61 protein-coding genes and 1 tRNA gene (2 of these 62 only partly in view) are annotated in these 56,626 nt (G+C 41.7%); 36 read left to right on the top strand and 26 right to left on the bottom strand.

Going from position 1 to position 56,626, the window contains the following annotated elements; genetic code table 11:
* Positions 1–636 carry the 5' portion of an aspartate carbamoyltransferase gene (pyrB, locus tag BLP52_RS06265; protein WP_091709608.1) on the bottom strand. The gene continues 291 nt to the left of window position 1, outside the view, so the window shows 636 of its 927 coding nt (coding positions 1–636); it begins with the start codon at positions 634–636; its stop codon lies off the left edge, out of view.
* 45 nt (positions 637–681) lie between these two features.
* Positions 682–1,152: a DUF5788 family protein gene (locus BLP52_RS06260; protein WP_091709607.1), complete on the bottom strand. Its 471-nt coding sequence runs from the start codon at positions 1,150–1,152 to the stop codon at positions 682–684.
* A 65-nt stretch (positions 1,153–1,217) separates the two neighbouring features.
* Here BLP52_RS06260 and hxlA point away from each other — a divergent pair, with 65 nt between their 5' ends.
* The 3 genes from hxlA to BLP52_RS14785 all read left to right on the top strand — a co-directional run bounded on the left by hxlA (position 1,218) and on the right by BLP52_RS14785 (position 3,485).
* Positions 1,218–2,516 carry a 3-hexulose-6-phosphate synthase gene (gene hxlA, locus BLP52_RS06255; RefSeq protein ID WP_091709606.1) on the top strand — a complete coding sequence of 433 codons (1,299 nt, stop codon included), beginning with the start codon at positions 1,218–1,220 and terminating at the stop codon, positions 2,514–2,516.
* Between the two features lies 1 nt (position 2,517).
* Positions 2,518–3,276, top strand: a complete 759-nt coding sequence (locus BLP52_RS06250) for an A24 family peptidase C-terminal domain-containing protein (RefSeq protein WP_091709605.1) — start codon at positions 2,518–2,520, stop codon at positions 3,274–3,276.
* An 83-nt stretch (positions 3,277–3,359) separates the two neighbouring features.
* Positions 3,360–3,485 carry a hypothetical protein gene (locus tag BLP52_RS14785; RefSeq protein WP_274377640.1) on the top strand — a complete coding sequence of 42 codons (126 nt, stop codon included), beginning with the start codon at positions 3,360–3,362 and terminating at the stop codon, positions 3,483–3,485.
* A gap of 21 nt (positions 3,486–3,506) precedes the next feature.
* Here BLP52_RS14785 and recQ read toward each other — a convergent pair whose 3' ends face one another.
* Positions 3,507–5,582, bottom strand: a complete 2,076-nt coding sequence (gene recQ, locus BLP52_RS06245) for a DNA helicase RecQ (RefSeq protein ID WP_091709604.1) — start codon at positions 5,580–5,582, stop codon at positions 3,507–3,509.
* A gap of 437 nt (positions 5,583–6,019) precedes the next feature.
* On the opposite strand from recQ, the gene guaA reads away from it, so the two are divergent.
* Together guaA and BLP52_RS06235 are read left to right on the top strand one after the other, a co-directional pair.
* The gene (guaA, locus tag BLP52_RS06240) at positions 6,020–6,934 is read left to right on the top strand and encodes a glutamine-hydrolyzing GMP synthase (RefSeq protein WP_091709603.1); all 915 of its coding nucleotides are present in this window, start codon (positions 6,020–6,022) and stop codon (positions 6,932–6,934) included.
* 37 nt (positions 6,935–6,971) lie between these two features.
* Positions 6,972–8,012: an archaeosine biosynthesis radical SAM protein RaSEA gene (locus tag BLP52_RS06235; protein ID WP_091709602.1), complete on the top strand. Its 1,041-nt coding sequence runs from the start codon at positions 6,972–6,974 to the stop codon at positions 8,010–8,012.
* 29 nt (positions 8,013–8,041) lie between these two features.
* Here the strand turns inward: BLP52_RS06235 and argB are convergent, their stop codons facing one another.
* Together argB and BLP52_RS06225 are read right to left on the bottom strand one after the other, a co-directional pair.
* Positions 8,042–8,935 carry an acetylglutamate kinase gene (gene argB, locus BLP52_RS06230; RefSeq protein ID WP_091709601.1) on the bottom strand — a complete coding sequence of 298 codons (894 nt, stop codon included), beginning with the start codon at positions 8,933–8,935 and terminating at the stop codon, positions 8,042–8,044.
* Between the two features lie 181 nt (positions 8,936–9,116).
* Positions 9,117–9,407, bottom strand: a complete 291-nt coding sequence (locus tag BLP52_RS06225) for a non-histone chromosomal MC1 family protein (RefSeq protein WP_091709600.1) — start codon at positions 9,405–9,407, stop codon at positions 9,117–9,119.
* 438 nt (positions 9,408–9,845) lie between these two features.
* Between BLP52_RS06225 and mptA the strand changes: the two genes are divergently transcribed.
* On the top strand, positions 9,846–10,802 hold the full coding sequence (gene mptA, locus BLP52_RS06220) for a GTP cyclohydrolase MptA (RefSeq protein WP_091709599.1): 957 nt from the start codon (positions 9,846–9,848) through the stop codon (positions 10,800–10,802).
* Between the two features lie 56 nt (positions 10,803–10,858).
* Positions 10,859–11,176, top strand: a complete 318-nt coding sequence (locus BLP52_RS06215; RefSeq protein ID WP_091709598.1) for a DUF2098 domain-containing protein — start codon at positions 10,859–10,861, stop codon at positions 11,174–11,176.
* Between the two features lie 40 nt (positions 11,177–11,216).
* Here BLP52_RS06215 and BLP52_RS06210 read toward each other — a convergent pair whose 3' ends face one another.
* Complete coding sequence (locus BLP52_RS06210) at positions 11,217–12,158, bottom strand: nucleotidyltransferase domain-containing protein (protein WP_091709597.1); 942 nt, start codon at positions 12,156–12,158, stop codon at positions 11,217–11,219.
* A 190-nt stretch (positions 12,159–12,348) separates the two neighbouring features.
* Between BLP52_RS06210 and BLP52_RS06205 the strand changes: the two genes are divergently transcribed.
* Complete coding sequence (locus BLP52_RS06205; protein WP_091709596.1) at positions 12,349–13,539, top strand: M20 metallopeptidase family protein; 1,191 nt, start codon at positions 12,349–12,351, stop codon at positions 13,537–13,539.
* Positions 13,536–13,991, top strand: a complete 456-nt coding sequence (locus BLP52_RS06200; protein ID WP_091709595.1) for a GNAT family N-acetyltransferase — start codon at positions 13,536–13,538, stop codon at positions 13,989–13,991. Before BLP52_RS06205 ends, BLP52_RS06200 begins: the two co-directional genes overlap by 4 nt.
* 4 nt (positions 13,992–13,995) lie before the next feature.
* Here the strand turns inward: BLP52_RS06200 and BLP52_RS06195 are convergent, their stop codons facing one another.
* From BLP52_RS06195 to hdrC, 4 genes are all read right to left on the bottom strand, one after another.
* A complete protein-coding gene (locus BLP52_RS06195; protein WP_338011371.1) occupies positions 13,996–14,448 on the bottom strand; it encodes an N-acetyltransferase in 453 nt (150 codons plus the stop codon).
* Between the two features lie 36 nt (positions 14,449–14,484).
* Positions 14,485–14,559: transfer RNA gene (locus tag BLP52_RS06190), tRNA-Arg, on the bottom strand.
* 145 nt (positions 14,560–14,704) lie between these two features.
* A complete protein-coding gene (gene hdrB / locus BLP52_RS06185) occupies positions 14,705–15,601 on the bottom strand; it encodes a CoB--CoM heterodisulfide reductase subunit B (protein WP_091709594.1) in 897 nt (298 codons plus the stop codon).
* Positions 15,598–16,131 carry a CoB--CoM heterodisulfide reductase subunit C gene (gene hdrC / locus BLP52_RS06180; RefSeq protein ID WP_091709593.1) on the bottom strand — a complete coding sequence of 178 codons (534 nt, stop codon included), beginning with the start codon at positions 16,129–16,131 and terminating at the stop codon, positions 15,598–15,600. The genes hdrB and hdrC overlap by 4 nt, the downstream gene beginning before the upstream one ends.
* A 347-nt stretch (positions 16,132–16,478) precedes the next feature.
* Between hdrC and glnA (BLP52_RS06175) the strand changes: the two genes are divergently transcribed.
* From glnA (BLP52_RS06175) to BLP52_RS06155, 5 genes are all read left to right on the top strand, one after another.
* On the top strand, positions 16,479–17,819 hold the full coding sequence (gene glnA / locus BLP52_RS06175; protein WP_202905734.1) for a type I glutamate--ammonia ligase: 1,341 nt from the start codon (positions 16,479–16,481) through the stop codon (positions 17,817–17,819).
* Between the two features lie 214 nt (positions 17,820–18,033).
* Entirely contained in the window at positions 18,034–19,086 is a 1,053-nt protein-coding gene (locus BLP52_RS06170; RefSeq protein ID WP_091709591.1) for a class II glutamine amidotransferase, read from the top strand.
* The gene (locus BLP52_RS06165) at positions 19,083–20,591 is read left to right on the top strand and encodes a glutamate synthase-related protein (protein WP_091709590.1); all 1,509 of its coding nucleotides are present in this window, start codon (positions 19,083–19,085) and stop codon (positions 20,589–20,591) included. Before BLP52_RS06170 ends, BLP52_RS06165 begins: the two co-directional genes overlap by 4 nt.
* A gap of 2 nt (positions 20,592–20,593) precedes the next feature.
* Positions 20,594–21,337 (top strand): GltB/FmdC/FwdC-like GXGXG domain-containing protein, encoded by a 744-nt coding sequence (locus BLP52_RS06160; protein ID WP_091709589.1) that lies wholly within the window; start codon positions 20,594–20,596, stop codon positions 21,335–21,337.
* A gap of 5 nt (positions 21,338–21,342) precedes the next feature.
* Positions 21,343–22,365 carry a Coenzyme F420 hydrogenase/dehydrogenase, beta subunit C-terminal domain gene (locus tag BLP52_RS06155; protein ID WP_091709688.1) on the top strand — a complete coding sequence of 341 codons (1,023 nt, stop codon included), beginning with the start codon at positions 21,343–21,345 and terminating at the stop codon, positions 22,363–22,365.
* Positions 22,366–22,574: 209 nt separating this feature from the next.
* On the opposite strand, the gene BLP52_RS06150 is transcribed toward BLP52_RS06155, so the two are convergent.
* Positions 22,575–23,081: a GNAT family N-acetyltransferase gene (locus tag BLP52_RS06150; protein ID WP_091709588.1), complete on the bottom strand. Its 507-nt coding sequence runs from the start codon at positions 23,079–23,081 to the stop codon at positions 22,575–22,577.
* Between the two features lie 2 nt (positions 23,082–23,083).
* Complete coding sequence (gene glnA / locus BLP52_RS06145) at positions 23,084–24,412, bottom strand: type I glutamate--ammonia ligase (RefSeq protein WP_091709587.1); 1,329 nt, start codon at positions 24,410–24,412, stop codon at positions 23,084–23,086.
* A gap of 463 nt (positions 24,413–24,875) precedes the next feature.
* Here glnA (BLP52_RS06145) and BLP52_RS06140 point away from each other — a divergent pair, with 463 nt between their 5' ends.
* Positions 24,876–26,468 carry an FMN-binding glutamate synthase family protein gene (locus BLP52_RS06140; RefSeq protein ID WP_091709586.1) on the top strand — a complete coding sequence of 531 codons (1,593 nt, stop codon included), beginning with the start codon at positions 24,876–24,878 and terminating at the stop codon, positions 26,466–26,468.
* A 90-nt stretch (positions 26,469–26,558) separates the two neighbouring features.
* Here the strand turns inward: BLP52_RS06140 and BLP52_RS06135 are convergent, their stop codons facing one another.
* The 4 genes from BLP52_RS06135 to BLP52_RS06120 all read right to left on the bottom strand — a co-directional run bounded on the left by BLP52_RS06135 (position 26,559) and on the right by BLP52_RS06120 (position 29,058).
* Entirely contained in the window at positions 26,559–27,278 is a 720-nt protein-coding gene (locus BLP52_RS06135) for an NAD(P)-binding domain-containing protein (RefSeq protein ID WP_091709585.1), read from the bottom strand.
* 281 nt (positions 27,279–27,559) lie between these two features.
* On the bottom strand, positions 27,560–27,763 hold the full coding sequence (locus BLP52_RS06130; protein ID WP_091709584.1) for a hypothetical protein: 204 nt from the start codon (positions 27,761–27,763) through the stop codon (positions 27,560–27,562).
* Positions 27,741–28,133 (bottom strand): hypothetical protein, encoded by a 393-nt coding sequence (locus tag BLP52_RS06125; protein WP_091709583.1) that lies wholly within the window; start codon positions 28,131–28,133, stop codon positions 27,741–27,743. The genes BLP52_RS06130 and BLP52_RS06125 overlap by 23 nt, the downstream gene beginning before the upstream one ends.
* 118 nt (positions 28,134–28,251) lie before the next feature.
* Positions 28,252–29,058: a hypothetical protein gene (locus BLP52_RS06120; protein WP_091709582.1), complete on the bottom strand. Its 807-nt coding sequence runs from the start codon at positions 29,056–29,058 to the stop codon at positions 28,252–28,254.
* Positions 29,059–29,825: 767 nt separating this feature from the next.
* On the opposite strand from BLP52_RS06120, the gene BLP52_RS06115 reads away from it, so the two are divergent.
* The 3 genes from BLP52_RS06115 (at position 29,826) to BLP52_RS14335 (ending at position 31,747) form a co-directional block, all read left to right on the top strand.
* Complete coding sequence (locus tag BLP52_RS06115) at positions 29,826–30,728, top strand: hypothetical protein (protein WP_091709581.1); 903 nt, start codon at positions 29,826–29,828, stop codon at positions 30,726–30,728.
* A 34-nt stretch (positions 30,729–30,762) separates the two neighbouring features.
* Positions 30,763–31,095, top strand: a complete 333-nt coding sequence (locus BLP52_RS06110; protein ID WP_091709580.1) for a hypothetical protein — start codon at positions 30,763–30,765, stop codon at positions 31,093–31,095.
* A gap of 511 nt (positions 31,096–31,606) precedes the next feature.
* Entirely contained in the window at positions 31,607–31,747 is a 141-nt protein-coding gene (locus BLP52_RS14335) for a hypothetical protein (protein WP_154717802.1), read from the top strand.
* A 73-nt stretch (positions 31,748–31,820) separates the two neighbouring features.
* On the opposite strand, the gene BLP52_RS14330 is transcribed toward BLP52_RS14335, so the two are convergent.
* The gene (locus BLP52_RS14330) at positions 31,821–31,997 is read right to left on the bottom strand and encodes a hypothetical protein (RefSeq protein WP_154717801.1); all 177 of its coding nucleotides are present in this window, start codon (positions 31,995–31,997) and stop codon (positions 31,821–31,823) included.
* Between the two features lie 131 nt (positions 31,998–32,128).
* On the opposite strand from BLP52_RS14330, the gene BLP52_RS06105 reads away from it, so the two are divergent.
* From BLP52_RS06105 to BLP52_RS06030, 17 genes are all read left to right on the top strand, one after another.
* A complete protein-coding gene (locus BLP52_RS06105; protein ID WP_091709579.1) occupies positions 32,129–33,040 on the top strand; it encodes a hypothetical protein in 912 nt (303 codons plus the stop codon).
* Entirely contained in the window at positions 33,027–34,043 is a 1,017-nt protein-coding gene (locus BLP52_RS06100; RefSeq protein ID WP_091709578.1) for a helix-turn-helix transcriptional regulator, read from the top strand. Before BLP52_RS06105 ends, BLP52_RS06100 begins: the two co-directional genes overlap by 14 nt.
* Before the next feature lie 450 nt (positions 34,044–34,493).
* On the top strand, positions 34,494–34,670 hold the full coding sequence (locus BLP52_RS14325) for a hypothetical protein (protein WP_154717799.1): 177 nt from the start codon (positions 34,494–34,496) through the stop codon (positions 34,668–34,670).
* A 173-nt stretch (positions 34,671–34,843) separates the two neighbouring features.
* The gene (locus BLP52_RS06095; RefSeq protein ID WP_238380751.1) at positions 34,844–35,539 is read left to right on the top strand and encodes an ABC transporter ATP-binding protein; all 696 of its coding nucleotides are present in this window, start codon (positions 34,844–34,846) and stop codon (positions 35,537–35,539) included.
* Positions 35,540–35,589: 50 nt separating this feature from the next.
* A complete protein-coding gene (locus BLP52_RS06090; RefSeq protein ID WP_238380742.1) occupies positions 35,590–36,948 on the top strand; it encodes a COG1361 S-layer family protein in 1,359 nt (452 codons plus the stop codon).
* Positions 36,945–38,174 carry an ABC transporter permease gene (locus BLP52_RS06085; protein ID WP_091709575.1) on the top strand — a complete coding sequence of 410 codons (1,230 nt, stop codon included), beginning with the start codon at positions 36,945–36,947 and terminating at the stop codon, positions 38,172–38,174. Before BLP52_RS06090 ends, BLP52_RS06085 begins: the two co-directional genes overlap by 4 nt.
* Before the next feature lie 166 nt (positions 38,175–38,340).
* A complete protein-coding gene (locus BLP52_RS06080) occupies positions 38,341–38,604 on the top strand; it encodes a hypothetical protein (protein WP_091709574.1) in 264 nt (87 codons plus the stop codon).
* 49 nt (positions 38,605–38,653) lie between these two features.
* The gene (locus BLP52_RS06075) at positions 38,654–39,415 is read left to right on the top strand and encodes a transglutaminase-like domain-containing protein (RefSeq protein WP_154717798.1); all 762 of its coding nucleotides are present in this window, start codon (positions 38,654–38,656) and stop codon (positions 39,413–39,415) included.
* 191 nt (positions 39,416–39,606) lie between these two features.
* Positions 39,607–40,563 (top strand): hypothetical protein, encoded by a 957-nt coding sequence (locus tag BLP52_RS06070; RefSeq protein ID WP_162272944.1) that lies wholly within the window; start codon positions 39,607–39,609, stop codon positions 40,561–40,563.
* A gap of 129 nt (positions 40,564–40,692) precedes the next feature.
* Positions 40,693–41,136 carry a MarR family winged helix-turn-helix transcriptional regulator gene (locus tag BLP52_RS06065; RefSeq protein WP_091709571.1) on the top strand — a complete coding sequence of 148 codons (444 nt, stop codon included), beginning with the start codon at positions 40,693–40,695 and terminating at the stop codon, positions 41,134–41,136.
* Between the two features lie 33 nt (positions 41,137–41,169).
* On the top strand, positions 41,170–42,534 hold the full coding sequence (locus tag BLP52_RS06060) for an MATE family efflux transporter (RefSeq protein WP_091709570.1): 1,365 nt from the start codon (positions 41,170–41,172) through the stop codon (positions 42,532–42,534).
* Between the two features lie 70 nt (positions 42,535–42,604).
* Positions 42,605–42,919 carry a Rieske (2Fe-2S) protein gene (locus tag BLP52_RS06055; RefSeq protein WP_091709569.1) on the top strand — a complete coding sequence of 105 codons (315 nt, stop codon included), beginning with the start codon at positions 42,605–42,607 and terminating at the stop codon, positions 42,917–42,919.
* A 24-nt stretch (positions 42,920–42,943) separates the two neighbouring features.
* Positions 42,944–43,249, top strand: coding sequence for a Rieske (2Fe-2S) protein (locus BLP52_RS06050; protein WP_091709568.1), 306 nt, complete (start codon positions 42,944–42,946; stop codon positions 43,247–43,249).
* Positions 43,250–43,265: 16 nt separating this feature from the next.
* On the top strand, positions 43,266–43,601 hold the full coding sequence (locus BLP52_RS06045; protein ID WP_091709567.1) for a Rieske (2Fe-2S) protein: 336 nt from the start codon (positions 43,266–43,268) through the stop codon (positions 43,599–43,601).
* A complete protein-coding gene (locus BLP52_RS06040; protein ID WP_091709566.1) occupies positions 43,598–43,846 on the top strand; it encodes a glutaredoxin family protein in 249 nt (82 codons plus the stop codon). Before BLP52_RS06045 ends, BLP52_RS06040 begins: the two co-directional genes overlap by 4 nt.
* Before the next feature lie 6 nt (positions 43,847–43,852).
* The gene (locus BLP52_RS06035; protein WP_091709565.1) at positions 43,853–44,200 is read left to right on the top strand and encodes a ferredoxin-thioredoxin reductase catalytic domain-containing protein; all 348 of its coding nucleotides are present in this window, start codon (positions 43,853–43,855) and stop codon (positions 44,198–44,200) included.
* A gap of 30 nt (positions 44,201–44,230) precedes the next feature.
* Positions 44,231–44,812 carry a nitroreductase family protein gene (locus BLP52_RS06030; protein WP_091709564.1) on the top strand — a complete coding sequence of 194 codons (582 nt, stop codon included), beginning with the start codon at positions 44,231–44,233 and terminating at the stop codon, positions 44,810–44,812.
* A gap of 111 nt (positions 44,813–44,923) precedes the next feature.
* Here the strand turns inward: BLP52_RS06030 and BLP52_RS06025 are convergent, their stop codons facing one another.
* The 7 genes from BLP52_RS06025 to nifH are packed head-to-tail and all read right to left on the bottom strand — an operon-like array spanning position 44,924 to position 52,388.
* A complete protein-coding gene (locus tag BLP52_RS06025; protein WP_091709563.1) occupies positions 44,924–46,339 on the bottom strand; it encodes a nitrogenase component 1 in 1,416 nt (471 codons plus the stop codon).
* Positions 46,336–47,832 carry a nitrogenase iron-molybdenum cofactor biosynthesis protein NifE gene (gene nifE / locus BLP52_RS06020; RefSeq protein WP_091709562.1) on the bottom strand — a complete coding sequence of 499 codons (1,497 nt, stop codon included), beginning with the start codon at positions 47,830–47,832 and terminating at the stop codon, positions 46,336–46,338. Before nifE ends, BLP52_RS06025 begins: the two co-directional genes overlap by 4 nt.
* A 31-nt stretch (positions 47,833–47,863) precedes the next feature.
* Positions 47,864–49,234: a nitrogenase molybdenum-iron protein subunit beta gene (gene nifK, locus BLP52_RS06015; RefSeq protein ID WP_091709561.1), complete on the bottom strand. Its 1,371-nt coding sequence runs from the start codon at positions 49,232–49,234 to the stop codon at positions 47,864–47,866.
* Positions 49,235–49,248: 14 nt separating this feature from the next.
* Positions 49,249–50,832, bottom strand: coding sequence for a nitrogenase molybdenum-iron protein alpha chain (nifD, locus tag BLP52_RS06010; RefSeq protein WP_091709560.1), 1,584 nt, complete (start codon positions 50,830–50,832; stop codon positions 49,249–49,251).
* Positions 50,829–51,206 carry a P-II family nitrogen regulator gene (locus BLP52_RS06005; protein ID WP_091709559.1) on the bottom strand — a complete coding sequence of 126 codons (378 nt, stop codon included), beginning with the start codon at positions 51,204–51,206 and terminating at the stop codon, positions 50,829–50,831. Before BLP52_RS06005 ends, nifD begins: the two co-directional genes overlap by 4 nt.
* A 19-nt stretch (positions 51,207–51,225) precedes the next feature.
* Positions 51,226–51,543, bottom strand: coding sequence for a P-II family nitrogen regulator (locus BLP52_RS06000; RefSeq protein WP_091709558.1), 318 nt, complete (start codon positions 51,541–51,543; stop codon positions 51,226–51,228).
* Between the two features lie 23 nt (positions 51,544–51,566).
* The gene (gene nifH / locus BLP52_RS05995) at positions 51,567–52,388 is read right to left on the bottom strand and encodes a nitrogenase iron protein (protein WP_091709557.1); all 822 of its coding nucleotides are present in this window, start codon (positions 52,386–52,388) and stop codon (positions 51,567–51,569) included.
* A 911-nt stretch (positions 52,389–53,299) separates the two neighbouring features.
* Here nifH and BLP52_RS05990 point away from each other — a divergent pair.
* On the top strand, positions 53,300–54,493 hold the full coding sequence (locus BLP52_RS05990) for an ammonium transporter (RefSeq protein WP_238380741.1): 1,194 nt from the start codon (positions 53,300–53,302) through the stop codon (positions 54,491–54,493).
* 61 nt (positions 54,494–54,554) lie between these two features.
* On the opposite strand, the gene BLP52_RS05985 is transcribed toward BLP52_RS05990, so the two are convergent.
* Both BLP52_RS05985 and BLP52_RS05980 read right to left on the bottom strand, forming a co-directional pair.
* Complete coding sequence (locus tag BLP52_RS05985; RefSeq protein WP_238380740.1) at positions 54,555–56,027, bottom strand: response regulator; 1,473 nt, start codon at positions 56,025–56,027, stop codon at positions 54,555–54,557.
* Between the two features lie 276 nt (positions 56,028–56,303).
* Positions 56,304–56,626, bottom strand: partial view of a P-II family nitrogen regulator gene (locus BLP52_RS05980; protein ID WP_091709554.1) — the 3' portion only. The gene runs 16 nt beyond the window's last position; only the last 323 of its 339 coding nucleotides appear in the window; its start codon lies beyond the right edge, outside the window; it ends in the stop codon at positions 56,304–56,306.

The raw sequence follows: 56,626 nt of genomic DNA, 5'->3' as shown, positions 1-56,626 counted from the left end.
ATCTACCTCTTTTATCTTTGCTCCCCTTGCAATAATGTCATTGATGATCTCTTCCGGCATACGCAGTTCTTTTGGGGATATCAGGGTTATCTGTGCACCATAAAGTGAGAGTGCATAACATAATGAGTGAACAGTTCTTCCATACTTGAGGTCGCCTGCAAGTGCAATCTTTAAGTCTTCAAGGTGACTCTCACGTTTGATAGTATAGAGGTCAAGCAGTGTCTGTGTAGGATGGTGACCGGCACCGTCGCCTGCATTGAGTACAGGAACCCTTGAAAATTCAGATGCAAGATGTGCTGCCCCTTCTTTTGGATGGCGAAGAACGATAGCATCAACATAACCATCAACAACTCTTATGGTATCTGCAAGAGTTTCCCCTTTTGCGATAGAACTGGCATCCACCGAACCCAGGTTCAAGACATCTCCTCCAAGACGAAGCATTGCAGTTTCAAAAGACATTCTTGTCCTTGTACTTGGTTCAAAAAAAAGAACTGCAAGGATCTTTCCTGAAAGCAGGTCCGACCTCTCTTCTCCGCGTGCAATCGGCTCCATCTTTTCGGCAGCAGTGAGGATATGGTCGATCATCTCTCTGGAGAAGTTCCTCATAGAAATGATAGGTTGGTCCTTAAAATTCATCGACTACAAAAGGCATTGCATGGGATATAATATTTGCCTGCTAAGTCAGGATCTTTTACTCCAGCATTTGTCTTTCATATCTTCGGCCAGACTGTCCCATTCACATGTCTCCACATTATCACAGATGTGCCTGCATTTGAAAATAGCTTTTCTTTTAGCAGAAGTTGTCAGCTCTTTAAGGTCCATGATGGCCCTGCGAACACCTGCAGCCTTCTCAAAGATCTCATTTGCTTCATCAGAGCTTACATTTCCGTGTTCAAGGCAGTCTTCGTATTCTTTTTCCTTAGCTGACAGCAATTCCAGAAGTTTATCGATGTTGTCCACATCGCTTCTTTCGATATTTGGCTTGTTAACTATCTCCCATACGATTTCATGTAGGTTCACTTCATTCCCATCGATCATAACCTTGTAGGGGATCTCTTCTCCTACCCAGAAAAGACTACTATGGAGGCTTTTCAATAGTTTCTCTCTTTCTCTGGTGGAAATCTCATCATTATCCCTTATTTCCGCTCCCATAAATCCACGATATTAATTTTACGTGATTAAATTTATAGGTTTTCAAGTATTTTAGTAGTGTAAGTATGTCCAAAGTTGATCCTAATAAACCAATTATTCAGGTTGCTCTTGATCTCCTGGAAACCGACAGGGCAATACAGATAGCAAAAGAATCTCTGGAAGGCGGCGCAGACTGGCTTGAGGCCGGTACTCCTCTTATCAAAAGTGAGGGGATGGACGTTATCAGAAAACTAAGGGATGCCTTCCCGGAGAAAACCATCATTGCCGATATGAAAATAACTGATACCGGTGCCATGGAAGTTGAAATGGGGGCAAAGGCAGGTGCAGATATCGTAGTTGTGCTTGCAAGCGCAGATGATTCTACTATACTGGAGTCTGTACGAGCGGCAAGAAAGTATGGAGTAAAGATAATGGCTGACCTTATCTCTGCAAATGATCCTGTTGCCCGCAGTATGGAAGTAGAAAAACTGGGCGTGGATTATATCAACGTACATGCAGGTATCGACCAGCAGATGGAGGGTCTGGACTCTCTTTCCATAATGAAAGAAGTTGTCAAGAAAGTCAATATTCCGGTTGCAATCGCAGGAGGTCTGGATGCTGTTTCGTGTGCTGAGGCTGTAATTGCAGGTGCGGACATTGTGGTTGTCGGGGGAAATATCGTCCGTTCATCCAATGTAACTGCTTCTGCAAGAGCCATCAGGGAAAGTGTAGATTCACCCGCAAAAGTTCAGATTACCAGACTTTCACGCGATGATGAGATAAGAACAATACTGGAATCTGTTTCTACTTCTAATATCTCCGACGCAATGCACAGAAAAGGTGCCATGCAGGATATCTTCTCGATGATGGAAGGTAAAAAGATGATAGGTACTGCAGTAACTGTTCAGACCTTCAAAGGAGACTGGGCAAAAGCAGTTGAGGCGATCGATGAGGCAAAAGAAGGTGATGTTATCGTTATCTATAACGGAAGCAGGCATGTAGCTCCATGGGGCGGGCTTGCAACACTTAGCTGTCTTAACAAAGGAGTTGCCGGTGTTGTCATCGATGGTGCCGTGAGGGATATAGATGAGGTCCGCAAGATCGGACTGCCTGTTTTTGCCACCTGTCATGTGCCCAATGCAGGAGAGCCAAAAGGCTTCGGTGAGATTAATTCCGAAATAGTTTGCGGAAACCAGACTGTAAATCCAGGTGACTATATTGTAGGTGACGACAATGGAGTTGTTGTCATTCCAAAGGAACGTGCCTATGAGATCGCAAGGCGTGCCAAAGAGGTTGAAAAGACCGAGCAGCGTCTTTTTGAGGAGATCCGCAGGGGTGCAACATTATCTGAGGTCATGAAACTTAAGAAATGGGAGAAACACTGAAATGATCGAATTGTTGAAAGTGCTTGCATGCATGCCTTTTTTGTTATATTCCTGCTATTCGGATATCAAAACCCGGCGTGTTTCAAATGATGTATGGTTTATGATGTTCGGTGTGGGATTCATATTCATCATGTATGACCTGATGACATATGGTCTTCCGTATCTGATACGCAACATATTGTCATTTCTGTTCATATTCGCTTTTGTTTACATCCTTTTCCAGTTCGGAGCATTCGGAGGGGCAGATGCAAAGATATTGATGGTAATCTCACTGATAATTCCAACCTTCCCTATAATTGAGATAGGGTCAACATCGCTCCCGATAAGTGGTGTTCCTCCGATCGATCTCTTTGCCTTCAGTGTATTCGGCAATTCGGTCATCCTTACAGTGATCGTTCCCCTTGGACTATTCCTGTATAATCTGGTGAAAAATCCTTCTGAATCTCTGAAACGTCCGTTTTACATGTTCATAGGATATATCACTCCAATATCAAAACTGGAAAAAGGTCATTTTCGTATGCTGGATTCTTATGAGGAAACAAAAGACGGCTTAAAGTTCAGATTTTCAAGATCAGGTACAGAACTCAGTTCTGACGTGATAAAAGAACTAAAAACATATCAGAAAGAAGGCAAAGTAAAAGATGGTGTGTGGATCACTCCTGGTCTTCCATTTATGATTCCCATTACAGCCGGCTTTATCACAGCCGTTGTCTATGGTGACCTTATATTCCAGCTTACAATGCAATTCATGATGATGTGAATTGTATTTTATCTCTTTTTAACTTCTTTTTTGCATCAGGTTTTAATATCGTTTCTTTCAAATTATTAACTGGAGATGGGTCAATGCAAGAAAAGAAACCTGAGAACAAAAAGCAGAACGAAGATGAACAAAAGGCAAAGGTAAACCCAATTCACCCTGGTGATCAGAGGGTTCGTCCAAAAAGACATCTTCTTGATACATGTGAATGATATTCATTGAATATAGTGCCGTCATTTCTTTTTGATAATTGACTGGTAAACATTCCTGATCTCATCATTAGAATAGATGCCACCGAGTTTATCTTTTATACTTCTGATGAGTTCGTCTTCAAGTTCATCCAGCGCATTGAGAACTATCTCTTTTTTAAGAGCTGGTTTTGGGATGCTGTTTCCGGAAACCTTAGTTATAACTTCCTCTTTCACAGGAGCTTTAGTTTTGCTCCTTTTATTTTCTTGTTTAGACGATTCCACTGTTTCCAAATGTTCTGCAATAGCCTTGAGGAACATGTCCCCATATTTCTTGAGTTTATACTCTCCAACACCCGTGATCTTCAGCATTTCTTCTTTTGTAGCTGGTCTTCTGGCAGCCATCTGGCGAAGACTTGTGTCAGCAAATATGATGTACGGCGGTACATCCTGCATCTGTGCCAGGGAAATACGTAGCTCTTTTAATTTATCAAAAAGGATCTTGTCAGGATCATCACTGATCTTGCGGTGAACCACTGGCTTGTAGTCTTCCTCAAACTCTTCTTCCTCAATATCAGGCGTAACTGATTCGTATTCAGTTTGCACATCCTCAACTTTTCGGGTAAAACTCACAGTTCTCTTTCCGTCCAGTACTTCCAGACTCTTCCGATTAAGTTTAAGAAGCGGATAACGTGCTCCTTCAACTTTGATTACATCCTGTCTGACCATCTCTCGTGCCATATCCAGCCATTCATTCTTGGAATATTCATCTCCCTGTCCGAAACTTTTGAGCAGATGATGTTTTTTGTCTGTGATCTTCTTTGCCCGACTGCCGGCAAGCACATCAATGACATGGTTCATTCCAAATCTCTGATTAAGGTCCTGAATGCATTTGATTATCAGCCTTGCTTCTGCTGTTCCATCAACCTCAATTCGGGGTTGCAGGCAGACATCGCACTTTCCACAATTATCCTCAGGTATTTCTTCCCCAAAATATCTCAGCAATACTTTTCGGCGACAGATGTTGCTTTCACAGTAGTCTACCATGTCGTTGAGCTGTTTGATCGCAATGTCTCTTTCTTCTTTTTTGTCCTTCTGTTTTATGAAATACTCTATCTTGTATTTGTCACCACGACTGAAAAAGAGCACACATTCACATTCAAGTCCGTCTCGACCACCTCTTCCGGTTTCCTGGTAGTATCCTTCGAGGTTCTTGGGGAGGTCGTAGTGTATCACAAAACGGACATTGGGTTTGTCTATTCCCATTCCAAATGCAATGGTTGCAACCACAATTTCAGCCCTGTCTTTAATGAACATCTCCTGGTTCTTTGATCGCTGGAGATCGGTAAGACCTGCATGGTATGAAAGTGCATTGAATCCATCCTTTAGAAGTTTCTTTGTCAGGCTGTCTACGGTCCTGCGGCTCTGGCAGTAAATGATCCCACTTTCTCCTTTCTTTTTTCTGAGATATTGCAAAAGGTTGTTATAGGTATCCTTCTTGGCACGCACCCGGTAGAATAGATTCTGCCGGTTAAAACTTGCAACATATATTCCACAATTTTCGATTCCAAGTTGCTTTATGGTGTCTTCTCTTACTTTTGGTGTGGCAGTGGCTGTGAGTGCAATGATGGGTATTTTCGGGAATTTCTTCTTCAACATATCAAGTTTTCGATATTCCGGTCTGAAATCATGTCCCCATTCAGAGATGCAGTGGCTCTCATCGATTGCAAATAGGCTTACATTGAGGCTTTTCAGGAGTGTGATGGTACCTGACATTGTGAGTCTTTCAGGGGCCACATAGAGAATTTTGATCTCACCTCTTTTCAGCTCCTCATAAATACGTTTTGACTGCGCAGGTTTGAGTGTGCTATTAAGGTATGCAGCATCAATTCCGTTTTCTTTAAGGCTGTCCACCTGATCCTTCATAAGGGAGATAAGTGGTGAAACTACAACGGTGATACCATCTTTTAGAAGAGCTGGAAGCTGATAACAAAGGGATTTACCTCCGCCTGTGGGCATCAGCACAAAAGTATCACAGTCATTTAGCACATCATTGATTATTTCCTCTTGTAACGGGCGAAAATCAGAGTATCCAAAGTACTTCCGGAGAGTCTCGTGCATCTTTAGACCATACTTGCTTTTCCTGAATATATGTTACTGATGTATTTAATCTTCAGGTATGCAGGGTGAAAGTATTCTGTTATTAGAACAACAGTAAAAGCAGAGCCTTGAATATTAACATAGAGGTAAAGAATGATTTCAGATGAAAAAGAGGAGGGGATATTTTTCCCTGAAACCATTCTATTCAAAAAACATCCGCATAATCATAATTAACTCTCTAATATTTTCAATATGATCTTAGAGTATATATTAGAGTAAGAAACTATGTTAAGCAACAATTATTCGGAATATACAGATCTTGTCTCTCATGGAATATTTTTGCAAAAATTCTAGTATTTTACTCCGGCAAGGCTCTTATCTCCGGGCGAGCATTAATATGTACGAAACACTATTTCAGGGTAAAATCCATAGTAATCTTATATTCGGAGTTCTCATTCATGGTAAAAGTAGACAAATTCATTCCTAAAGCAATAGAAAAAATCCAGAAGCAGATCGATGGTCCTGCAATCATAGCACTTTCTGGTGGTGTCGATAGTTCAGTTTGTGCAATACTTGCACACCGTGCCATCGGTGACAAACTTACACCAATTTACATTGACACAGGTCTCATGCGCAAAGGTGAAACTGAGAGAATAAAGGAAATATTTGCGGATATGAACCTTGAGGTCGTCGATGCAAAAGACCGTTTCCTTTCAGCACTTGCAGGTATTGAGGATCCTGAAGAGAAACGCAAGGCAGTTGGCGAGACTTTTATTCGTGTTTTCGAGGAAGAGGCAAAATTACTCCAGGCAGAGTACCTCATTCAGGGAACAATCTATCCTGACAGAATCGAATCAGAGGGCGGCATCAAATCCCACCACAATGTAGGCGGTCTTCCTTCTGTTATGGACTTTAAGGCAATTGTAGAACCTATTGATGACCTTTACAAGGACGAGGTTCGTGAAGTTGCCCGTGCACTTGAGCTTCCACTCGAGATATCAGAAAGGATGCCATTCCCGGGTCCCGGACTTTCAGTAAGGATCGTTGGAAAGGTAACCGAGGAGCTTGTTGAAGCTGTAAGGGAAGCCAATGCAATTGTTGAGGAAGAACTCGTTGAGCAGTTCCAGCCATGGCAGACCTTTGCCGCAATTGTCGGAAAGGGAACCGGTGTGAAAGGTGACGTAAGAGTTCACGGCTGGATCGTTGCTGTAAGAGCAGTAGGCTCAAGGGATGGAATGACCGCAGAGGCAATGGAACTTCCATGGAGTGTCCTCAGAAAGATCGAATCAAGGATTACCGCTGAGATTCCTTCCGTTGCAAGGGTGCTTTATGACCTTACCCCAAAACCACCTGCAACAATTGAATTCGAGTAATTATTACAATTATTATCAATTTACCAGAGCAAGACAAATGTCACTTAACAAAGCAGTTCTTGATATCCGTAATCGTCAGAGGGTAAAACCTTCTCCTTTAGATGTGCCTGCAGCCTCATGGACTGGAAGGGATGTCATTGAATCCGGTGAAATAGATACAATTACTATTATCTTCAAGACGTCCGGATGTTGGTGGGGCAAAGCCGGAGGGTGTACTATGTGCGGTTATGTTTATGACAGTGCACAGGACAGTCCTTCTGATGACGACCTTATGGCTCAGCTTGTAAAGGCAATGAGGAAGGCTTCAGATTTTGATCGTTTCATGGTCAAGATATTCACTTCAGGCAGTTTCCTTGACACAAAGGAAATTCCTCTTGAGGTAAGGCACAGGATACTTGAAGAACTGGACTCTGATGAAAGGATCGTTAAAGTTCTGGCAGAGACCCGCCCTGAGTTTGTGACTGAGGGAAATGTGAAGGACTGTGTTTCCGTTCTTAAAAGTACTGATTTTGAAGTTGCAATGGGACTTGAGACAAGTTCGGATGTCATACGCAAGCAATCTATCAATAAAGGCTTCACTTTCCAGAATTTCGTTGATGCTGCGGTTGTGGCAAGAGTAAACGGCGCAACTGTAAAGTCATATCTTATGCTCAAGCCTCTGTTCCTTTCAGAAAAAGAGGCTCTGGAGGATATTGTCCAGACAGTCCGTGATGCAGCAGAGTACACAGACACTTTTTCCATCAATCTCTGCAATGTCCAGCGTGGTACTTATGTGGAATATCTGTGGGACAGGAAGCAATACCGTCCTCCATGGCTCTGGAGTATTGTGGATATTCTTCAGAGAACAAAAAAAGAGTTCCCTGATATGATAATTACCTCCGATCCTGTTGGCGCAGGTTCTAAAAGAGGGCCACATAATTGCAGGCAGTGCAGTCATGCTGTTGCCGATGCAATAAGATTGTTCTCATTGACGCAGGATCTATCATGCTTTGAACATTTGTCCTGTGATTGTAAGGATCTCTGGGAACAGGTTCTCGAACTGGAAGATCATACCTTTGGTAGTCCGATTCTCGATTAAATTTAAAATTAAAATGTAAAGATGAGTTATCACTCATCTCCTCTTTTAAACACCATTGTTCCGATACCTGTGTCTGTGAATAACTCAAGTAATATTGAGTGCGAGACACTTCCATCGATGATGTGTATCTTTTCGACACCGCTTGTAACGGATGTTGCGGCACTTCTTATTTTAGGGATCATACCGCCTGATATGAGGCCGCTGTCTACCATGTCGTCTATATCCTCAATGGCTACTCTTGATATGCGTGAGCTTTTGTCGTTGATGTCTCTCAAAAGGCCCGGAACGTCTGTCATCAGAATGAGCTTTTTGGCTTTCAGTGCAGCGGCAATGTCGCCTGCAACGGTATCTGCATTAATATTCAGGGCTTTTCCGTTGATATCCATGGCAATTGGTGAAATAACCGGGATGTAGCCTTCCCTGATGAGTATATTTAGTAGTTCTGTGTTGATGATCTCAGTGTCACCAACCCATCCAAGATCAACTTCATGTTCCACGTTCTCGATCATCACTTTCTGGGATGGTTTCTTTTTGGCTATAATGGTTTTACCGTCTTTGCCTGAAAGACCCACACCTTTTCCACCGTGTTTACCTATGAGTGCAACAATTTCCGTGTTGATGTTTCCAACAAGTACCATGCGGGCTATCTCAAGGGTCTCATCATCAGTAACCCTCAAACCACCGACAAACTGGGATTCCTTACCCATGCGTTTCATCTTTTCTGAAATTTCCGGGCCGCCGCCATGTACAATGATCGGGTGTATCCCTACAAATCTCAGAAGGACCAGATCCTGTATGATGTCACTCATCACTTCAGGATTGACCATTGCGTGGCCACCTACTTTTATCACCATTATGGATTCGTGGAATTCCCTTATGTATGGTAATGCCTCAATAAGCACATTCTCTCGATTAAGTGTCATGATGTTTACCTGTGATTATTTTCTGGGTCCGGCAAGTCATAACATTATAGCCGGAGCTCTCTGTTAATATGCTCAATTGATTTAAAAATAGTTTCTGCTACGATAAAATAGCTGTCTTTTAGTATATTGATAGAATAGGAAAGTAAAACAAAAGACCCATTATATGGGTCCTTTATGAAAATCAGACCTTTTCAAGCTTTTCGATACCTACTTTCTTTACGAATGGCTTGTTGATCTTGTCAGGCATCCAGTCTGGCTTGTTCTTTGGAGCCTCGACCTTTTCCTTCCAGCCCTTGAATACGTGTACTTTCTTTGTTCCACGCTCACGAAGCCTGATCTCTTCTGGCTTTGATTTGCTTCCTTTTCCTCTGTTTGCCACCTTTAAAGCTGCCTGTCTTGGCTGCTTCCCAGTGAATACCCCGTGCTCATTTCCTTTCTTGTCTCTTAACACAAAATTTCTTGCTTCAGACATGATGTCACCTCGTAATCATTATGCGATTACATCTGCTAACCGTATTTAGTATATAAGGTATATATATTTTTCTTTTAATGTCGTCTTTTGTTCTCGTTTTATGCAATTTACTGTAATTTAGAGCGATTATTGGGGTAGAATATGAGCCCATTATTATATAATTTTGAAAAAGTAGTGTATGTTATCAGAGCGGTATGTGGCAACATGTCAAGTTAACTTGATTTGAAAACGGTTGGTGATTTATATTATTTTGAGTATCGGTTGCCATATTGCAACTTTGTGTATTCCTGCATTTCTATTTTTTTTTCTTTTATTATTCCGGGTCCGTAACACAACATTTACATGTAATGAATCCCTTTCACCATGATATAATTACTATCCGGTATCTGCATTCGCAGAACGGATCCTCATCCTTCATTTGATTTTAGAGGTATAATTATGGAAGTCCCGGTTGTCAAATTACCAGATATACAGGCTAACAAGCCTCAGATACCAATTAACCTGACACGTGTCGGTGTTACTAACGTTAAAAAACTAGTGCAGATTAAAAGGAGGGACAAGCGCCCAATTATCCTTATTTGCACCTTTGATATTTTTGTAGATCTGCCATCACACCTGAAAGGTGCCAATCTCTCACGTAACTTTGAAGCAGTTGATGAAGTTCTCGAAATGGCGGTCAACATGCCTGTCTATGAGATAGAACAGCTTTGCAGTGATGTTGCCCAGAGTCTTTTGAAGCGTCATGAATACGCAACCCGCGCAGAAGTAATTCTTAAAAGCGAGTACGTTCTCAAAAGAGAGTCACCTTCAACAAAGATGGAATGCCAGGAAGTTGTTGATATCTTCGCTGAGGCAATTGCAATGCGTGATGATGTAGAGAATATGGAGGTCAAGAAACTCATCGGTGCAGAAGTGGTGGGAATGACTGCATGTCCATGTGCTCAGGAGATTATGAGAGACAACGCAAGGCAGGAACTGGAGAAGATCGGTGTCGATAACAGGCACATTGCAGAATTCCTTCACAGGGTCCCAATGGCAACACACAACCAGCGTGGACGCGGTATAATCTCTATTGAGGTTGTCGGAAATGTTTACGTTTCACTTGAGAAGATCATCGAGATCATTGAGAAATCAATGAGTGCCAGTGTATTTGAGCTTCTAAAGAGGGCTGATGAAGCAACAGTTGTCCAGACGGCTCATAATAATCCAAAGTTTGTTGAGGATTGTGTCAGGACCATGGCAAAGAATGTTGTCAAGGACTTTGAACACCTTCCTGATGAGGCAATTGTCACTATCAAGCAGATTAATGAAGAAAGTATTCACAGGCACAACGCCTTTGCCGAAAGGGTTGCAACCATTGGTGATCTGCGTCTTGAGATATCTCAGGATGCTTAACTATTAAATCTGTAAGCTCATATATCTTCCAGGATAATAATTAAAGGAGTTATATTGTGGACGATTCAGAAAAGATCGAAGCTTTGAGTATGGATGGCAGCCCCATTGAAGTTGGGTCTGTTGTCAGATACCTGAACACAGGTACTGTGGGAAGAGTTACCGATCTTAAAGAAGATGAAGAAGGTATCTGGGTATTGCTTGATAGCACCGGCTTGTTCTATAAGCCAGAGGTACTTGTCATCACAGATGAAAGTGAGCTTAAAGGTGAAATGAAAGAGCGCACATCTGCAGAAGCTGCAGAATCCTACATGCGTTCTTACAGCGCCGAAAACGAGGCTGGTTATGATATTGGCCAGGTAACAGGCGGTGGTTAAACCGCCTTTATGTATTTTTAAAAATTTTCAAATCCTTGTCTTAGATAAATCCTTCTTTTTCAAGTAGTGTCAGTGAGCGGATCCACTCTCCTTTTGGTTCTCTGGAAGTTCCTACTACAAGTCTTTTTATGTCTCCTACCTGTTCCACAACACCCTGAGCTTCAATAGTCTCTCCTGCAAGGGCCTGTCCCGCGTATGTGTGTGTGTATGAGAGTACGTGGTCTATCTCATCGTGTTCAACCTTGTAAACCGAAGGGGCATCAAATGCAAGATCGGCATTTGTGACCTTGGCTTCTATCTTCATTGTTCCAATATCCTCGCCTCTCTGTGTAGGCTCTTTGATCTGCTCCCAATCCCTGACAAAAAGAAGGTCAAAATAGGTTCCCTCAACCATTCCACGATTTCCTTTTCTTTTCTCGTGGACCATGAATTCCTCAAAAGAGATTTCCGGGATACGTTTGTTGTATATGCGTTTCCACATGTTCAGATCGATATCATCGATAGGTCCGTCTTCTGATTTTGCTTTTGCGATGGCATCCCTTGCTATGAACCACTGATCACCATAAACTACAAAATCAATGTCTGAGCCTTCGTTCTGAAGTCCTGGCAAAAGAGATCCTGTAATTCCCATCATATCTCTGCTGATGCCTGCTTTTTCAAGAGTATCCACAACAACTGTCACTCTGCTGTCAATACCATACCACTTTTCTATGGCACTTGAAGGAGGAAGCACTTTTTTGATCTGGTCTTCAGGGACCACATGTACATCTTCTACCCATTCAGGGCGGTTCTGGCGCATAAAGTCAAAAGCAACATCAAAATCGTATTTCTTGTAACGTTTACCGTCAAGTTCGCGTTCCCCATTCTCATCCGGCACATACCTGAGCGTAGACCTGATTCCATGTGGGTGGAAATAGTCGGAAACTGCAAAGATCCAGTCATCTTTTGTTACAAGGAAATCCCTGAGTCTTGTTTTTGTCATATTTTGCCTTCCTGTGTTAGTATTCAATCTGTACAGGTAATTGTCTTTTCCCATAAAAATGGTACGACTTTTATTATCTCAGTTTGATCTAATAACATCTAATATATACTTCAGCAACATGTCTATCTGTGATTTCAAATTGATAGTCTCTATATTTGTTTGACTATGTCTACATAAATGGTGATAGAGTTTGCAATCCTTTGAAACATGGATACGTGAGGTTCGGAGAGAATTCCACAGGAATCCTGAACTAAGTTTTCAGGAACATGATACGCAGGCACGGATCATGTCAATACTGGAAGAACTCGGCATTGGTTGCAGGAAGATTGCCGACACAGGTATAATTGCAGAGATAAGGGGTACGTCTTCCGGTCCATGCATTGCCATACGTTCTGATACCGATGCACTTGCGGCACATGAGGTACTTTCTTCCAGAAACAAGGATTACATCTCCCAAAATCCCGGTGTAATGCATGCATGCGGCCACGACGGTCACATGGCCATTGTTCTGGGTGTCGCCCGCATAATGAAGGAAAAAAGAAAAGAAATATGTGGCACTGTCAGATTCATCTTCCAGCCTGCGGAAGAAGTCCCTCCGGGAGGTGCGGTAAGAGTAATAGAAGAAGGTGGTCTGGAAGGTGTGGATGCTATCATCGGGCTGCACATTTTTGGTGATGTGGATATAGGACAGATCAATATTCGCGCAGGTCCTTTAATGGCAAGTTCTAATCGCTTTACTTTAAAGATATTCGGAAAGGGTGGTCATCATGCGATACCTGATATGTGTATTGATCCCATACAAATTGCCGCTGAATTCATTTCTTCTTTAAAACCTGCTGTTTCACAGAGAGTTGATACTTCCGATCATGTGCTTGGATTTGGTACAGTGAATAGTGGTAAGCAATTCAACAGGTCGCCCGATGAGCTCGAGCTTGTTGGTAGTTTCAGGACATTTGATGACGATGATATTGACACTATCGAACAGATAATGACCGATCTGCTTGATTCTCTTATGCACTCATATTCAAAGGAGGGCATGGAAGGAGTTCCCTCATATGATCTGAATGTTTATCGCGGCTATCCTGTTCTTTTCAATGATCCTGCTTTCACAGAAAGAGCCTTCAAGTTGTTAAAAACTAAATTTGAAAATGTTAATCCTCATGCAGCCCCTATCTTTGGGGCGGAGGATTTTGCTTACTACCTTCAGGAAGTTCCCGGAATGTATACGATAGTCGGCACAAGGAATGTTGAAAAAGGAATTGTGGAAGGAAATCATTCCTCCAGTTTTGACATTGATGAGGATGTACTACTAAGTGGTGTGGAATTACTTTATTCTTTAGCAACGGATTTCCTTAAAAACTCCGGAGAATACCTTGAATGAACATTGTTCCGTTCTCACCTGTATATTCTTCTGCGGCAAGGTCATTTGTAATAGATGTGCTTTGCGGAGAAGGTTTTGACTACGATCCTTTAAAAGATTCTGATCTTGATGATATTCAGGGTAATTATCCTGATAGAGGGGGTGCTTTTTTCCTGTGTCTTTCAGATGACGAGGTTGTGGGGACATCTGCAGTGAAGAACATAGATTCGGATGTATGTGAGATCAAAAGACTGTATGTGAAAAAAGAGTGTCGTGGCAAAGGTGTTGGATTTGCCCTATTCAGTAAAGCTCTTGTCTATGCTGAAAACAATTATTCCTACGTCCGGTTGAAAACGGATTCATCCCTGAAAAAGGCCATATCTATCTATGTAAAAAATGGTTTTTCAGTTGTAAAAGAAGATAAAGGAACTGTTCATTTTGAAAAGTCCCTGCAATCTGACAACAGTAAATGATGAATTATAGCTTTTTCATCATTGCTACTTCATCGCAGTTCGGGAATTTTGGACATTTTATGCATCCTGTCCATACTTTATGCGGAAGCATCTGCTTGTCTATTATTTCAAATCCCTGTTTTTCAAAGAAAGGAACTGCGTATGTGAGTGTGAATACTTTGTTTATTCCAAGTTCTTTTGATTCTTCCAGACAGGCTTTGACAAGCTTTGTTCCTATGCCTTTATCTCTGTATTCCTGCTTTACTGCAAATGACAATACTTCTGCCATATTCTCCCAGCTAACCTGCAGGGCGCAGCAACCAATTATTTCCCCATCTATCTCGCAGACATGGAAACTGCGGGTAAATTCATACAGCTCACTCAATGAACGAGGAAGCATCATCTCCTGTTTCGCATAGGTATCTATGATGCTTTTTATTGCAGGAATATCATTAACATTGGCTTTTCTTATTATCAATTATCGATCTCCGGAAATCGTTAAAAAGAAAAATAGCGAGCGTGAAGGGATTTGAACCCCCGGCTTGCAGCTTAGGAGGCTGCCGCCATATCCTGACTAGGCCACACGCTCATGTTGTGCTACTCACGTAATAACATTCAATATCTTAAAGTTATTGGTGAAAAAGCTTTCTTGCGATAAATAAGTTAAGTTCTCAACTGAGTTTTCTGTATTTTTCACAAAGAACCGTGATAAATACAGGATTAAATCCTGAATTCTAGGATTCAACCTGGGAATCCAGCAGTTCCATGAGTTTCCTGTTCTTTTCAACGCTTGTATCAATTCCAAGCATCTCTGCAGGAAAGCCCAGCGCAAGTCCTAAAATTTGTGTGTAGTGGAGTACGGGTATTTCAAACTCTGTTCCTGTTAATTCCTTTATGTCATCCTGTCCGCTGTCAAGCTGCATATGGCAGAACGGACATGAGTTTACTATGCAATCCACATTTGCTTCCTGTATCTTTGCAAGCTTTGCTTCGGTCATTCTCAATGACTTTTCTTTCATGGCAGAGCGAACTCCTCCACCAGCTCCGCAGCATGCCATCTTATCAGGGTAGTCAACACTTGTTGAACCAAGAGCGGTTATGAGTTCATCAAAGAACACCGGTCTTTCAGAATTTCCAAGTCCTCTGTCCTTAGTAGGTTTTATCAGATGGCATCCGTAATGGACTGCAATTCTGATGTCAAGTGGTCTTTCCACAAATGAACTGATCATTTCAGGTCCGTATTCCTGGTAAAGATATTCTATAATATGTCTGACATCGATGTTCCCTTTAACTTCCCTTCCAATCTTTTTGAGGTGAGCATTTACGTCTTCTTTTGCTTTCTCATCTTTCTGAATTGTATGGTTTGCATCAGCAAGGGTACTGAAACATCCGTTGCAGATTGTAAGAACGTCCCTGTCCATCTCTTCGGACAGGACTATATTGCGACTTGCAAGTGTAAGCCAGGATGTTTTGTCAAAAGAAAGGAACACTCCTGGAGCAGGGCAACATGATGCACCTGGAAGATCGCTGCAATCAATGTCCATTTTGGCAAGACATAGTTTAGTGGCCAGTTCAATTCCTGGGTATCTGTTAGGTATAAGGCATCCCAGAAAAAGTGATAGTCCCTTCATAATGAGGTCTCCTTATTTTGATTCTCATTCAAGTCCTCTTCTACGAATCTCTGAAAACCACAGGATGCCAAGAGTTTTTTCACCTCATTTAGAGAATCCTTGTATTTATGTACGGTTTCCGGAAGTTCTTCCAGGCCGATATCTGTTCGTTTTCTTTTGTAATTATCATTGATGGGAACCGCATGTCCGTATTTGAGCAACATTTGACATACTGCTCTGTGTTCGGGGAGGATTATATCCTGGTGGGCTGAGATCGATCTGATCTTCAGTATTGTCTCTACAATGTCTATTCCACGAGGACATCTTTCCTGGCAGTTGTAACAGGTTGTGCACATCCATAATTCCTCACTTTTGAGAATATCTGGGTCTTTACCTGCAATTTTCACAAGTTTTCGGATGTTAAGGCTTGTATGTCTTCCTGAGGGACAACTACTGCTGCAAACTCCGCATTGCATGCAACGGAGAACGCTAGATGAAGCTTCTTTTAACTGCTCTTTTATATTGATGTTCTCCCTTGATATTTCGTTCATATTTTCTCCTGCCTGTTAAAGTCACTATTTTTGCAAGAATGATAAATCTTCCGAAGCTCGGAGGCAGTTGCGGCAACATCTGACACATGTATCCTTTTTTCTATCTTTTATTTATTTTCAGTCGTATTATCAGGATTTATTATATTATCTATCTATAAGATTAATTGTTTTCCAGGGAATTGTTTACGTATATTATTATACTGAAAAAGGATAAGATTTTAATATTATTCGCTTTTCTTCTTTTTTGGAGAGTGGTGTATTTAGCTCATAAATAACAATAACTTATATATACTACCTGATAGGTAATGGGTTACTCACACCCCTTAGTGAATAGAGGAGTAGTCAAAATGGTAAAAGCAAATCCAGCAACAAAGGAAGAAGTGTTACAGGCTGTAACCGAGAACGATGTTAAATTCATAAGAATTCAATTCACCGACACCATGGGCATGATCAAAAGTTGGGCGATCCCTGCAGAAGATCTTGAGGGTGCATTCGAGAACGGTGTAATGTTCGATGGTTCATCTATCGAGGGATTCACAAGGATCGAAGAATCCGACATGATTCTTATGCCGGACCCAACCACCTTCAGGATACTCCCATGGAGACCAAAGGAAGGTGCAGTTGCTCGTATCATTGGTGACGTATACAGACCAAACGGAAATCCATTCGAGGGTGACCCAAGATACGTTCTAAAGACGGCTATCGCAAAGGCAGCTGAACAAGGATACACAATGAACATCGGTCCTGAACTTGAGTTCTTCCTGTTCAAACTGGACGAGAATGGCCACCCAACCACAGAGCTCACTGACATGGGAGGTTACTTCGACTTTGCACCTCTTGACAAGGCACAGGATGTCAGAAGGGCAATCGACTTTGCTCTCGAGGATATGGGATTCAAGATCGAAGCATCCCACCACGAGGTAGCTCCATCACAGCACGAGATCAACTTCAGATTCGGTGATGTACTTACCACATGTGACAATATTGTAACATTCAAATATGTTGTAAAGTCCATCGCAGCACACATGGGCTACTACGCAACATTCATGCCAAAACCACTCTTTGGTGTAAATGGTTCAGGTATGCACTCCAACCAGTCCCTTATGAAGGACGGAGAGAACGCATTCTTCGATCCAAGCACACCTGACCAGCTCTCAACAACTGCAAAGCAGTACATTGCAGGTCTTCTCACACACATTCGTGAATTCGCAGCTATCACAAACTCAACAGTCAACTCATACAAGAGACTTGTTCCAGGATACGAGGCACCTATCTACTGCACATGGTCTGCAGCAAACCGCAGTTCCCTTATCAGGATCCCTGCAACAAGAGGCAAGGGTACAAGAGTAGAGCTCAGATGCCCAGACCCAGCATGTAACCCATACCTTGCATTTGCAGCAATGCTCAGTGCAGGTCTTGACGGTATTGAGAAAGGAATGGATGCACCGGCATCAACTGATGTAAACATCTTCAAGCTCACAGAAGAAGACAGAGCTGCAAGAGGAATCGAGTCCCTCCCAGGCAACCTTAAGGAAGCAATTGACCTTATGGCAGCCAGTGAGTTCGTAAAGGATGTAGTTGGAGAACACGTCTTTGAGAACTACATTGAGGCTAAGAAGGCTCAGTGGGACGACTACAAGGCTCAGGTCCACCAGTGGGAACTTGATACGTACCTTAGCATACTGTAAGGGGAATTACCCCTTACTTCACTTTATATTTCAGTAAAATTCAATAAATTTCAATAAACTTCGATCAGCTAATCTTTTTCAGGCTGACAAAACGTGAATAGAAGTTGTTCACGAAAACCGGGGGTTTTATCCTGGACGGATTTTTGCATGGTTAAATTCATATCAGGTAAATACTATCTCATAGCCCCAAGATTAAATACTCATAGTGATCAACATGTGCGGAATTATAGGCGTAATCGATCGGACAATGTCCAGAATGGACGGCTCTCACATAAAAAGAGCTCTGAGTCTGATGGATGAAAGAGGAAGTGGAGAAGGCGCAGGATATGTAGCTTATGGCATTTATCCTGATTATGCAGACTGCTATGCCATCCACGTATTTTTTGATAATCTGTTAGAACCAAAGACCAAGGTTGACGCAATACTGAAACAGTGGGGAAGGATAGTTCATCAGGAAGAGATCCCAACCTATGAACAGCCAGGTCTTAAGAAAGAACACATACCATGGAGATATTTCTTCAAACCTTATGCTGACCTTATGGTGGGAACCACAAACCCTGATGATGATAATGTCACACATCTTGTGATGAAAATTAATTCAGATGTAGAAGGTGCTCTTGTTTTCTCATCCGGTAAGAACCTTGGAGTTTTTAAGGCATCAGGATGGCCTGAGGATGTAGCAAACTTTTACAGAATTGAAGATTATGAGGGTTATATATGGCTCGCCCACAACCGTTATCCAACAAACACATCCGGTTGGTGGGGAGGAGCTCACCCATTCAATCTGCTTGACTGGTCAGTTGTCCACAATGGCGAGATTACATCATATGGTACAAACCGCAGATACGTTGAAGGTCACGGGTACCAGTGTACGATGTTAACTGATACAGAAGTGGTAGCTTATCTTTTTGATCTTCTCGGCAGAAAACACGGTCTCCCATCTGAAATGGTAGTTGAAGCACTTGCTCCTCCTTTCTGGGATGAGATCGATGAGATGCCTGAGAAAAAGGAAGAATTCATGAGGGCACTTCGTCTTACATACGGCCCTGCTCTGATGAACGGTCCATTTGCAATCGTTGTTGCAACAAAGGATGGAATTGTAGGTTTCACTGACAGGATCAAGTTGCGTCCTCTTATTGTAGGAGAGAACGGTTCAAAGCTTTATATTTCAAGTGAAGAGGCAGCTATCCGTACAATGGATCCTGATGTTGAGACAATATATATGCCAAGGGCAGGAGAACCTGTAATCGGGAGGGTTGTAGAATGAGTCTCGGTAGTGTTCCACTTAAGTACAAGATCAGCATCGACCGTGACCAGTGTATGAAATGTATGCGCTGTGTCGATAACTGTTCCTATGGTGTTTACAGGGTAGAGGATGACAAGATCCTCATAGACTCGCGCAAATGTACTGCATGCCACCGCTGTATCTCCATGTGTCCAAGGGATGCCATCAATTTGCAGGAAAGACCGGTTGACTATCGCAGTCATCCACTTTGGACAGTAGAGGCACGTGAAGATGTCATCAACCAGGCACGTACAGGGAAAATAATCCTGGCTGGAATGGGCAATGCAGTTGATTATCCAATTATATTTGACAGGCTGGTACTTGATGCATGTCAGGTCACAAACCCAAGTATCGATCCTCTCAGGGAACCAATGGAACTGAGGACATATATTGGTAAGAAGCCTTCAAAACTCGAATTTACAAAGAACAATGGCGACATTGATCTTAAGACTAAACTTTCTCCAAACCTCAAGCTCGACACTCCTCTCATGATAGGACACATGAGTTACGGTGCAATCAGCCTTAACGCACAGCTCAGTCTTGCAAAGGCAGTAGCAAAGACCGGAACTTTCATGGGAACCGGTGAGGGAGGAATGCACGAGGCGATCTATCCATATCAGGACCACACAATCGTCCAGATAGCATCGGGACGTTTCGGTGTTGACATCGACTATCTTGAGCGCGGTGCAGCCATTGAGATCAAGGTAGGACAGGGTGCAAAGCCAGGTATTGGCGGTCACCTTCCTGGAGAAAAGGTTTGTGCAGATGTTTCATGCACACGTATGATCCCACTGGGTTCAGACGCAATCAGTCCAGCTCCTCATCATGATATTTACAGTATAGAAGACCTTGCCCAGCTTGTTCGCAGTCTTAAAGAGGCTACAAACTGGGAAAAGCCGGTCTTTGTGAAGATCGCTGCAGTACACAACGTGGCCGCAATTGCAGCAGGTATCGCAAGATCATCTGCCGATGCCGTTGTAATTGATGGTTTCAAAGGAGGTACAGGTGCAGCACCAAAGGTATTCAGGGACAACGTAGGTATCCCTATCGAAGCAGCCATTGCTGCAGTAGACCAGAAGCTCAACGATCAGGGAATCAGGAATGAGGTTTCTATCATAGCCAGTGGTGGTATACGCAACAGCGGTGACCTTGCAAAATCCATTGCACTTGGTGCAGATGCGGTTTACATTGGAACTGCCTCACTCATAGCACTGGGATGCCGTGTTTGTGGTAACTGCTATCGTGGACTCTGTCCATGGGGTATTGCAACCCAGAAACCTGAACTCGTCAACCGTATCGACTCTGATGTTGGCGCAGAAAATGTTGCAAATCTTATCCACGCATGGACACTTGAACTGAGTGAACTCATGGGTGCAGCAGGTCTTAACAGTATTGAGAGTCTGCGTGGTAATCGTGAGCGTCTTAGAGGATACATGCTTGACCAGGGATTACTTGACGTACTGAAAATAGAGTCTGTGGGGGCCTGAAGATGGCAGAACCTTTAGTGATAGATGCAAAGGGTATGCACTATACCCCTCTTAACAGACAGATCCGTGAGGCACTTGCTTCCGGTGTCAAGGAAATAGTTCTTAACAACGTACTTGGACAGCGTTTCATAGGCAATGGTCTTAGAGGTGACGCAAAGATCATCGTGAACGGTGTTCCTGGTGGTGATCTTGGAATGTTCATGAGTGGTCCTGAATGTGAGATATTCGGTGATGCAGAACATGCACCAGGCAACACAATGGACAATGGAGCACTCATCATCCATGGAAGTGCCGGAGACGCAGTGGCACACAGTATGCGTGGCGGTAAGGTTTTCGTAGAAGGAAACATCGGCTACCGTGGTGGCATACACATGAAGCAGTACGAGTGCAAACGTCCTATTCTGGTAATAGGCGGTACGTCCCATGCATTCCTTGGTGAATACATGGCAGGAGGCCTCATCCTTGTGCTCGGTATTGGTCATGAGCCTGCAGTGCAGGATCGTGGAATCGGTAGTGGTATTCATGGAGGAGAGATCATCATCCGTGGTGATGTGGACGAGAAATTGCTCGGAGTAGGTGCAAAGAAGGTTGACTTTACTGAAGAAGACCTGGAAAATGTAGCTCCTGTGATCAAAGAATTCTGTGAAAGGTTCGATATTGATCCAAAACCTTTCCTGGACACTAACTATTCAAAAATAGTTCCTGCAAGCGCCAGACCATTTGCAGGTAAATACACATGGGAGTGATTATAATGGCAGGCAAAAATTATCTTGATCTTAAAGCAGAGATCTGGGACACAGGAAAATGTGCAGCATGTGGTGCATGTGTAGCTGTATGCCCGGCTGATGCTATTTACTTTGAAATGGGAGCAAATTCCGTTCATCCTCTTAACAGCGGATACTGTAAGGATGTAAATGACGGAGTCCCATGCGGTGCATGCTATGAAGTATGCCCAAGAAATGAGAAACCATCAACTGAGGTTCTTGGTGAGTACCTTGACATCGTAACTGCAAAAGCAGAAATGAATGTCCCAAGAAAACAGAGTGGTGGTGCAGTAACAGCAATCCTTACCAATGCTCTTGATGAGGGTATGATCGATGCGGTTGTCACTGTTGTCGAAGACCCATGGACCCTTAAACCATCATCAGCTGTGATCACTTCATCTGATGTACTCGTGCACCAGGCAGGAAGCCGCTACAACTGGTGGGTTCCTCTGGTAGCTTCTCTTAAGGAAGCTGTTATGAAGCGTAAGTATACTAACATTGCAGTTGTAGGTGTTCCATGTGTCACTCAGGCAATGAAGCAGATGCGTACAAGCGATCTTGACCTGTTGCGTCCTTTCAGAAAGAACATCCGCCTTGTGGTAGGACTCTTCTGTACAGAGACATTCGACTATGAGAAACTTGTACAGGACAAGCTCATTACAGAACATCAAATCGATCCTCTTGACATCATACATTTTGATGTGAAGGGCAAACTTGAGATTACTCTCAAAGACGGAAACATGACAATCATCTCACTGAAAGACGTTGAGGATTGTGTCCGTCCGGGATGTCACATCTGTACGGATCTCACAGCTGTAGATGCAGACGTATCTGCAGGTTCCATTGGCAGTGCCAAGGGTTACACAACCCTGATAATACGCAATCCTGTTGGCAAACAGTTCGTAAACAGCGCTGTAAGCAACGGTAAACTGTCACTTGAAAATGATGTAAATCTGGAATTGGTTGAAAAGCTCTCCAAAAAGAAGCTTGAACGAATGCCAGAGGAGTAAACAAAAACGAAAAATCATGTTTATGGACACGGTGCCTATCCACTTCCTCTATTCTTCCTAACCATGCAATAGGCACTCGTGTCCTGTCTTTTTTCAATCAAAGCGGTTCACTTTTCAGATTAATCCTCAAGCTTCCCGCAATGATAGGGATTTCAGGAAGAGCCCTCTTATCGAGACTCTGATGCTATATTATTGTTTTGCATATTTTGCTATGAAATATTCTTTTTGTAATAAATCGTGTCTATGCTGTTACCTCTATCGTTCAGGACGATTGCATAAGAACAATATCCCAGAGACTCATAGAATCTCATTGCTGCAGGATTGCCGGACCAAGTACAGAGATATATTCTTTTTATTCCTGATCCTGCAAGTTCATCTTCCAGTCTCAAACATAGTTCTTTACTAATACCTGAGTTCCTATGATTCGGATGCGTTGCAAGAAAATTGATATAGGCAGTACCATGTCCTTTCCAGTTTCTTGTGTAACCGATCATCCCCATGAACTCTTCTAACAGGGAGTTTCCTCTGTTGGCGTTTGGTTCAGCGACAAGAAAATTTGCTTCATCAGTATCCAGGCATCTTTCGATCCTTTCAGGTATGCCTCCTCCTCTCTGGCTAAGTGGAGGATAGAAATCTTCATCCACAAGTTCAAGAAAGCTTGTAACCCGTAGCTTGTCAGTTTTGCTGGCATACCTGATGGAAAATCCTTCAACCATTTTCAGATAGTATTAAGATAGCGCTGTATCTCCCAGTCGTGCACCTGGGTTCTGTATGCATCCCATTCGGCTCTTGCAAGTCTCAGAATATTGTCATGGACATGGGGACCCAATGTGTTTTTAAGAAGTTCATCTTTCTCGAGGTAATCTGCGCTTTCACTGATAGTAGATGGCAGCGTATCAATACCTCTTTCCATACGCTCTTCTTTTGTCAGGTCAAAAACATTGTAGTCCATGATCTTCCCGGGGTCCATCTGGTTCTTTATTCCATCAAGACCTGCGGCAAGAATGGCTGCAAATGTAAGATAAGGGTTGCATGAGGGGTCAGGACTTCTGAGTTCCACTCTGGTGCTTTTTCCCCTTGCTGAAGGTATGCGTATAAGTGAACTGCGATTCGCACCTGACCATGTGATGTAAACCGGTGCCTCATAACCGGGAATAAGTCTCTTGTACGAGTTCACAAGGGGATTTGAGATACATGAGATCGCTTTGATATGTTTCAAAACACCTGCAATGAATTGTTTGGTAGTTTCACTTATCTCCATCTCCCCATTAGGATCATAAAATGCATTCTCATCACTTTTTGAAAGCGAGAGGTTAACATGCATTCCTGAACCATTTTCAACAGCTATGGGTTTTGGCATAAACGTTGCATGCAGACCATACAGTTTTGCAATGGTCCTTGTAACATATTTGAATGTAATCACATTATCAGCCGTTGTCAGCGCATCTCCGTACTTGAAGTCAATCTCATGCTGACCAAAAGCAACTTCATGATGAGATGCCTCAATATCAAAATTCAGGTCAGTAAGGGTTAGGACAATATCTCTCCTGATATCTTCTGCAAGGTCAGTTGGTGCAAATTCGAAGTACCTGCCGAAATCATGCGGGTTTGTTGTTGCTTTACCTTCTACTTTTTCAAAAAGGAAAAACTCCAGTTCAGGACCAACATTGAAAGTGTATCCCATTTCCTCTGCTTCTTTCATGACCTTTTTCAGAACATAACGAGGGTCGGCTTCGAAATTTCTTCCATCAGGCATCTGTATGTCACAGATTATCCTTGCAACTCCGCCTTTGTCTTTACTCCATGGTAGTATTGCGAAAGTTCTGACATCTGGTTTTAATGTCATGTCTGATTCGTCTATCCTGACAAAACCCTCGATGGATGACCCGTCAAAGTATATTCCACTTGTTAGTGCTTTTTCTATCTGGGTTACAGGGATTTCAACATCCTTGACTACTCCCTGTATGTCTGTAAACTGCAAACGTATGAATTTCACGTTATGCGTCTCAATGGCTTTGATAACATCTTCCTTATTGCAAATTATCATTTGATCGCCTGCTATTCTTCCTCTATATCTTGCACATGCAATGCAAAATTATTTCCGCCTATCTAAGTCCATGAAGTTATAGTTTGCTGTAAAGTTCTGTTTTATCAGTTCCAAAAATCTAACTGTTCGTGATTTTGCATTAAATATAAGGTAGTTTTTTAAGAGGTAATCTATGTTTTTGATTTATCAAAATATGTAATTGACGTGGTTAGGGCAAAATATATATGGTATATTACTATTTTCATTCTTTAATACACAGTCATCTCTATATATCTCTTCCCGGTAAGAGGCTGCTGAATAGTGGTATTGATTTGGCATATATTCTCCTGAATAAAAAACTATATATAATTGTATAAGCCATCCGTTATCCTACTATTATTTTCCCTAGTTGTTAGGAAAAGGTCGGACGTAGGAAGACCGGCCTGAAAAATAGTATTGTAAAAATAGAGGAAGTGACTAAAGCATGGGTAACCTTAGGAGACCAAACTCAAATGACGCTACTCAGACCTTTAACAGGTCAAAGAGCGTGGTACCGATGTCAGGACTCTGTACACGTTGTGTAGATGGATGTCGTGGCAATTGTGAAATTTTTAAATCTTCATTCAGGGGACGTGAAGTTCTGTACCCCGGACCTTTCGGTGAGATTACAGCCGGTGCAGACAAAGACTATCCTATAGACTACTCCCACCTGAACATTCAGGGATATGCTGTTGGAGCCATCGGCATGCCAGAAGATATGGTGCCAGGGCCTGAAACTGCAAGATTCCCGAATGTAAGCACTGAAACAGAATACGGATGGGACAAAAAAGTAAAGATGAAGGTTCCGATATTTACCGGAGCACTGGGTTCTACAGAAATTGCAAGAAAGAACTGGGAACACTTCGCAATTGGTGCAGCAATTTCAGGTGTTACCATTGTCTGTGGTGAGAATGTTTGTGGTATAGACCCCGAACTTAAAAGAGGCAGTGATGGACTTGTCACTGAATCTCCGGAGATGGACCGCAGAATTGAACTTTACAGGAAGTTCTACGATGGTTACGGTGAGATGCTCGTCCAGATGAATGTGGAAGACACAAATCTTGGTGTCGCAGAATATCTTTCCAGCAAACATGAGATGGACACTATTGAACTTAAGTGGGGACAGGGTGCAAAATGTATTGGTGGAGAAATAAAGGTCAAAGAACTTGAGCGTGCACTTGAACTCAAGAAAAGGGGTTACATTGTAACGCCAGATCCAGAACTTGCATCAGTACAGGAAGCTTACAAAGTTGGCGCAATAAGGGAATTCGAGAGACACTCAAGGCTTGGTTTTGTAACTGAAGAAGGGTTCCATGCGGAGTGTGACAGACTAAGGGATCTTGGGTTTAAGAGAATAACCTTAAAGACCGGTGCTTATTCAATGGCAGAAACTGCAATGGCACTCAAATACAGTTCCGATGCAAAGATAGACCTGCTAACTTATGATGGTGCACCGGGTGGAACCGGAATGAGCCCATGGCCAATGATGGAAGAATGGGGAACACCAACATTCTATTTACAGTCACTTGTATACGAATTTGCAGAGAAGCTGAATTCCAAGGGCAAAAGAGTTCCAGACCTTGCAATGGCAGGTGGATTCTCAACTGAAGATGGCATCTACAAGGTTCTTGCAATGGGTGCTCCATACTTCAAGGCAGTGTGTATGGGTCGTGGTCTGATGATTCCCGGAATGGTTGGTAAGAATATCGGCAAGTGGCTTGAGGAAGGAGACCTTCCAAAAACCGTATCCGAATTCGGACACAGAAAGGAAGAGATCTTTGTACATTATGAGGAACTCGAGGAGCGCTATGGAAGCGAGATAGATGAGATTCCACTGGGTGCCATTGGAATTTATTCCTACGCCCAGAAAACAAAGGTCGGACTCCAGCAACTCATGGCAGGTTCCAGAAGGTTCAATACTTCCACGCTTTCGCGTAAGGACCTCATGGCGCTTACTGAAGAAGCAGCAAAGGTATCCGGTATCGCATATGTCATGGATGCGTACAGGGATATTGCAGAAGAGATCCTTGACGGATAAACAAAGTAAGCTTAATGCTTACTTTTTCTTTTCCATCAGGATTTTATGGACTCTTCCAAAAAACAAAAATAAATAAGTAAGGACCTAAAATCAGACGAATTTAAGACTAACGTCCTTCATTTCATTCCTTGCGGCTACGTTGATAAGTAGAGGTGTAAGGGACTCGATCATTCCTGCGGTTTCAAGAGGCCCGATGTCAAGTGGTCTCATGTTGGAAATATCCTTTACAAGACCGAAAACGATCTCCTTTGCATGCATGGAGTTTCCGCAGACACCGATGTCATAATCAAGTTCCATCTCAAGGTTTGCCAGTTTTCTTGCAGGCACCGTATGGAATGCTGCAACAAGTTCGGTGCTTTCAGGTATCATGGTAAATATCTCCTGAGCGGCACTTCCAAGTTCAGGCATTGAGAAACAGAAATATTCAGTATTGAAATCCTTGCTCTCTATTGGGGTTCTTGGGTAGTTGCTTCCTGGACTGATGTAACACATGTTCCTTTCCATGGGAACAACGACACTGATGACCATCTTGTTCTCTATGACAGGTTTTATAAGATTCATTACAGGAGCAAGCTGATTATACCTGATGGCAACAACAATTATCTCTGCTTTTTCGGCGGCTGTTTTGTTATCAGTACCTGTTATATTTTTATTATGACCAAACTTTTCAAGTATTTCATTGTATTCTGATGCAACCGCTTTGGCTTTGTCCTGTTCTCTGGAACCGATTATAATCTCATGTTTCTGACCCCATCGAAGTGCAAAACCCTTGCCTATATTACCTGTGCCTCCAAGTATTGCAATTTTCATGACATTTCTCCTGCTTTATAGGAATATTAGCATAATCTATTGTATGTTAATGTTTTTGGTAATTATCGGTAGAAACTAATTGACTGTGTTAATCTGTGTCATGGTATTTATAGTAACTCCTAGCTATTATTGTTCTCTTGAGTATTTACCCAGTACTATTTTTAAGCACAATAAAAGAATCAATTTATAGTTAAAACCAGATTATTAAGCAAAAATTACCTGAAGCCAGGATCAGATTTACTTCCTCCCCAGGTAAACCTCTTCAATGGTGAACAGCATCTTTACAAGAGTCCCTTGATCATGTTGATAAGACCGCTGAGAAATCCTGTACTCTCTTCAATAGAATTTGTGATAGCTTCTGAACTGCTGGAATCGCTGTCAGTTGTTCTTTCGTCCGGTCTTCCCATCTGAGCTCCATCACCCATACTTCCATTTCCCGGGAATCCACTGCCTGTTGCTCCTTCAGGTGCCTGCACCATTGCCATTCATCATGCCTTCTCCATCCAGTCCTCGGTCTCCTCCGGGGCCATTCTGCATAAGTGACTCACGTACTTGTTCTGGTGCTTCTTCCATTAATGTTCTGAGCTCTCCCATTATGTCCTCAACAGTATCTTTATCGTCTGTGCCTTCTAGTTCTGTTTTTTGTGATTCCATCTGTTCAAGAAGGCTTTCTATTGATTGTAGTGTATCTTCATCTTCTGTTTCAGACTGGAGGGTGGTAAGTGCATCTATATTGTTCTCTATCATTCCAAGTGTCATTTCTTTCATCTGTGCAGCATCCATTTGTGGCATTTCCATGCTACCGTTGTCTTCCAGTGCATAAACTCCCGGTATTGCGGTGCTGAACACTATCATTAGTAAAGCAAAGTTAACTTTCTTCTCATGTTAAAACTCCTTTAATTTGGATTTATGAGATAGGAATAATCCTATCTCATAGCGGTAGTGATCATTTTACAGACCATTCCTTTTGATCTCACTCTTCCTGGGTTATCTCTTCTTCAATTTCAGGAGCTGGGCCCATTGGTCCATGTTCTCTTCCATGTCCGTGTGGTTGAGGGTTGTTTGCTCTATACCCTTCCAGGATTGTCTTGAGCTCATCAAGAGTTGTTGCACCCTGGATCTCTGAAAGCAGATCTTCAAGCCCGGTAATCTCTTCGTTGATAAATTCCTCTGTGACGTTTTCGTCGTTCATCTCGTCGATATTATCCATCTTCTCGTTGAGCATTTCTATTCTTTTGGTGATGTGTTCTGTTTCTCTCTCTACAAGGAAAGCCATTTCTTCCTCATCGGAATCGAATACTATCTTTTCCATTTCCGGTCTTTCACCCTTTACCGGATTCTCCATCATCATAGATTCTCTGGATGTTTCCAGAATCCCCTTGAGTTCGTCCAGTGTTGTTGCACTCTCAACGTCTGCAAGCAATCCCTGCAGTTCTGTAATCTGCTCTTGAATAGAATCTGCTGTTATGTTCTCATCATCAATTTCATCGATGTTATAGAGCATTTCCTGAAGCATTTCTATCTTCCTGCTGATTGATTCATTTGTTCTTTCTACAAGGAAGTTCATCTCTTCTTCCTCACTGTCAAACACAGGTGCTTCCATGATTGAATTATTGATGCTGAAGTTCCCGTCTGGAGCATTCATCATCCTATGATCATCGAACTCCTTGGTATCGTTTGCTGTTCCTGTTTCATCAGCAAAGGCGCCTGGTGTCACAACACTTAACACCATTGATGCCAATGAAATACAGGCCAGTAATTTCAGTATTCTGTGTTTCATAATTTCTATCTCCTTTTTCTCTGTTCAGTCAGATGATTGCCTCAATTATTGGCGTGCTTCTGACATTTTCCTGATCTACAGGCTTAAATATAAGCATACTTTCGTAAAAGAAGTTCAATATGAGCTTTAAATCAAAAAATAAAACTTCTATAAAGGTTTATTGTCAAAAGGAACCTTTGAACACTTAAAATTAATGAGTATGGTTGATTTCTTCTATTGAAGGTATGTCCGGTGTTTAACAGGAAGTTTCTATTTGATAGAATTCCACTCCAAAAGAACAGAGGTTTCGTATTTAGCCGATTTTCCCGTTAGGCATATGTGATATCTCTCAATGAATAGGATGCGCTGCAATGATTTTTTTAAATGTAGGGTTTATCTGTGTTGTGTCAGGGTCAAGTTGAAGTCATTTCTTCCATAATTCCAAAGTAGGATTTTTTCTAACATGTCATCAAAAATCATTGTATTACGCAATTTTAAAACATAGTTAAAATGAGTTTGAATCCAAAATAGATGTATATTAGTAGTTATTTATAACTTTTATCTCTTAATATAGTTTCAAAATCATTTTTTATTTTCAAAAAAGCTTCATAAAGCTTAAGCTCTCTTTTTATCTCTTATTATTTTTCTAAAAATCTCTTTCCGCTTAAGTATGTTTATATTTAAACCTCCCAATCCAGAGTATACATGAAAAAACGTGAAGGTGCATTATAATATGTTAATTTGCTATACAGAATGCCATAAAAAGAGAATAATCAGGAGGTGATTCCATGAAGAAGTTACCACTTATAACACTGGGAATTCTCATATTGATGGTATTAATATCAGGTCTGTCAGATAATGGCAGGTATCCTGTTGACGGAGACCATTCTAAAATGTCTTCCAGTCAGCCGGAATATATCAATAAAGAACTATATGGTGAGGTTCCCTCATCTGTTTCAGAAGAAAATGTAAAGCCACAGGATGAAAAGGACTTTCTGACAGATAACATACAGAAATCCGATGAGATGATAGTTCGTCTTGAAGATTCCATTGATCGTCTGGCCAGTGAAGGAAACGATGTAAGCGACCTTAAACAAATGGTCAGGGATTATTCATCACTTGTTTCAGATGCGGGTTCATATCTTGAAAAGGCAAACAGTGCAGATTCAATTTCAGATGAGCAGAAATATGTTTCATTGTCCAAAGACAAGATGGTCCATTCAGATGTCTTACTGAAAAGGATATTCGTGGCCATGCATAACTATATGCCAGGACCTGTAGAGATAACCGGGAATGACAGTCTTGATGCAAAGGGAAGTGGAGTAATAATTCTCTCTGGAGATCTGGATGTCAATCTCAGTATGTCTTCAGGAAAATTCTCTGTAGTGGACTTTGAGGGAGACATGTCTATAAATTCTGATGAATTATTAAGTTCCAATGTAGTAGCTGAATCTGCGGTGTCCACTTCCGGGAGTGTGAATCCACATCATATGGTCTCATACCTGGACGTTCAGGGTAATGTGAGAATGTCAGGTTCAGGGATGACAATTGCTGTCATGGGTGATAATACAACTCTCCATGCAACTGGCTTTGGAGAAGTCCAGCTCTATGGCAATGGAACTTATTATCTGGATAACTCCGGTTCAGTCAGGGAAGGAGTCTGGTTAGCACCTATATTTGAAACCTTATGACATAAGATAAAAACCATTTCGATGGTAGTGTAACATGAAAATTACATCCTGTGCAGGTTGCATCACCATCCTCCTTCTTCTTTTATCCACAGTAGTTGCTGCAGAGGACAGTGCGACTGTTCATGGTGTGGTTTATGACTGGAGTACTCTTGCTCCACTTGATAATGTTATAATTGAGGTGAATTCCACTCCCAGGCAATCAATGGTTGCAAAATATGGAATGTATTCTTTTGAGCTTCCTGAAGGGAATTATCGCATAGCTTCAAGTTATTATGTAAATGGGGATCTCACGTGTTATGATGAGGAAGTTATAACTATCATGGATGAAGGAAATTATGTCGTAGATCTCCTTCTGGTTCCTTCATAAAAGGCCGCGGAAATATTCTGTTCCTTACCGTAATGGAAGTCTGATCCTTAAATCTCGATGCTCAACACAGATCTTTGCCTTATTTTCTTCCTTATTTCTCTTATGTTTATTTAAATATCAAAGCATCCCATAAATTATTTTTTTGGAATTGACTTTAAAGTATCAATGTTAATAGGGAATAGTTATTGATTAAAAGTTTCTGAGTGGTTTAATAAGTATTAAATGTACTATTATGTTCTATTTTATGATTTTGAGTCGCTATAAAGCTTAAAAAATGTAATTTATCAAAAAATGCTTTTTCTTGTAAGTATGCTTTTATTTAAAATTACCAATTGATAACTTGCCCGACAACTAATATGTTGGAGGGTACCACCCCACTTCGGTGGCACCTAACCCCCAACCACATCCAGCCTAAGGTGCCACCACTGTACCAACAACCCCTCCTCGCTTAAGAGGTGCCCACCCTATCCGGGGTATCTCTTAAACGATAAGGTGTAAAATGGTGAATATTTTGTCTGATATGAAAGATACCTTTAAGCAATTCATCGACTCAAGGCTTCAGGAGGCAACCCGTGCACAGGCCATTTATCCCGATCAAGTGTATGTTGCATCCGGTCTTATGAAGAAGGCTAAATTCCGAAAGGCTAAATGAATGTTCAGAGTCATCCTCATGTGATTCTGCCTTAAAGGATATCGGTACTTCCAGATGTCACCATAAAAACATCTCAGTAAAGAAGGATTTCATGTGGTGATCTATTTCTTCTTTGCTTTGCTTGCTTAATCTTTGCTTGTTTGATTTTGTATGGTATACAGGCCGTTTTCTGCTTTATCGGCCAAAGCCATATTTTTAGTATTTTTCCGGTTTGTTTTAGTTGTTCCTTTAAATCCGTTTCTTCAGACATTGCCGCACAACTATTTATATAAATACATTCAATTAAAACCGAGAAAATGTTTAAGGCAGATGATATCTGTTATCTTTGTAAGATCGGAGATACCTATTAATAGTTAATCGTTTCTGAGAATGTGATGATCAATGAAAAAAATGCCTCTCATAGTATTGATTATTCTTATGTTAATGGTTGTTATTTCAGGTTTGGCTGATTCTGATGATGTGTTTTCACATTCTGATGAAGGACCGGATGTTCACAGAGATCGTTCCATACCCCCTTTAGGCATGGCTTCATCTCCATCAGAAGTTTTCATGGTAACACATATGGTTTCTTTCTCTTCGATGGTCGATGAGGAAACTTTCCTTGAAGATAATATCGAAAAATCCGAGTCAATGGTTCAAAGACTTGATACTGCAAGCAATGAACTGGAGAATGAAGGCAAAAATGTTTCAGATCTTAAAAGTATGATAATCGATTATTCTGACCTTGTATCTGAATCCAGATCTTATCTTGAAATGGCACAGACCACTTCTTCCGAATCCGAAAAAGAGGCTTATCTGGATAAGTCCAGGGAAAGCATCATAAAAGCAAATTCACAGCTTAAACCAATACTGGATGAGATCAAGGAATATATGACCGGTCCTGTTGAGATCACAAACACCACGTTAAGTGCTGAAGGAAGTGGAGTTGCCATTCTGTCAGGTGACATTGACCTGAGCTTTTTCCTGTCAGATGGCAAATTCTCAGTAGTTGATTTTAGTGGTGATCTTGTTATTGATACAGATGCTGATTATAAACAGGAGTATGCTCCTGATAAAGATGGATCACATGATCTGATAATGCCTCATGCAATGATCTCATATATTGATGTGACAGGTAATGTTTCTATGTCCGGTTCGTCATATACGGTTGCTATAATGGCAGATAGGATCGATCTGGAAGCAAACGGTAATGGTGAAGCTGAACTTGTAGGGAATGGTACTTATCATCTTGATAATGATATATCTAAAGGAAAAGAAAATGTATGGATGATTCCAATATTTGAGAGAGATTGATATTGGAGAACGTTCAAATAATGACAGGTTGCGTAACATGAGATCAGTATATTATATTTGCTGTATTGCAATTATCCTGGCGCTGACGGGTATCGGATCAGCATCCAATATTGCAACGGTACATGGCGTAGCCTATGAATGGAGCACATTTGAGCCTCTTGATAATGCTATCATTGAGGTTAACTCAACACCGGCACAGTCCATGGTGGCTCAATACGGTGTCTATTCTTTTGAACTGGCAAATGGTACATACATGATCACTGCAAGTTATTATGAGAATGATCAGCTCACTTATTATGCAAAGGATGTAATAACAGTTTCAGAAGAAGGAAGTTATGTTCTTGATCTGTTACTGGTTCCGTCCTATTCCAGTTCCAATGATAGCATTTCAGCAGGTTCTGCTACGGTAAGTTCATCAGGTACTAACAGTAATTCTCTTCTTTATGGTTCCATTCTGCTGGTTATTGTTGTTCTTGTCCTTCTTATATTCCAGATAAAACAAAAGCCTCAGGCTCCAAGGCATGCTGCTGTAAAGAAGGAAGGAGTACCTCACGCTATTTCGGAAGTTTCTGCAAAGGTTGAAGAAAAACCTGTTCAGCAAGAGGATAAAGCAGCAATCACTGTGGTAGAGACCGCAAGTCCGGTTGATGTAGTACAGGAAACGGTTGAAATGGCAGAATCCGATCAAGAGATCGAGGAACCGGTAGAAGAAGTATCTACTATCATTACGCCAGAACCAGTTGTTGATGAGCCTGAAACTGTAACCGTTTCAGCTAATGAACCTGTAGTTTCAGATGAACCGGTCCCTGCTGACCTTCAGGAAATACTGGACATCCTGAAATCCCAGGGTGGCAGAATGACACAGAAAGATATGCGTAAACGTCTTAAGTATTCAGAAGGAAAAGTAAGCCTTATGCTTCTTGATCTTGAGAAGAGGGGCAAGATCCAGAAATTCAAGAAAGGACGTGGAAATGTCCTTTTCCTTGTAGAACCTGAGAAGTAATGTTTCTTTTTTTCAGAGGTAATGTTCATCCCTGATTATCTCTTCGATATCTATTTATTTTTACTCACTTCTAAAACTATGGCTCATGTGTAATAATGAATTTTAGTGTCTAAAATAGTAATTAATATTCTAATATACGTTTGATAAGTTATTAGCTGTCTTATAAACCATTCATCTATTATTTATTTCATTATAAAGCTTCATTGATTGATCATCGGAATTTGTGAGTCTTTTTCAAATAAGTATGCTTTTATTTAAAACTGCCAATTTGGAGATTGCTTGCCAGCAGTGAGCTGGTAGGTAAACCACCAAAGCTAAGGTGGCACCAACCCCCAACCACATCCAGCCTGGTGCCACTGATGTACCAACAACCAACAACCCCCCACTCGTTTAAGGGACACCTGTTACCTATCCGCCAGGTGTCTCTTATCCGATACAGAGGCATGAATTATGAACACTAATAATATGCATGTTATGTTTGAAGAGAAAGTTGCTGGTGGCCCTGCCGAACAGAAAGGAGCAAACGGACATGAAAATGCAGTAATTTCTCTGTGCAGAAAACTGAATTCAGAACAGATGATCCGTTTGATCAGAATATCCCCGGCAGGATATGTGGATGACAAATGAGTTTTCACTTTCAGTGTAATTTTAGTATACATAGTTATAAATATTTATATTCATCTGTTTATATAATATTGTAAAATGGGAATAATTTGAGGTATATCATGGACGAGAATCTCAATAATACTGAACAAGAAATTCAGCCGCAAAATGGCACAAATGGCACTCCTGATATTCTCATGCGCTTGACAGACGTGTGGAAGATCTACAAAATGGGAGAGGTCGAGTTTGCCGCATTAAAAGGCATTGATCTGGAGATCCTGCATGGTGAATTTGTAGTCATACTTGGTCCAAGTGGAAGCGGTAAGAGTACAATGATGAACCTGCTGGGTTGCCTTGATCTTCCAAGCAAGGGCGTTGTTGAGCTCAACAACAAGGACATTTCCAAGATGAAGGAATCTGAACTTGCCCAGATCAGAGGTCAATTAATTGGATTTATTTTCCAGACATTCAACCTTATTCCTACATTAAATACTATCGAAAATGTGATGCTTCCACTTGAGTTCCAGGAAGAAGATGCTGATTCTTGCTGGAAGAGAGCACTGGAATTGCTTGATGTAGTGGGTCTTTCTGATAAAAAATACAATCTTCCTTCACAGTTGTCTGGTGGTCAAAGACAGAGAGTTGCAATTGCAAGATCCCTGGCAGTTGATCCAAGGGTAATACTTGCAGATGAGCCAACAGGTAACCTGGATAGCACAACAGGTGACTATATTCTTGAATTCTTAAGTGGTCTCCATCAGAAAGAAGGTAAAACTATCATAATGATCACCCACGATCCTGATCTTACGAAATATGCCGATCGTGTAGTTCATATAAAAGACGGAATGGTCGATAAAATAGAGATATTGAAAAAAAATAATGAAGCAATGTGATAAAGATGAGAAAAATTCTGTTATTATTATTATTATTATTAATATTTTCAATGGTTTTGCCGATATCAGATGCATCGGCAGATTTGAACGCCGCCATTTCCGGGGTTCAGGTGGATCTGATGACCCAGAGCCCCAGTCCTGCAAGGCCCGGTGAAACAGTAGAGCTCACTTTCAGTGTTCAGAATGTAGGAAACCAGGATCTCTCAAATGTAGTGGTTTCAATAGATCCGCAATATCCCTTCTCCCAGGTAGAAGGCGAGTCCCTTTCACAGAAAATATCATTCCTTGAAGCCCGTCAGGACACAGCTGATGCAACACTTCTTAAATTCAAACTAAAGGTTGATCCGGATGTTTCGGAAGGCACTTATGATCTGGATGTACTAGTCACCGACAGTGAATCAAGTTCAAGTGTATCGACAAAAGTCAGTATTGATATAAAGGGCAAAGAGTATGCACAGATAGTTACTATCAGTGAATCTAACATTGATGTTGCAACCGTGGAACCTCTGGAATTCGTGATAACAAATACTGGTACTTCACCGCTCAAGAACATGGCTGTTTCATGGGATGAATCGACAGGAGTAATCCTGCCTGTATACTCATCCAATACTAAGTACATAAGTTATCTTGGTGTTAACCAGTCGGTAAGCGTTTCATATTCTGTAATGGCGGATGTGAATGCAAATCCTGGATTGTATCAGCTTGACATCACTCTGAAATTCGAAGATTATAATTCCAACAGCACAACCATAAATACTAAAGCTGGTCTGTTTGTAGGAGGCACTACGGATTTTGATCTGAGTTACTCAGAGAGCAGTGCGGGTGAAGTCTCTCTGTCTCTTGCAAACGTAGGTAACAATGAGGCTTATTCTGTTAAGGTCTCAATACCGGATCAGCAGAATTTTCAAGCTACTGGAAGTACTTCTACGATTGTAGGTAACCTCGAAAAAGGTGACTATACTATCACTTCCTTCTCGATCTCACAGACAGGATCAATGTCTGCAAATAGCTCATCACCACAGATGGGCTCTTCAGGACCTTCAGGAATGCCCGGAGGAAATGTGACAGAATCACAATACGCTCAAAGTAGCATGTCACAGAACGATCTCCTTGTTCTTATCGAATACACAGATTCTGCCGGTCAGAGGCGTTCTGTTGAGAAGACTGTTCAGATAGAAGGACTGTCAGGAGGGTCTATGACCGCAAGTTCATATTCCGGAGCAGGACCAAGCAGTCGCAGTTCATCCAGTACCACCACTTATCTTGAATATGGTCTTCTTGTCGTTGTAGTTGTAGGAGGAGCATATTACTATAGAAAGAAAAAAATGATGAAAGAAGGAACCTATGAACCGCTTGGTGTCCAATTGAGGGAACTGAAAAACAAAATACTGAAGAAGGACAATCAATGAGACGAAGTACCTATATTAAGCTTGCTGCAAATATTCTGGTACACAGTAAGGTCAGAAGCTGGCTAACTATAATAGGTATCGTTATTGGCGTTGGAGCAGTAGTTACTATAATGTCACTCAGTGACAGTATGGCTGCAGATATGCAAAGTAGATTTGCTGACATGGACCTTACGCTTATAAGAGTAACACCAGGCTATACAAGGGCTATGTCATTTGGAGGCCCGGGAGATTTCTCGTCTTCCTCCTCCTCTTCTGATGCAACGCTTACTAACAAAGATATAACGACGTTGAAATTGCTTCAGAATGTCACATATATAGATGGGGAGATCTCCGGTAGTGAAGATGTGTATTTTATGGGCAAGTCAGCCAGTCTCTCTATTACCGGAGTTGATCCTCAGGTCTGGAGTTATATGGTGACGTATGATGTGGAGTCCGGGAGATTGCTCCAGCCCACAGACAAATACGTAGCTGTTATAGGTTACAGAGTAGCTCATACTATGTATGATAATGAGATAGGACTGAATCGTGTGATCACTGTCAACGGTAAGTCTGTCAGAGTCATAGGCATATTAGCCTCCGGTGAAGACGATAATGCTATTATCATGCCGATAGATGCGGCAGTGGACGTTATTACTGATGCAGAGGCAAATGTATACAATACCATTGTGTTAAAGGCCAATGATGTTGATAACGTGGCATCGGTTGTCAATGCTACTGAGGATAAACTTATGATATCCAGACATATCGTCAATGAAAAGGATAGAGATTTCAGTGTATCCGATTCATTGTCAAGAGCCGAATCCGCAAGTGAGATGATGTCATCACTGACATTGTTCCTTGGAGCTATAGCTGGTGTCTCTCTTATAGTGGGTTCAGTGGGAATAGCGAACACAATGTTCACATCAGTTCTGGAAAAGACCAAAGAGATTGGCACAATGAAGGCTATAGGTGCCAAGAACAAGGACATCATGATGATATTCCTGTTCAATTCAGCTCTTGTAGGCTTTGTAGGAGGTGTGCTCGGTATAGTGCTGAGTCTCGTACTTACATCGTTGATGCCGTATCTTGGAATATCCATTATGCGTTCATCCATGGGCATGACCGTTGCTCCATATCTGATGGTGCTGGGTATTTCCATTGCAGTTGTCATTGGAGTGCTCTCTGGTATTATCCCGGCATATAATGCTTCAAAGATGAAGCCGGTCGATGCACTGAGATACGAATAAATAAACTAAAGATTCCTCTCCTGAAAGGAATACAGGTTTCATATGAAGCTTGAGTTTTGAATTGCTTCATATGATCCCTTTGCTATAATTCAGGAACAAGTGGGGTAAGTAAGGAAAAAATAAACGTGAATGATAGAGGATCGTATAGAAAATTAGGTGAAATGCTATGAAGAAACTGGTATTGTCAACATTTGTGGCGTTTTTACTTATGTTCTTGGCTTATTCTGTTGCTGCTGAAAATGACGATGCAGCTCTCTCCTTTTCTTCTTTTTCCATAGAGGATGGTGTTTCAGGTCGCATACAGGTAAAAGCCCAGCAGATATATGTGATCAGCCAGCAGTTCTTTAATTTTAATATGGCCCAGAGATTAGGATTTAATCAGGGTCAGATTCAGACTTCTCAAAATATGCAAACTCCACAATCTTACTAAACCCCCACAGAATAATAACAATAATATGCAAAACCAGAACATGCAGAATATGAGACAACAGGGTCAGCAGGGTGGAACGAATATTGCTCCTTCAACTGTTCCGGTTCAGAATGTTCCTATGCAAGCAGTTCCAAGAATGCAACAGGAAATGACTGACAGGGAAGAGCTCAGGAATTTCCTGCAGGAGAAAACATTCTCGGTGACCGATGTCTCTGAATTTCAGGAATATGTCACCCCTTATGCAGATGCAGTTCAGGATTATCTTGACGGTGAAGACCTCGATGATGAGGATGAGATATATGAAGCTGCAGTTGAATGGATATGGGTATCTGACATGACCCTGAACGGGCAGCAGGAAAAATGGTTAACTCCAACTGAGTTCCTTGAGGAAACCCCGGATTATGATTCAAACCCTGTTCCAGGTGAGATAGTAAGTGACTGTGAAGATCAGGCTAACACTCTGACATCACTGCTTATAGGCTCCGGTGAATATGATGAGAGCGAAGTAAGGGTTGCCATAGGTCTTGTGGATTTCGACGGCAGTACCGGCGGACATGCATGGGTAGAGGTCTACGAGGACGGAGAATGGTTCCCTCTGGATCCGACTGTAGGTCCATATTATGACGATGACCTGAAAAAAGTAGTTTATCCTGATGACTATGAGGATATAGACTTCGATTATTTCCAGGATGAAGATTACTCTGTCATAGAACTATGGTACTATTATAACAATGAATACTTTATGGACGTAACGTCAGGTACAGGAGATGCTCCGGATAACTGGGATGAAACACCTTCCAGTTATAACTGAGCATTTTCTTCTTTTTTTATTTTATTAAAAAAACCTTTGAATTTCAAATATATTTATATGTTGACAAAGAGATCTTATTTTGATGCAAATACGTGTGTTTTTACATCAAAGTGATGGAATTAAACATATATTTGCAACATTCTTCAGCATGTTTGTTGTATTAACCATGCTTGAATTTTTGTGGTGGCATAATGGTTGTAACTAATAAAATGTGGAAGCATTTAATGATTCTATTTCTTGTTTCATTGCTCTCAATTGGCTATGCGAGTGCAGCAACTGAAGCGTTTGAAGAATACGCTGAAGACCCTCATTTCATAACAAGCAAAGGTACTTTTACAGACACAATTGACCAGGAATGGAGAAATATAATTCACAATTGTTGTGCAAGTCTCCCCGATTCGTATTCTTACTATAAATTTGATGAAGCCATAAGAACTTTTGCATGCAGTGAGTTCATAATAGTTGAGTTGAAATCTGAATACAAAGGAGAGATAAACGATTCCAGAATCGATAAGTTGTATCAGAAAATAGAAGCTCATTGTGAAGAAAATACAGGTTTAAGTGAAGTTCCCGTTGTTTTTATGTGGGCAGAAGATGAAGAGTATCTTAAATTTGAATACGACCCTGATGCATTTGAAAAGGCAAAAGACAGTTCAGGATTTGTAGCTTCTATGGGCCATGTTCCGGTATTTGCTGATGAAGATGAATGGCTGAAATGGTCTGAGAAAGTTCATAAAGCTAGGCATGTATTTGAATTGGAATCCCATTTTGCTTCTCAAGATGGACCTCTTCTGTCATTCGGATTCAAAAAATACAGTGGATACATTGAAGTGGGAGTCAATAAAGAGACACCAGATAAAGTCAATGATTCATCTCTAAATGAAATATATCTGATAATCGAAGAGCACTTTGAAGAAGCGGGCATAAGTGATATTCCGGTTGTTTTTGTGTGGGACATGCCGTTACAAACAGATGAGGCTCTGGTAGAAGAAATTCCTCCCATGGAAGAGGATTCATCTCAAACGGTGGAAAATACCGCCGACAATGAAACGACTGAAAATGGTGAAGAAACTTCACAAACCACGCCGGGTTTCACTTCTATCATGCTCATTCTCTGTCTGTTGATAATATCTAGGTTCACCAAATAACTTCGAAGAATAACCATTCAGGAATTCTATATTTTCTTCTTTTTTTATTTTTCATTTAGATTATCTTTATATATTAGTTTCACGTTAAACTAATTGGTTTCACACGAAACCAATTAAAACGGGAATAATATGAGACAGTCTGAAAGAATCGGTGCAAAGATCGCATACATCTTTTCGCACAATCACCATTACATCGAGAATGCGCTTGAATCATATAACCTGAAAGGTCCGATGTTTGCATTCCTGCTGACACTCGCACATAAAGATGGTTGTTCTCAGGAATGCCTGGCACGCTATCTCAAGTTTAGTAAAGCTACGGCAACCAGGGTCATCACAGCACTTGAAAAAGAAGGCTATGTCTATCGTGAAAAGGATGAGAATGACAGGAGAATGTATCGTGTTTTCATCTCCGACAAAGGCAGGGAAGTTGTTCCGGCGATAAACGCTGCTCTTCTGGAATGGAATAACATTCTACTTTCAGACTTCTCTGATGAAGAGGAGCATATTTTCAGAAAGCTCCTTGATAAAACAAAAAATACCCTTGAGGAATTTGACAGAAATTCATCAAAATGAATGAAAAACAAATATTGATATCAGGATAACATCATGAATGAAAAAAGTGAGTTTTTAGGTACCGAGAAAATCAATAAGCTTCTCTGGCAGCTTGCCACACCAGCAATAATCGGGCTTCTTGTACAGGCATTCTACAATCTTGTAGATACCTTCTTTGTAGGAAGAGCACTTGGTGAGCAGAGCGTACTCGGTATTGCAGGAGTTGCTGTTGCTTTTCCACTTCAGATGCTAATGATGGCTATCTCCATAGGCATAGGTGTTGGTGGTTCCTCGGTAATTTCACGTCTGCTGGGCTCCAGAGATGTCAACAAAGCTGAAAGAACTCTTGGAAATGTTTTTTCCTACACATTGATACTCAGTATAATTTTCCAGATTTTGTTCTTCTTCAATGTAGATACGATACTGAATCTTTTCGGTGCGACTGCTGATAACCTTGTCTACGCAAAGGAATATGCTGTTGTTATATTGCAGGGAACTCTGGCATTCACATTTGGTTTCGTACTTAACAATCTTGTAAGGGCAGAAGGCAATTCCAAAGTTGCCATGAACAACATGGTCTTTTCAGGTGTACTGAACATTTTCCTTGATGCAATACTTATGTTCGGATTTGGAATGGGTGTCAAGGGTGCAGCTCTTGCAACCGTACTTGCACAAATGGCAGGTACAATCTATCTGTTCTATTACTACATGAGTGGCAAAAGCCCTCTTAAGCTTGAACTGGCAAATTTCAAACCAAAATTCGACCTGATAAAAGATATAACAACTATTGGTTTCGGTTCATTTGTTATGGGAGCATCCAACAGTTTCATGATGCTTGTGCTTAACAACGTACTTGCCATCTATGGAGGAGACCTTTCAATAGCTGTATTTGGTGTTGCCATCAAATTGTTAATGCTGATACTAATGCCGATAATAGGTATATCTCATGGTCTGCAGCCAATTGTCGGATATAACTACGGAGCAGAGAATTATGAGAGAGTTAATGAGTCTGTTAAAAAGTCATTGATGATCACCACTGTTTTCGGACTGGCAGGTTTTATTTTGCTGTCTCTGTTTCCAGGAACATTCTTCAGCATGTTCAGCACAGATACTGACCTTATCAACAGCGGAGCATCAGCTCTGAGAATAATGGTACTGGCAAGTCCTTTGATAGGTCTGAATGTGATCGGAACAACGTTTTTCCAGTCACTTGGCAGGGCAAGACCATCATTCTTCCTTTCAATGTGCCGTCAGATTCTGTTCCTGATCCCTCTGGTAATACTTTTGCCATACTATTTCGATCTTTCAGGAGTGTGGATGGCATTTCCAATATCTGATTTCATGGCTGCCATGATAAGTATGTTCCTTGTCTGGAAAGAATATCGTTATTTCCAGAACAGAAGTAGTAGCAATGCATAATTGTTGCTACATTTTATTTCACGACAACTATTTATATTTTTGAATCCCTGAATATTTATGGGAGATATAAATGCCGGAAAAATCCTGGTTCTTTGCTATAAATGACGATGACCTTAAAGAAGGCAGTATGGAGTTTGCAAGGGTGAAAGGGACACCTGTACTTCTTATCAGGAAGAATGACACTGTATATTCCCTTTCCGGGAAATGTAAACATATGGGCTGTCGTTTATCAAAAGGTACTTTCAGTGAAGAATATGTGCTCAAATGTCCGTGCCATGGTTGGGAATACGACATAAGGTCCGGTAAATATCTCGGAGATAAGGACGAAGAGCTTTCTATCTTTGAGAACAAGATTGAAGACGGGGAAATACTTGTCCTTCTTTAAAATCCGCATGAACGGAGAGTACAAATGACTTCATGGACTGTAGCTGCAAGTGAAAGTGATGTGAAAGAAGGCAAAATGAAACCCGTGGAAGTAGGAGATACAAGAATTCTCCTTATTCGTGTTGACGGGGAAATATTTGCCATTGAGAATCGTTGTCCGCATATGAATTGTCCTCTACAGGGAGGCATCCTTATGGATCATTCTATCAAATGTCCCTGTCATAGCTGGAGCTTTGATCTGCGCAGCGGGGCATATGTAGCATCAGACAAGATCAAGGTTAATGTATATGAAACACAGCTAAAGGATGGAAATATATCTGTCCTTGTGTGATAGCGGGAATATATCTATGAAACAGGAAGATAACTGGATATTTGCACTAAAGGCAGATGAACTTGATAACGGCGAAAAGAAGCCTTTGCTTATAGAAGGCAACAAGGTGCTTGTTCTTAAGGTCGGTGATGACTTTTTTGCTATGTCCAACAAATGTCCGCATATGGAGTGTCCTCTGTCAAAGGGAACTCTTGAACAATACGTGATCAAATGTCCCTGTCATGACTGGAGATTTGATGTCCGTGAAGGCAAATTCCTTGATGCAGAAGAGATCAGGGTACCTATCTATGAAACCAAAGTTATGGAAGAAGGTGTTTTTGTAAATTTAAGTATGGAAGGTGCAGGTAAATGAAGAAAGTAGTAATGTACACCCTGAGCACCTGTCCCTGGTGCATGAGGGCAAAGAAATTCTTCAGGGAACATGACATTCCCTTTGAATATACTGATTATGACAAAGCGGATGACAAGACCAAGGAAGCCATAAAGGAAGATTGTCTTGCACATGGTTCTGAAATGTCATTTCCGTTTGTGAAAATTGATGATGAGGTTGTAGTTGGTTATAACCCTGACAAATACGCTACATTACTGGATCTTTGATCTACTATGGATAACGAGAAGCGTAAAGAGCAACTGAGAACAATGTTCTCAAAAGTTGTGGATCCTCTGGGATATAAGTTCAGTCCTGATGAGGAACTGGTTGGTTTCCTGCTTGAACAGGAAGTCAATATTGAAAAAGAAAAGGGGAGTCCGTTCTGTCCCTGTCAGGGACTTACGGGTGAGCGGGAACATGACATGAAACTTGTATGTCCGTGTATTCCATTCCACCGGGAACACTATGATGCAATGAGACGCTGCTGGTGCGGTCTTTACGTCCATAAGGATGTTGAGGATCCCGACAGCCTGATGCAGATCTCGCTCAAAGAGTTCCGGGAATCTAAAAATAAGAATTGAAAGTGTAAATAGGAATAGGGGAGTGAATTTATGGGAGTGGCAGAAAATGCTGTAATTGAAAATATAAAGACTCGGAGAAGTGTCCGTGAGTTTACGGATGAAGATGTAAATAATGAGGATATTAAGGCTATAATTGATGCCGGTATCCATGCACCATCGGCTTTTAACAGTCAGCCTTGGTTTTTTGTTGTAGTTAAAAATCGTGAAATGATGACACGTATCTCGGATCACTGTAAACCACGTCTTCTGGCAAAGCTGGAAGAGGCTACAGGTGAAACGATAGAAGAGTTCAAAAAGTATCTATCAATGGAAGAATTCGATATATTCTATAATGCTCCGGTACTGATCATTATTCTTGGTAATAATGCAGCTATAACTGCGGACTATGATTGTTCTCTTTGTGCTGAGAATATGATGCTTGCAGCTCATTCAATGGGAATTGGCAGTTGCTGGATAGGTTCTGCCTGTTTTGTACAGGAAAGTGCTGAACTACTTGAGGAACTAGGGATTACACCTGATTACAGGGTAATTGCACCTATTGTATTCGGTTATGAATCGAAGGTGACCGAAGAACCACCTAAAAAAGAACCTCCGATCGTGTGGGTCGACTAAGTTGAAAAAATGTCTGATTATTAATTCAAAAGAAAAAAGAAAAAAAGTTAATGCAGGACTTTCTTTACGTTTTTCATCCTGCATCTATCTTACACATTTTTGGTTTCGTCCTCACGCTTCTGCGGAGTGAAAGCTACTTTCGCCGAGCGGAACGTAGCTTTCCGGTTCAGACCATTTCGCAGCTAATTCAGTATCCTCAACTTCGAGGATAGTATTTGTAATTCTGTCAAGCATGCGCATTGCTCCCTTGTATCCAAGTGTCAGTAATCTCTGGGCACCGACTCTGTCATGGATCGGGAATCCGAATCTAATCAATGGGATGTTCATTTCCTTTGCAATGTACTTTCCATTTGAGTTGCCTATGAGCATCTGTGGCTTTGCCTTCTTGACAGCGTCGTTGAAAGTATCAAAGTCAACATCCTCAAGGATCGTGACATCACAGTCAGGCTTTACCTGCTTTACTCTTTCCATTGCCTGTTCAGCAAACCTTGGAGACTTGCTGGAAGCAACCACAAGAATAGGGTGCATTCCATTCTCAAGCACAAGTGAAAGCATTCCAAGTACGTTGTTAGGATCACCGTAAATAGCAACCTTTGTTCCGTAAACGTACTTGTGAGAGTCTACCATGGCATCAATAAGCCTTCCACGCTCCTTCTGGAACTCGTCTGGTATTTCTGCCCCGGATATATTAGACAATGCGGCCAAAACCCTGTCAGTGTATTCAAGTCCTATCGGGAGGGGCAGATTCTGCGAAGGGATGTCAAAAGTCTGCTTAAGGTAGTTGACCGCTTTGTTATCATTGGTAATTCCCAGTCCGATGGTTGCAGCACTGTTCTTCATGTCTGCAATATCAGCATGAGTTGTTCCTCCTGGTGGGATCTTATGAAGATCTCCTGTCATAGGAGCATCAAAGGTCTCAGAGATATCAGGGAGAAGTATGTATGAGTTCTGTCCCACAATACTGTCAAATAAGTGCTTAAGTTCCCTTGTGTCTTCAGGAGAGATGTTCTCTGAAAGTACGACATTGAGCTTATTGTTAAATATAGCCTTCTTTGAATCATCAAGAGTAAAAGTCTTGACAATAGCTTCAACAGCCTTTATGTATCCGCTGTTGTGGCTGTCCTCGTAACTTGGAGTTGGGACCGGGATGATAATTCTCTCATCACCAACACCTTCCTCTTCTCTGAATTCACTGATAATACGTGAAATGTCATCTCCAATTGTCTCTGCAAGACAAGTTGTAGAGACACCGATGACCTTCGGGTTGTAACGTAGTATAATATTCTTAAGTCCCTTCTTCAGGTTCTCACTTCCGCCATACACGGCTCCCTTCTCACTCAATGAACTTGAACCGATGTCCACAGGCTCTCTGAAATGGTGTGCAAGGTGCAGTCTCATATAGGTACTGCAGCCCTGTGATCCGTGTAAGAGGACCATTGAATCTTCGATTCCCTTAAAAGCCATTACACTGCCAATAGGCTGGCACATGATACAAGGATTTACAGTGGTGTAGTTACGTTCACTCATGCCACTGGCTCCTGTTGAAATGTAATGGGACTAATTTCCTGCATATTGCTCTCCCCTTCTATCTTCTTGATTGTTCCTGCTTTTGCAGTTGAATCAGTTGTTTGTTCTGCCCCGCTGCTACCGGAATATGAGTCCTCTATCTTGCTTCCAACATATCTCCACACAGGACTGTTTACAGATGTATCAAGCTCCCTTGCAAAATTAAGGAACCCGTCGTAACCTTCAAACTCAATTGTTCTATCATGGTTAAAGTCACAGAATGACACTCCAAGCTTGTAAGCAAGGAATCTTTCCTTGACACCTGCAACCATGAGGTCTGCCTTCTGATTTACCAGAAGATCTGCAAGTTCCAGTGGATTTGCGTCATCTACAATGACAGTTCCATCCTTTACCTGGTAACTGATCTGCTTGTAATCATCTCTCTTTCCGGTTTGTGTACCGATTATAACGACTTCCATTCCGAGTTCACGGAAGCCCTTTATCAATGTTAATGCCTTGGCTGCCCCGCCCATGTAAATTGCTGCAGTCTTCCCTTCAAGTCTGCTTCTGATTTCCTGAATTTCAGGCATTATTCTGTTTGTTTCCTGCTCGATTATTTCTTCTGCGATGTTCATCATTTCTTCTGAACCGAAGAATTCAGCAGTTGATCTAAGTGCTATTGCAAGATCCTCTATTCCAAAATAGCTGACCTTTGTGAAAGGAATCCCGAATTCCTTCTTCATCCACTTCGCGAGATATGTCATGGAACCTGAACACTGAACCAGATTCAGCTGTGCTCCATGTGCCTTTGAGATGCTATCTGCCGTCGCATCTCCTGTCATTGAAGTAATTACCTGTATTCCCATCTTCTCAAAGAGGGGCTTTACTAACCAGACGTCTCCTGCCACATTGTAATCGCCAAGAATGTTGATCCTGTATTCAGATATTATTTCAGGTTCCTTTGTTCCGATAAGCTGCATAAGTGCATGACATGCCGCCTTATATCCATCGGACTTTGTACCCTTGAATCCCTCGGACTGAACAGGTAATACTGGTATTCCAACCCTTTCGGTTGCTTCCTTACAAATGGCTTCGAGATCATCGCCGATTATACCGACAATACAGGTTGAATAGACAAAGATGACAGGTGGGTTGTATAACTCGACCAGCTCGTCTATGCTCTTTGAGAGTTTTTTCTCGCCACCGAATACAACATCAAGCTCCTTCATATCAGTTGAGAAACTGGTACGGAAGGTTTCCTTGTCACTTGACAGGCTTCCTCTGATATCCCAGGTGTAGCTTGCACAACCAATGGGACCGTGCACGAGGTGAATTGCATCGGTTACGGGATTAAGTGCCACACGTGCTCCTGAATATACACAGGCTCTCTGGCTCATTGAACCTGCAATTGATGTGTTATCACATGCAAGTTCTCCAGACTTGTTTGCCTGCTTCAGTTCTATGTATGGCCGTCTTTCATCCAGCGTGTTTATAACGCTTGTAATGTCTGGCATGTTCTCACTCCAAAAATATATAGTGAGGTCGTTACTGAACGACCTCAAGTTCTTCTTCAGGAACTGTCTTGTCCTTGATGTCAAGGAAAGTGTTTCCTATCCACTCGATCATGCGAGCTGCTCCTGCGTATCCCATGACCGGGAAGTGGTGCAGGTTTGCCCTGTCCATGATTGGGAACCCTACCCTGATCAGTGGGATATCCTCGGCAAGAGCGATGTGCTTACCATAGGTGTTACCGATCAGCATGTCTACAGGCTCATTCTTTATGATCTGGTGGAGTGTGAAAAGATCAGCTTCGTCAAGGATCTGTGCGCTAGGGTACAGTGGGTGTACCATCTCAGAGACTCTTTCCACGTAAGCCTTGCTTACTGATCCTGAAAGAACTACAACAGGCTCCATTCCCATTTCAAGCACAAGGCTTGTGAGACCCTCTATTATGTCTGGGTCACCAAATATGGCTACCTTCTTACCATAGAAGTGTGGGTGAGCATCTGTCATCATGTCAACTACCCTTGACCTTTCCAGTTCAAGTTCAGGTGGGATCGCTACATTTGCAAGCTCAGCTGCCTTCATGATGAACCTGTCAGTAAAGCGTACACCTATTGGTGCAGGTCCTATCTGTACTGGCATCTTGAACTTGTTCTTGAATACATTTGCTGCTGCGCCTCCTGCCATACTGCAGAGTGCGATGGTACCCATGGAGTTTGCACTGTCTTCGACGTCACCGATTGGTGTTCCGCCATTTGCAAACAGTTCTCTTTCCATTCCCATTCCGGTATCAAGAACATCTGTCTGGTCAGGGAAGACAATTGTTGGGATATTCATGATAGAGAGTAATCTCTTGATCTCACGAATGTCTCCAGGATCTACGAAACCAGGAATTACGTTCAGCTTTCCGTTTGGCTTTGTCTTTGTTGCAAAGGTTGTGACAAATGACTTTACCATATTGTCATAACCTGTTACGTGGGATCCCACATAACTTGGTGTTGATGCTGCACAGAGCTTGATGGATGGGTCGATGAGTTCTTCTTCTTTTACATCTTCAATGATCGAGCCGACATCATCACCGATTGTCTCTGAGAGACAGGTTGTGTGAATCGCTACAACTTCAGGCGTGTATACAGCTTCTATGTTCTCAAGTGACTTCTTGAGGTTTGATGCACCACCGAATACAGCAGTACCTTCATAGAAACTGCTGGTTGTACCGATTGTTGGTTCCCTGAAGTGTCTTGTAAGGCACATTCTCAGGTATGAAAGACATCCCTGTGAACCATGGCTGTGGGGCATACAGTTGCGTATACCCAGAGCAGCATATGTTGCGCCAATAGGCTGGCAGATCTTTGCAGGGTTAACAACCAGTGCATTTCTCTCCACCTTTTCCTTTGGTGTATAATCTAACATTTTTCAGCCCTCCTTTATGCTCCCTTCCATGGAGTCTTCTGGAGCTTCCAGCTTGGGTTGTTCACTGCCATGTCTACATCTCTTGCGAAGTTCAGTACACCAGTAAATCCGGTGTAACGACCGCTGTAGTCATATGAGTGTATCTGTCTTGATGGGATTCCCATCTTCTGTGCCCAGTACTTGTCCTTGATGCCGGAACAGAACAGATCTGGCTTGAGTTCCTTGATAAGGAATTCTGTCTCGTAATGGTTCAGATCATCCACCATGATAGCACCATCCTTCATTTCCGGTAGCATTCCTTCATAGCTCATAAGACCAAGCTTTTCCTTGAGTTCTGCCATACGTTCTTCACTGATGGCTGGTGTGAAGTTTTCATCTCTCTCATAGTGGAGATCTTCAAGGATCCCACTTGATGCCTTTTCCTTCATACCTTCAAGAATCTGCCTTCCTTCGTAGTCATCACGGTGAGCAAACTGGTATCCTGCAACAAGTACCTTCATTCCGAGATCTTCAAAGAGGTTCTGGTAGTGGTGTGACCTGGAACCACCAGCATAGATGAATGCTGTCTTGCCCTGAAGCTTGTTCCTGTACTTTTCGAGTTCAGGCTGGATCTTTGCTACTTCTTCTTCAATTATTTCTTCTGTCTTCCTGGTAAGTTCTGCATCATCGAAGAATTCAGCCATCTTTCTGAGTGACTTCTTTGTTCCTTCAACACCAATGTAATTGACCTTGAGCCATGGAACTCCGTACTTCTCTTCCATCATACGGTTAGTGTAGTTAACTGACCTGTGACAGAGAAGGATACTGAGCTTTGCCTGGTGTGCCTTTGCAAGATTGTGGTATGAACCGTCTCCTGTGAAACTAGAAACTATACGGTATCCTATTTTTTCAAAGAGTGGCTTGATCTCCCAGAGGTCCCCGCCAATGTTGTATTCACCAAAGATGTTGATGTCAAATGGTGTTGGGTTTTCAAGTTGTTCAGTACCGATAAGTGCTTCCATGATCACGTTACTTGCAACGTGGTGTCCTGCTGACTGGCTTACACCTCTGTATCCTTCACAGCGAAGAGCCAGTACCTTTAAACCAGGATAATCCTTTTCTGCATTACGTGCTACGGATTCAATATCGTCACCGATAAGTCCTACTGGGCACGTTGCATTGATGGAGATAGCTCCTGGCTTGAAGATTCTCATTGCATCATCAATTGCTTCCTTGAGCTTCTTTTCACCACCGAATACAATATCTGTTTCTTTCATATCTGTTGAGAAACAGTATTGCAGGTAGTTGTCGCCGCCGTCTTCTGCCTTGGCCATGTTACGTCTGGTCCCCCAGGTGTAATATCCACAGCCAATTGGTCCATGTGTGATGTGAACCATATCCTTAATAGGTCCCATCACCACACCCTTTCCGCCGGCATAAGCACAACCACGGTTTGTCATAATACCAGGGACCGTCTTTGCGTTGGCTTCGATGTGCTGTTCTGTTTCGCAGGAATCCTTTACTGTAAAGTGCTTCCTTCTGTCCTTTTCAGTCTTTGCAGGGTAGACCTTCATCATTTCGTCAAGGACATTCTGTGAATGTTCTACTTCAGAACTCATTCCACATTCCTCCCTACGGTCATTTCTCCTGATTCACCAGTTCTTACTCTGTAAGCTTCAGGTATGTCTGTGACGAAGATCTTTCCATCTCCTGCATGGCCTGTCTGGTTGATCTTGATTATTTTCTGTACTACCTTCTCAGCTGCCTTGTCATCCACTATGATCGTAAACATTCTCTTTGGAACGAATGGCACGTGTGTAAGGTTTGGTTCTTCCTGTTCAGGGAGCGGTGGATCAAATTCAAAGCATAATCCCCTTTGCTTTCCGCGTCCCATCACCTTTTCCACGGTGAATGAGGGGTATCCGCATCCATCAAGGGCATCAAGTGTCTTATGCACCTTGTTCATACGGATGATTGCCGTTATTTCCTTCATTTGAGATCCCTCCACGGATTTAAAGTCCGCTTGCGCCTGTACGGATCGTGTATGCGCTTTCTACCGGGTTTACGAAAATCTTACCGTCTCCGTACTTTCCTGTGTGAGCTGAAGTCTTGATGATGTCAAGGACTTTGTCCTTGTCTCCATCTTCGACTACTAGCATGAGCATTGTCTTTGGAAGTTCATTAAACTGTAATTCTGCTGTGTGTATTCCTCTCTGCTTTCCTCTTCCGAATACATCGGACTTGGTGAGAGATACAAAGCTTTCCTTTTCAAGAGCTTCAACAACATCAGTTACCTTTTCCGGTCTGATTATTGCACGAATCATCTGCATTGTTTTTTCACCTCTGATTCTATTTAGAGTTCAATAATTCCGAATTCTACCATCATTGCTTCGAGATCATCCATATCTAGTGGTGTTGGGACAACAAACAGATCATTTTCCTCGATGTTCTTAGCAAGGGTCATGTATTCCTGTGCCTGCTGACTCTCAGGGTCAAACTCGATGACAACCTTTCTGTTGATCTCAGCACGCTGTACGATGTTGTCTCTTGGTACGAAGTGGATCAACTTGCTTCCAAGCCTTTCTGCAAAAGCTTCGAGAAGTTCGCGTTCTCCGTCTACATTCCTACTGTTACAGATGATTCCTCCAAGACGTGCACCGCCCTTTGCGTACTTCTGGATACCCTTGCAGATGTTGTTTGCTGCATAGATAGCCATAAGTTCACCACTGGCTACAATGTAGATTTCCTGTGCCTTTCCTTCTCTGATTGGCATTGCGAAGCCTCCGCATACTACGTCACCGAGTACGTCATAGAATACGTAGTCGAGATCTTCTTCGTATGCACCGAGGTTCTCTAGGAGACCAATTGAGGTGATAATACCTCTACCTGCACAACCGACACCAGGTTCTGGTCCACCTGATTCTACACACTTAATGCCGCCAAAACCTGGCTGAATAAGCTTATCGAGTTCGATAGATTCGTCGCCTTCTGATCTGAGGGTGTCGAGTACTGTCTTCTGGTTAAGACCTCCGAGAAGCATTCTTGTAGAGTCTGCCTTTGGGTCACATCCTACTAACAGTATCTTTTTGCCCATGGTGGCGAGTGCTCCGGTCAAATTCTGAGTTGTTGTTGACTTTCCGATTCCGCCCTTTCCGTATATTGCTACTTGTCGCATGGTCTTTTCCTTCTGTACTTATTTGATGTGTTTTTTTGTTGTGTTTGTTGTACGACTGTGTTAATTATTGGAGCTGCGTTATTTCGTAACGTACAACGGAATCCTATGTACTATGTTCCTATATATAAAATCATTGCTTATTTACATTTGTTTATTTTTTAACCAAAAATGAAAAACAGAATCAAGTTGCTTTATTTGCCAACTTCAGTGTTTTATTCTCAAAGTAATTAATTTTTATCAATCTCAGACAAAATCCGTGTTTTTTGTCCTATTTTGGCAAACACTTATATACTGTATAATCTGACCATTTTAATGGAAGCTATTAACTGACGAGTCAAGGCAGTATTCTTTTTGTATTATATTTTTTATGGATAAAAAAGAAAAGTGTCCGTTCTGACCAACCGGAGCTGCGTTCAGAACGGATATGTCACTTATAGAGGTAGTTAGTACCATTTTCCTGTGAACATTTTTCTCATGGCAGGTCTTTCATGATCACAGGGTGAATGTGTGTTTCGTTTCGTTTTTATTGCTTTAGGAAGCAGGTTCTATGCTTGTAGGGTACTAACGGAATCCTATGTATTGTCTTATAATACTTAATACTACTTATTAATAGGAACAGATTTTTAGATTTCATCATATAAAATGTATTATTTGCCTCTTCATTGCCTGCCGTATTGAGTTTATAATGAATACAACAGTTTATTTTTCTTTATTTTCAGATTGTTTCTTCTGTTTTTGATAATGTTCCTTATTTTGATTTGTTTTCATTTTTATTATTTTCTGAACAGTAACATTAAAATAGAACTATGGCGGAAATGGGTAATGTGTTTCGTAGCTCTAACTAATCTACATTTAAACTTAGCTATTTAGGCAGGTATACGTTTATGTTTGATACAGGTACTACAGGATTTATGCTGGTGGCCACGAGCCTTGTTATGCTCATGACCCCTGGCCTTGCCTTTTTCTATGGCGGACTGGCATGTAAACGCAATATCTTAGGGATAATGATGCAAAGTTTCGTATCCCTAGGAATTACAACCATTCTCTGGTTTATCGTGGGTTATTCTCTCTGTTTCAGCGGTGGTGCAGGTGGCATCATCGGTAACCTTGACAAGATGTTCTTAAATGGTGTAACCATAACCTCAGCATTTTCTGCAAACGGTGCAATTCCTGAGATCGTCTTCATCTCCTATCAGATGATGTTCGCTATCATCACTCCGGCACTCATCACAGGAGCATTTGTCAATCGTGTGACCTTCAAGGCATATCTCATATTCCTTGTTCTCTGGCAGGTACTTGTGTACTATCCATTCGTCCACATGGTATGGGGCGGTGGTCTGCTCGCAAACATCGGAGTTCTTGACTATGCAGGCGGAATCGTCGTTCATGCTACTGCAGGTTTTGCAGCACTGGCATCTGTGTTCTATGTAGGCTCAAGAAAGGACCGTGCATCCAAACCCAACAGTCTTCCACTGGTTGCAATAGGAACTGCACTTCTCTGGTTCGGTTGGTATGGATTTAACGCAGGAAGTGAGCTTAATGTTGACACTATCACTCCTCTTGCATTCCTCAACACTGACATCTCAGCATCATTTGCCGCAATTACATGGCTCACTATCGCATGGGTAAAACAGGGAAAACCAAAGTTTGTGGAACTTCTGACAGGTTCTGTTGCAGGACTTGCAACCATCACACCTGCAGCAGGTTATGTGTCAATGCCGGTTGCAGCTCTTTTTGGAATCGCTGCAGGATTTGTCTGCTACTATTGTGTCCACATCAAGAACAAGCTAGGATGGGATGATGCACTGGATGTATGGGGAGTCCATGGTATGGGCGGTGTGCTTGGTACCGTGCTTCTTGGTATCTTTGCATCCACAGCTATTAATCCAAATGGTGCTGACGGTCTTCTCTATGGTGGTGGTAGCTTCTTCATGATACAGCTCATTGTAGTAGTTGCAGCATCACTCTATGCATTTGTATTCACATACATAATGCTCATAGCCATCAACTATATCACACCGGTAAAGGTATCAGATGACGAAGAACACCAGGGACTTGACATGTCCATTCATGGTGAGATGGCATACGATATTCACCTTATTTAACTGGTAGAAAAGATTAGGTGCACAGCACTGTGCACCATTCTTTTATTCTCTCTTTCATAACTCAAAGCGCTTTTTTCAGTGTAAACCAGAATACACTTCCCCTTCCTTGTGGATTATCAATGACACCTACATTTTCTCCATGAAGGTCCATGATCCTTTTGACAATAGCAAGCCCAATTCCACTACCCTTGATATTTTCCTTGTGCAAACGGTTAAAACGCGTGAATACCGCTTCTTTATCCTTGTCAGGAACACCATCTCCCTGGTCTGCCACGGAGATTTTCAATTTATCTGCAAGATCTTCTACTTTAACCGTAATATTGGTATTTTCCGGGCTGTATTTGATAGCGTTTGATATAAGATTAGAAAATACTCCTTCAATCATTGGGTTGGCAAGTGCCGGATGTTGGCCGTAAGTCTCACTTTTCAGGGTGATATTCTTACTTTTAAGGTCCTGCTCGAAATTGTCCTGTACATCATTTATCATCTGAGATATATTGGTCTTTACAAATGCCATCTCATTGATAGATTCAAGTTTGGCGAGTTTGGCAGCATTATCAATAAGTCCGATAAGTCTAAGATTCGATTTTTTAATGTTCTCTATGAGACGTTGCTGTTTTTCATTGGTTCCTGTCTCTTCAAGAAGCTCTGTGAATGATTTGATAAGTCCTGCAGGATTTAGCAGGTCATGGCGGAGAACATCAGTAAATAGATCTTTAATTTCATTGGACTTCTGAAGTTCTTTAGCATATTCCATGAGCTTGATCTCATCCTTTCTCTTTTCGGTTATGTCCTCTCCTGACATCAGGATGTTTGTAATATTTCCTTTCGCATCTCTCAGGACAGAATAGTGCCATTTGAAAAGTTTCTCCTTACGTGTGATTGTCATTATGGGATATTCGGAACATTCAGGTTCGTTCATAATGCCATCCAGAAGCATGTCGTATTTTCTCTTAACAAGGTTTGCATAGCTCTCGGAAACAATAAGATCTATCCAGTCCCTGTTAATTATGTTGTTCCTGTTATATCCCAGGATATCCGCACCTTTCTGGTTGATATGAATGAGCTTGTAGTCTCTGTCCAGAACTGCGATTAAAACACCTACATAGTCCAGATATTCGTATGCTTTATTCCGGTCTTGCAGAAGTGAGTCGTGATGTTCTTTGATGCGCAAAAGTGCTGTTATCTTCTTGTCAAGTTCAAACCTGTCAGCAGGTTTCTTAAGAAAATCATCTGCACCGACTTCTATACCTTTATGGTGATCATTCCTCGAAGTAAGGGCTGTGAGCATTATTATGGGTATAAAATCGAGTTTATAATCGTGTTTGATTATCTTGCATATGTCGAATCCATCCATTCCTGGCATGACGACATCAAGTAAGATGAGATCCGGCTCTTCTTTTTTCACTATTTTGAGTGCTTCCTCACCATTGGATGCTGTAATTACATCATAATTATCTGCAAGATATGATGTCAGAACTGCGACGTTGATCTTCTCATCGTCTACTATCAGTATTTTATCCTTCCCCGTCAAAATATCACGGAATCAAATATAATATTAAAATATATTATATTTTTGATTTTATTCTAAAAAGGATGTCATTCTAAAAAAAATATATTAAAAGGCAATATTTTAGGGAAGAGCCCCGAAACTATGGAAGTGCTAATTGTGACAACTGGACTGCAGAATCCTTTTACAATAGGTATATGTTGAATTCTCGGGGCTCACAATGATTGGTTTTATGAACTTATCGTTAATTGTGTAATATTCAATGTAACATTCAAAAATAAAAAAGGTTAGAGAAAGCACTTAGAGTGCTTCTCCGTCTGTTTCTCCTGTACGGATCCTGATGATCTTGCTTACAGGGTAAATAAAGATCTTTCCATCTCCAATGGAGCCGGTTGCTGCTGTCTTCATGATAATGTCAACAACTTTGTCAACACTATCGTCGGCTACTACCATTTCCATCTTTATCTTTGGCAGCAGGTCGACACAGTACTTGCGTCCTCTCCACTGCTGCATTACACCCTTCTGCTTACCACGGCCTTTTACATCGGTCACGGTCACACTTTCAAATCCCGCTTCATCAAGGGCATCCTTGACTTCGTGGATCTTTGTTGGCCTTATTATTG

Source organism: Methanolobus vulcani, assembly GCF_900100715.1.
Classification (GTDB): Archaea; Halobacteriota; Methanosarcinia; order Methanosarcinales; family Methanosarcinaceae; genus Methanolobus; species Methanolobus vulcani.
The sequence above is the reverse complement of the archived record's forward strand: the minus strand, read 5'-3'. Positions and strand labels throughout refer to the sequence as shown.

Excerpts from the sequence above, each read along its gene's own strand:
- BLP52_RS06260 (WP_091709607.1), bottom strand. The coding sequence starts at position 1,152 with ATGGGAGCGGAAATAAGGGATAATGATGAGATTTCCACCAGAGAAAGA.
- hxlA (WP_091709606.1), top strand. The coding sequence starts at position 1,218 with ATGTCCAAAGTTGATCCTAATAAACCAATTATTCAGGTTGCTCTTGAT.
- BLP52_RS06250 (WP_091709605.1), top strand. The coding sequence starts at position 2,518 with ATGATCGAATTGTTGAAAGTGCTTGCATGCATGCCTTTTTTGTTATAT.
- BLP52_RS14785 (WP_274377640.1), top strand. The coding sequence starts at position 3,360 with ATGCAAGAAAAGAAACCTGAGAACAAAAAGCAGAACGAAGATGAACAA.
- recQ (WP_091709604.1), bottom strand. The coding sequence starts at position 5,582 with ATGCACGAGACTCTCCGGAAGTACTTTGGATACTCTGATTTTCGCCCG.
- guaA (WP_091709603.1), top strand. The coding sequence starts at position 6,020 with ATGGTAAAAGTAGACAAATTCATTCCTAAAGCAATAGAAAAAATCCAG.
- BLP52_RS06235 (WP_091709602.1), top strand. The coding sequence starts at position 6,972 with ATGTCACTTAACAAAGCAGTTCTTGATATCCGTAATCGTCAGAGGGTA.
- argB (WP_091709601.1), bottom strand. The coding sequence starts at position 8,935 with ATGACACTTAATCGAGAGAATGTGCTTATTGAGGCATTACCATACATA.
- BLP52_RS06225 (WP_091709600.1), bottom strand. The coding sequence starts at position 9,407 with ATGTCTGAAGCAAGAAATTTTGTGTTAAGAGACAAGAAAGGAAATGAG.
- mptA (WP_091709599.1), top strand. The coding sequence starts at position 9,846 with ATGGAAGTCCCGGTTGTCAAATTACCAGATATACAGGCTAACAAGCCT.
- BLP52_RS06210 (WP_091709597.1), bottom strand. The coding sequence starts at position 12,158 with ATGACAAAAACAAGACTCAGGGATTTCCTTGTAACAAAAGATGACTGG.
- BLP52_RS06200 (WP_091709595.1), top strand. The coding sequence starts at position 13,536 with ATGAACATTGTTCCGTTCTCACCTGTATATTCTTCTGCGGCAAGGTCA.
- hdrB (WP_091709594.1), bottom strand. The coding sequence starts at position 15,601 with ATGAAGGGACTATCACTTTTTCTGGGATGCCTTATACCTAACAGATAC.
- hdrC (WP_091709593.1), bottom strand. The coding sequence starts at position 16,131 with ATGAACGAAATATCAAGGGAGAACATCAATATAAAAGAGCAGTTAAAA.
- glnA (WP_202905734.1), top strand. The coding sequence starts at position 16,479 with ATGGTAAAAGCAAATCCAGCAACAAAGGAAGAAGTGTTACAGGCTGTA.
- BLP52_RS06170 (WP_091709591.1), top strand. The coding sequence starts at position 18,034 with ATGTGCGGAATTATAGGCGTAATCGATCGGACAATGTCCAGAATGGAC.
- BLP52_RS06165 (WP_091709590.1), top strand. The coding sequence starts at position 19,083 with ATGAGTCTCGGTAGTGTTCCACTTAAGTACAAGATCAGCATCGACCGT.
- BLP52_RS06160 (WP_091709589.1), top strand. The coding sequence starts at position 20,594 with ATGGCAGAACCTTTAGTGATAGATGCAAAGGGTATGCACTATACCCCT.
- BLP52_RS06155 (WP_091709688.1), top strand. The coding sequence starts at position 21,343 with ATGGCAGGCAAAAATTATCTTGATCTTAAAGCAGAGATCTGGGACACA.
- BLP52_RS06150 (WP_091709588.1), bottom strand. The coding sequence starts at position 23,081 with ATGGTTGAAGGATTTTCCATCAGGTATGCCAGCAAAACTGACAAGCTA.
- glnA (WP_091709587.1), bottom strand. The coding sequence starts at position 24,412 with ATGATAATTTGCAATAAGGAAGATGTTATCAAAGCCATTGAGACGCAT.
- BLP52_RS06140 (WP_091709586.1), top strand. The coding sequence starts at position 24,876 with ATGGGTAACCTTAGGAGACCAAACTCAAATGACGCTACTCAGACCTTT.
- BLP52_RS06135 (WP_091709585.1), bottom strand. The coding sequence starts at position 27,278 with ATGAAAATTGCAATACTTGGAGGCACAGGTAATATAGGCAAGGGTTTT.
- BLP52_RS06130 (WP_091709584.1), bottom strand. The coding sequence starts at position 27,763 with ATGGCAATGGTGCAGGCACCTGAAGGAGCAACAGGCAGTGGATTCCCG.
- BLP52_RS06125 (WP_091709583.1), bottom strand. The coding sequence starts at position 28,133 with ATGATAGTGTTCAGCACCGCAATACCGGGAGTTTATGCACTGGAAGAC.
- BLP52_RS06120 (WP_091709582.1), bottom strand. The coding sequence starts at position 29,058 with ATGAAACACAGAATACTGAAATTACTGGCCTGTATTTCATTGGCATCA.
- BLP52_RS06115 (WP_091709581.1), top strand. The coding sequence starts at position 29,826 with ATGAAGAAGTTACCACTTATAACACTGGGAATTCTCATATTGATGGTA.
- BLP52_RS06110 (WP_091709580.1), top strand. The coding sequence starts at position 30,763 with ATGAAAATTACATCCTGTGCAGGTTGCATCACCATCCTCCTTCTTCTT.
- BLP52_RS14330 (WP_154717801.1), bottom strand. The coding sequence starts at position 31,997 with ATGTCTGAAGAAACGGATTTAAAGGAACAACTAAAACAAACCGGAAAA.
- BLP52_RS06105 (WP_091709579.1), top strand. The coding sequence starts at position 32,129 with ATGAAAAAAATGCCTCTCATAGTATTGATTATTCTTATGTTAATGGTT.
- BLP52_RS14325 (WP_154717799.1), top strand. The coding sequence starts at position 34,494 with ATGAACACTAATAATATGCATGTTATGTTTGAAGAGAAAGTTGCTGGT.
- BLP52_RS06095 (WP_238380751.1), top strand. The coding sequence starts at position 34,844 with ATGCGCTTGACAGACGTGTGGAAGATCTACAAAATGGGAGAGGTCGAG.
- BLP52_RS06090 (WP_238380742.1), top strand. The coding sequence starts at position 35,590 with ATGGTTTTGCCGATATCAGATGCATCGGCAGATTTGAACGCCGCCATT.
- BLP52_RS06085 (WP_091709575.1), top strand. The coding sequence starts at position 36,945 with ATGAGACGAAGTACCTATATTAAGCTTGCTGCAAATATTCTGGTACAC.
- BLP52_RS06080 (WP_091709574.1), top strand. The coding sequence starts at position 38,341 with ATGAAGAAACTGGTATTGTCAACATTTGTGGCGTTTTTACTTATGTTC.
- BLP52_RS06075 (WP_154717798.1), top strand. The coding sequence starts at position 38,654 with ATGAGACAACAGGGTCAGCAGGGTGGAACGAATATTGCTCCTTCAACT.
- BLP52_RS06070 (WP_162272944.1), top strand. The coding sequence starts at position 39,607 with ATGGTTGTAACTAATAAAATGTGGAAGCATTTAATGATTCTATTTCTT.
- BLP52_RS06065 (WP_091709571.1), top strand. The coding sequence starts at position 40,693 with ATGAGACAGTCTGAAAGAATCGGTGCAAAGATCGCATACATCTTTTCG.
- BLP52_RS06060 (WP_091709570.1), top strand. The coding sequence starts at position 41,170 with ATGAATGAAAAAAGTGAGTTTTTAGGTACCGAGAAAATCAATAAGCTT.
- BLP52_RS06055 (WP_091709569.1), top strand. The coding sequence starts at position 42,605 with ATGCCGGAAAAATCCTGGTTCTTTGCTATAAATGACGATGACCTTAAA.
- BLP52_RS06050 (WP_091709568.1), top strand. The coding sequence starts at position 42,944 with ATGACTTCATGGACTGTAGCTGCAAGTGAAAGTGATGTGAAAGAAGGC.
- BLP52_RS06045 (WP_091709567.1), top strand. The coding sequence starts at position 43,266 with ATGAAACAGGAAGATAACTGGATATTTGCACTAAAGGCAGATGAACTT.
- BLP52_RS06040 (WP_091709566.1), top strand. The coding sequence starts at position 43,598 with ATGAAGAAAGTAGTAATGTACACCCTGAGCACCTGTCCCTGGTGCATG.
- BLP52_RS06035 (WP_091709565.1), top strand. The coding sequence starts at position 43,853 with ATGGATAACGAGAAGCGTAAAGAGCAACTGAGAACAATGTTCTCAAAA.
- BLP52_RS06030 (WP_091709564.1), top strand. The coding sequence starts at position 44,231 with ATGGGAGTGGCAGAAAATGCTGTAATTGAAAATATAAAGACTCGGAGA.
- BLP52_RS06025 (WP_091709563.1), bottom strand. The coding sequence starts at position 46,339 with ATGAGTGAACGTAACTACACCACTGTAAATCCTTGTATCATGTGCCAG.
- nifE (WP_091709562.1), bottom strand. The coding sequence starts at position 47,832 with ATGCCAGACATTACAAGCGTTATAAACACGCTGGATGAAAGACGGCCA.
- nifK (WP_091709561.1), bottom strand. The coding sequence starts at position 49,234 with ATGTTAGATTATACACCAAAGGAAAAGGTGGAGAGAAATGCACTGGTT.
- nifD (WP_091709560.1), bottom strand. The coding sequence starts at position 50,832 with ATGAGTTCTGAAGTAGAACATTCACAGAATGTCCTTGACGAAATGATG.
- BLP52_RS06005 (WP_091709559.1), bottom strand. The coding sequence starts at position 51,206 with ATGAAGGAAATAACGGCAATCATCCGTATGAACAAGGTGCATAAGACA.
- BLP52_RS06000 (WP_091709558.1), bottom strand. The coding sequence starts at position 51,543 with ATGCAGATGATTCGTGCAATAATCAGACCGGAAAAGGTAACTGATGTT.
- nifH (WP_091709557.1), bottom strand. The coding sequence starts at position 52,388 with ATGCGACAAGTAGCAATATACGGAAAGGGCGGAATCGGAAAGTCAACA.
- BLP52_RS05990 (WP_238380741.1), top strand. The coding sequence starts at position 53,300 with ATGCTGGTGGCCACGAGCCTTGTTATGCTCATGACCCCTGGCCTTGCC.